The organism is Streptomyces sp. NP160, assembly GCF_006335115.1.
GTDB lineage: Bacteria > Actinomycetota > Actinomycetes > Actinomycetales > Quadrisphaeraceae > Quadrisphaera.
The window spans coordinates 1-57,671 of the sequence record NZ_VDMJ01000017.1 but is presented as its reverse complement, the minus strand read 5'-3'; the positions used below and the strand labels follow the sequence as shown (position 1 = coordinate 57,671).

Annotated in this window: 48 protein-coding genes, 1 tRNA gene, 2 pseudogenes and 5 riboswitches (1 of these 56 running past the window's edge); of the genes and pseudogenes, 32 read left to right on the top strand and 19 right to left on the bottom strand. The window is 74.3% G+C overall.

Annotated features, from left to right (window positions below; translation table 11 throughout):
• The 3 genes in view from FHN55_RS10835 to FHN55_RS10830 are tightly spaced (each overlapping or abutting the next) and all read right to left on the bottom strand, a layout consistent with a single transcriptional unit that may run on beyond the window.
• A protein-coding gene (locus tag FHN55_RS10835; RefSeq protein WP_180357771.1) for a glycosyltransferase crosses the window boundary here: on the bottom strand, positions 1-542 show its 5' portion. It extends 760 nt beyond the left edge of the window; the window shows 542 of its 1,302 coding nt (coding positions 1-542); it begins with the start codon at positions 540-542; its stop codon lies beyond the left edge, outside the window.
• Positions 539-1,633: a glycosyltransferase gene (locus tag FHN55_RS22660; RefSeq protein ID WP_180357770.1), complete on the bottom strand. Its 1,095-nt coding sequence runs from the start codon at positions 1,631-1,633 to the stop codon at positions 539-541. Before FHN55_RS22660 ends, FHN55_RS10835 begins: the two co-directional genes overlap by 4 nt.
• Positions 1,630-2,625: a WcbI family polysaccharide biosynthesis putative acetyltransferase gene (locus FHN55_RS10830; RefSeq protein WP_218974560.1), complete on the bottom strand. Its 996-nt coding sequence runs from the start codon at positions 2,623-2,625 to the stop codon at positions 1,630-1,632. The genes FHN55_RS22660 and FHN55_RS10830 overlap by 4 nt, the downstream gene beginning before the upstream one ends.
• Before the next feature lie 86 nt (positions 2,626-2,711).
• On the opposite strand from FHN55_RS10830, the gene FHN55_RS10825 reads away from it, so the two are divergent.
• A complete protein-coding gene (locus FHN55_RS10825) occupies positions 2,712-3,911 on the top strand; it encodes a glycosyltransferase (RefSeq protein ID WP_218974559.1) in 1,200 nt (399 codons plus the stop codon).
• Here FHN55_RS10825 and FHN55_RS10820 read toward each other — a convergent pair.
• The 4 genes from FHN55_RS10820 to FHN55_RS10805 all read right to left on the bottom strand — a co-directional run bounded on the left by FHN55_RS10820 (position 3,827) and on the right by FHN55_RS10805 (position 8,841).
• Positions 3,827-4,762 carry a glycosyltransferase family 2 protein gene (locus FHN55_RS10820; RefSeq protein WP_257570867.1) on the bottom strand — a complete coding sequence of 312 codons (936 nt, stop codon included), beginning with the start codon at positions 4,760-4,762 and terminating at the stop codon, positions 3,827-3,829. The two genes, FHN55_RS10825 and FHN55_RS10820, sit on opposite strands and share 85 nt — an antisense overlap.
• The gene (locus FHN55_RS10815) at positions 4,759-5,778 is read right to left on the bottom strand and encodes a hypothetical protein (RefSeq protein ID WP_139712326.1); all 1,020 of its coding nucleotides are present in this window, start codon (positions 5,776-5,778) and stop codon (positions 4,759-4,761) included. The genes FHN55_RS10820 and FHN55_RS10815 overlap by 4 nt, the downstream gene beginning before the upstream one ends.
• The gene (locus tag FHN55_RS10810) at positions 5,775-6,842 is read right to left on the bottom strand and encodes a glycosyltransferase (protein ID WP_139712325.1); all 1,068 of its coding nucleotides are present in this window, start codon (positions 6,840-6,842) and stop codon (positions 5,775-5,777) included. Before FHN55_RS10810 ends, FHN55_RS10815 begins: the two co-directional genes overlap by 4 nt.
• A gap of 70 nt (positions 6,843-6,912) precedes the next feature.
• Positions 6,913-8,841: an HD-GYP domain-containing protein gene (locus FHN55_RS10805; protein ID WP_139712324.1), complete on the bottom strand. Its 1,929-nt coding sequence runs from the start codon at positions 8,839-8,841 to the stop codon at positions 6,913-6,915.
• A 473-nt stretch (positions 8,842-9,314) separates the two neighbouring features.
• On the opposite strand from FHN55_RS10805, the gene FHN55_RS10800 reads away from it, so the two are divergent.
• Positions 9,315-11,015 (top strand): penicillin-binding protein 2, encoded by a 1,701-nt coding sequence (locus tag FHN55_RS10800; RefSeq protein ID WP_180357769.1) that lies wholly within the window; start codon positions 9,315-9,317, stop codon positions 11,013-11,015.
• 75 nt (positions 11,016-11,090) lie between these two features.
• Positions 11,091-12,008, top strand: a complete 918-nt coding sequence (locus FHN55_RS10795; RefSeq protein WP_139712322.1) for an NAD(P)-dependent oxidoreductase — start codon at positions 11,091-11,093, stop codon at positions 12,006-12,008.
• An 85-nt stretch (positions 12,009-12,093) separates the two neighbouring features.
• Here the strand turns inward: FHN55_RS10795 and FHN55_RS10790 are convergent, their stop codons facing one another.
• Positions 12,094-13,458, bottom strand: coding sequence for a sodium:proton antiporter (locus tag FHN55_RS10790; protein ID WP_306821801.1), 1,365 nt, complete (start codon positions 13,456-13,458; stop codon positions 12,094-12,096).
• A gap of 247 nt (positions 13,459-13,705) precedes the next feature.
• On the opposite strand from FHN55_RS10790, the gene FHN55_RS10785 reads away from it, so the two are divergent.
• The 7 genes from FHN55_RS10785 to FHN55_RS10760 all read left to right on the top strand — a co-directional run bounded on the left by FHN55_RS10785 (position 13,706) and on the right by FHN55_RS10760 (position 21,287).
• The gene (locus FHN55_RS10785) at positions 13,706-14,602 is read left to right on the top strand and encodes a PRC and DUF2382 domain-containing protein (RefSeq protein ID WP_139712321.1); all 897 of its coding nucleotides are present in this window, start codon (positions 13,706-13,708) and stop codon (positions 14,600-14,602) included.
• A 21-nt stretch (positions 14,603-14,623) separates the two neighbouring features.
• Complete coding sequence (locus FHN55_RS10780) at positions 14,624-15,154, top strand: YsnF/AvaK domain-containing protein (protein ID WP_139712320.1); 531 nt, start codon at positions 14,624-14,626, stop codon at positions 15,152-15,154.
• Entirely contained in the window at positions 15,138-15,794 is a 657-nt protein-coding gene (locus FHN55_RS10775; RefSeq protein WP_218974558.1) for a hypothetical protein, read from the top strand. Before FHN55_RS10780 ends, FHN55_RS10775 begins: the two co-directional genes overlap by 17 nt.
• A gap of 2 nt (positions 15,795-15,796) precedes the next feature.
• Entirely contained in the window at positions 15,797-17,050 is a 1,254-nt protein-coding gene (locus tag FHN55_RS10770) for an AI-2E family transporter (RefSeq protein WP_139712319.1), read from the top strand.
• 136 nt (positions 17,051-17,186) lie between these two features.
• The gene (locus FHN55_RS10765) at positions 17,187-20,084 is read left to right on the top strand and encodes a SpoIIE family protein phosphatase (RefSeq protein WP_139712318.1); all 2,898 of its coding nucleotides are present in this window, start codon (positions 17,187-17,189) and stop codon (positions 20,082-20,084) included.
• A 103-nt stretch (positions 20,085-20,187) separates the two neighbouring features.
• Positions 20,188-20,310 carry a hypothetical protein gene (locus FHN55_RS23730; RefSeq protein ID WP_257570866.1) on the top strand — a complete coding sequence of 41 codons (123 nt, stop codon included), beginning with the start codon at positions 20,188-20,190 and terminating at the stop codon, positions 20,308-20,310.
• Entirely contained in the window at positions 20,307-21,287 is a 981-nt protein-coding gene (locus tag FHN55_RS10760; RefSeq protein WP_180357768.1) for a YceI family protein, read from the top strand. Before FHN55_RS23730 ends, FHN55_RS10760 begins: the two co-directional genes overlap by 4 nt.
• A gap of 29 nt (positions 21,288-21,316) precedes the next feature.
• Here the strand turns inward: FHN55_RS10760 and FHN55_RS10755 are convergent, their stop codons facing one another.
• Positions 21,317-22,201: an NAD(P)H-binding protein gene (locus tag FHN55_RS10755; RefSeq protein ID WP_139712316.1), complete on the bottom strand. Its 885-nt coding sequence runs from the start codon at positions 22,199-22,201 to the stop codon at positions 21,317-21,319.
• 71 nt (positions 22,202-22,272) lie between these two features.
• Here FHN55_RS10755 and FHN55_RS10750 point away from each other — a divergent pair, with 71 nt between their 5' ends.
• A complete protein-coding gene (locus tag FHN55_RS10750; protein ID WP_139712315.1) occupies positions 22,273-23,115 on the top strand; it encodes a LysR family transcriptional regulator in 843 nt (280 codons plus the stop codon).
• Positions 23,116-23,185: 70 nt separating this feature from the next.
• Here FHN55_RS10750 and FHN55_RS10745 read toward each other — a convergent pair whose 3' ends face one another.
• The gene (locus FHN55_RS10745) at positions 23,186-24,034 is read right to left on the bottom strand and encodes an SDR family NAD(P)-dependent oxidoreductase (protein ID WP_139712314.1); all 849 of its coding nucleotides are present in this window, start codon (positions 24,032-24,034) and stop codon (positions 23,186-23,188) included.
• A 169-nt stretch (positions 24,035-24,203) separates the two neighbouring features.
• On the opposite strand from FHN55_RS10745, the gene FHN55_RS10740 reads away from it, so the two are divergent.
• The 10 genes from FHN55_RS10740 (at position 24,204) to FHN55_RS10700 (ending at position 34,631) form a co-directional block, all read left to right on the top strand.
• The gene (locus FHN55_RS10740) at positions 24,204-25,076 is read left to right on the top strand and encodes a helix-turn-helix domain-containing protein (RefSeq protein ID WP_218974557.1); all 873 of its coding nucleotides are present in this window, start codon (positions 24,204-24,206) and stop codon (positions 25,074-25,076) included.
• 85 nt (positions 25,077-25,161) lie between these two features.
• Complete coding sequence (locus FHN55_RS24270; RefSeq protein WP_373995722.1) at positions 25,162-25,746, top strand: helix-turn-helix domain-containing protein; 585 nt, start codon at positions 25,162-25,164, stop codon at positions 25,744-25,746.
• A 266-nt stretch (positions 25,747-26,012) separates the two neighbouring features.
• Positions 26,013-26,540 carry a F0F1 ATP synthase subunit B gene (locus tag FHN55_RS10730; protein WP_218974556.1) on the top strand — a complete coding sequence of 176 codons (528 nt, stop codon included), beginning with the start codon at positions 26,013-26,015 and terminating at the stop codon, positions 26,538-26,540.
• A gap of 590 nt (positions 26,541-27,130) precedes the next feature.
• Positions 27,131-27,322, top strand: coding sequence for a hypothetical protein (locus FHN55_RS10725; protein WP_218974555.1), 192 nt, complete (start codon positions 27,131-27,133; stop codon positions 27,320-27,322).
• Between the two features lie 50 nt (positions 27,323-27,372).
• Positions 27,373-27,482, top strand: a riboswitch (SAM riboswitch).
• A gap of 27 nt (positions 27,483-27,509) precedes the next feature.
• Positions 27,510-27,611, top strand: coding sequence for a putative leader peptide (locus FHN55_RS24265; protein WP_373995721.1), 102 nt, complete (start codon positions 27,510-27,512; stop codon positions 27,609-27,611).
• Positions 27,612-27,837: 226 nt separating this feature from the next.
• Entirely contained in the window at positions 27,838-29,487 is a 1,650-nt protein-coding gene (locus FHN55_RS10720) for an ABC transporter substrate-binding protein (RefSeq protein ID WP_218974554.1), read from the top strand.
• A 64-nt stretch (positions 29,488-29,551) separates the two neighbouring features.
• A complete protein-coding gene (locus tag FHN55_RS10715) occupies positions 29,552-30,493 on the top strand; it encodes an ABC transporter permease (protein WP_218974553.1) in 942 nt (313 codons plus the stop codon).
• A gap of 125 nt (positions 30,494-30,618) precedes the next feature.
• The gene (locus FHN55_RS10710; protein WP_218974552.1) at positions 30,619-31,389 is read left to right on the top strand and encodes an ABC transporter permease; all 771 of its coding nucleotides are present in this window, start codon (positions 30,619-30,621) and stop codon (positions 31,387-31,389) included.
• Complete coding sequence (locus FHN55_RS10705) at positions 31,386-33,206, top strand: ABC transporter ATP-binding protein (RefSeq protein ID WP_139712310.1); 1,821 nt, start codon at positions 31,386-31,388, stop codon at positions 33,204-33,206. Before FHN55_RS10710 ends, FHN55_RS10705 begins: the two co-directional genes overlap by 4 nt.
• A 27-nt stretch (positions 33,207-33,233) precedes the next feature.
• On the top strand, positions 33,234-34,631 hold the full coding sequence (locus tag FHN55_RS10700) for an NtaA/DmoA family FMN-dependent monooxygenase (RefSeq protein ID WP_139712309.1): 1,398 nt from the start codon (positions 33,234-33,236) through the stop codon (positions 34,629-34,631).
• Between the two features lie 215 nt (positions 34,632-34,846).
• On the opposite strand, the gene FHN55_RS10695 is transcribed toward FHN55_RS10700, so the two are convergent.
• From FHN55_RS10695 to FHN55_RS10685, 3 genes are read right to left on the bottom strand one after another with little or no spacing between them, the layout of a single operon-like run.
• Positions 34,847-35,515 carry a methionine ABC transporter permease gene (locus FHN55_RS10695; RefSeq protein ID WP_139712308.1) on the bottom strand — a complete coding sequence of 223 codons (669 nt, stop codon included), beginning with the start codon at positions 35,513-35,515 and terminating at the stop codon, positions 34,847-34,849.
• Positions 35,515-36,567 (bottom strand): methionine ABC transporter ATP-binding protein, encoded by a 1,053-nt coding sequence (locus tag FHN55_RS10690; RefSeq protein ID WP_139712307.1) that lies wholly within the window; start codon positions 36,565-36,567, stop codon positions 35,515-35,517. Before FHN55_RS10690 ends, FHN55_RS10695 begins: the two co-directional genes overlap by 1 nt.
• 1 nt (position 36,568) lies before the next feature.
• Positions 36,569-37,519 carry a MetQ/NlpA family ABC transporter substrate-binding protein gene (locus FHN55_RS10685; RefSeq protein ID WP_218974551.1) on the bottom strand — a complete coding sequence of 317 codons (951 nt, stop codon included), beginning with the start codon at positions 37,517-37,519 and terminating at the stop codon, positions 36,569-36,571.
• Positions 37,520-37,581: 62 nt separating this feature from the next.
• Positions 37,582-37,691: riboswitch (SAM riboswitch) on the bottom strand.
• Positions 37,692-38,067: 376 nt separating this feature from the next.
• On the opposite strand from FHN55_RS10685, the gene FHN55_RS10680 reads away from it, so the two are divergent.
• On the top strand, positions 38,068-38,538 hold the full coding sequence (locus tag FHN55_RS10680) for an OsmC family protein (RefSeq protein WP_139712305.1): 471 nt from the start codon (positions 38,068-38,070) through the stop codon (positions 38,536-38,538).
• 52 nt (positions 38,539-38,590) lie between these two features.
• Here the strand turns inward: FHN55_RS10680 and FHN55_RS10675 are convergent, their stop codons facing one another.
• A complete protein-coding gene (locus FHN55_RS10675) occupies positions 38,591-39,778 on the bottom strand; it encodes a glutamate--cysteine ligase (RefSeq protein ID WP_139712304.1) in 1,188 nt (395 codons plus the stop codon).
• A gap of 153 nt (positions 39,779-39,931) precedes the next feature.
• A riboswitch (SAM riboswitch) is annotated at positions 39,932-40,042 on the top strand.
• 210 nt (positions 40,043-40,252) lie between these two features.
• On the opposite strand from FHN55_RS10675, the pseudogene FHN55_RS10670 reads away from it, so the two are divergent.
• From FHN55_RS10670 to FHN55_RS10650, 5 genes and pseudogenes are all read left to right on the top strand, one after another.
• Positions 40,253-40,755: pseudogene (locus FHN55_RS10670) on the top strand (beta-class carbonic anhydrase).
• Positions 40,756-40,833: 78 nt separating this feature from the next.
• A riboswitch (SAM riboswitch) is annotated at positions 40,834-40,948 on the top strand.
• A gap of 115 nt (positions 40,949-41,063) precedes the next feature.
• Positions 41,064-42,440: a cytosine permease gene (locus tag FHN55_RS10665; RefSeq protein WP_139712303.1), complete on the top strand. Its 1,377-nt coding sequence runs from the start codon at positions 41,064-41,066 to the stop codon at positions 42,438-42,440.
• 1 nt (position 42,441) lies between these two features.
• Positions 42,442-44,028, top strand: coding sequence for a hydantoinase/oxoprolinase family protein (locus FHN55_RS10660; RefSeq protein ID WP_139712302.1), 1,587 nt, complete (start codon positions 42,442-42,444; stop codon positions 44,026-44,028).
• Positions 44,025-45,182, top strand: a complete 1,158-nt coding sequence (locus tag FHN55_RS10655) for a DUF917 domain-containing protein (protein WP_257570865.1) — start codon at positions 44,025-44,027, stop codon at positions 45,180-45,182. Before FHN55_RS10660 ends, FHN55_RS10655 begins: the two co-directional genes overlap by 4 nt.
• Entirely contained in the window at positions 45,179-45,994 is an 816-nt protein-coding gene (locus tag FHN55_RS10650) for a DUF1684 domain-containing protein (RefSeq protein WP_139712301.1), read from the top strand. The genes FHN55_RS10655 and FHN55_RS10650 overlap by 4 nt, the downstream gene beginning before the upstream one ends.
• Before the next feature lie 23 nt (positions 45,995-46,017).
• Here the strand turns inward: FHN55_RS10650 and FHN55_RS10645 are convergent, their stop codons facing one another.
• Positions 46,018-47,142, bottom strand: a complete 1,125-nt coding sequence (locus FHN55_RS10645; protein ID WP_139712300.1) for a Gfo/Idh/MocA family protein — start codon at positions 47,140-47,142, stop codon at positions 46,018-46,020.
• A 97-nt stretch (positions 47,143-47,239) separates the two neighbouring features.
• Positions 47,240-47,340, top strand: a riboswitch (SAM riboswitch).
• On the opposite strand from FHN55_RS10645, the gene FHN55_RS10640 reads away from it, so the two are divergent.
• The 3 genes from FHN55_RS10640 (at position 47,334) to FHN55_RS10630 (ending at position 50,382) form a co-directional block, all read left to right on the top strand.
• A complete protein-coding gene (locus tag FHN55_RS10640) occupies positions 47,334-48,635 on the top strand; it encodes an ABC transporter substrate-binding protein (RefSeq protein ID WP_139712299.1) in 1,302 nt (433 codons plus the stop codon). Its footprint overlaps the riboswitch before it by 7 nt.
• On the top strand, positions 48,632-49,525 hold the full coding sequence (locus FHN55_RS10635) for a carbohydrate ABC transporter permease (RefSeq protein WP_139712298.1): 894 nt from the start codon (positions 48,632-48,634) through the stop codon (positions 49,523-49,525). The genes FHN55_RS10640 and FHN55_RS10635 overlap by 4 nt, the downstream gene beginning before the upstream one ends.
• Positions 49,522-50,382 (top strand): carbohydrate ABC transporter permease, encoded by an 861-nt coding sequence (locus tag FHN55_RS10630; RefSeq protein ID WP_139712297.1) that lies wholly within the window; start codon positions 49,522-49,524, stop codon positions 50,380-50,382. Before FHN55_RS10635 ends, FHN55_RS10630 begins: the two co-directional genes overlap by 4 nt.
• Before the next feature lie 12 nt (positions 50,383-50,394).
• Here the strand turns inward: FHN55_RS10630 and FHN55_RS10625 are convergent, their stop codons facing one another.
• From FHN55_RS10625 to FHN55_RS10610, 4 genes are all read right to left on the bottom strand, one after another.
• Positions 50,395-51,762, bottom strand: coding sequence for an NtaA/DmoA family FMN-dependent monooxygenase (locus FHN55_RS10625; protein ID WP_139712296.1), 1,368 nt, complete (start codon positions 51,760-51,762; stop codon positions 50,395-50,397).
• Positions 51,759-53,033 (bottom strand): acyl-CoA dehydrogenase family protein, encoded by a 1,275-nt coding sequence (locus tag FHN55_RS10620; protein ID WP_139712295.1) that lies wholly within the window; start codon positions 53,031-53,033, stop codon positions 51,759-51,761. Before FHN55_RS10620 ends, FHN55_RS10625 begins: the two co-directional genes overlap by 4 nt.
• Positions 53,034-53,339: 306 nt before the next feature.
• Positions 53,340-53,427: transfer RNA gene (locus FHN55_RS10615), tRNA-Leu, on the bottom strand.
• Positions 53,428-53,513: 86 nt separating this feature from the next.
• Positions 53,514-56,285: an AAA family ATPase gene (locus tag FHN55_RS10610; RefSeq protein WP_139712294.1), complete on the bottom strand. Its 2,772-nt coding sequence runs from the start codon at positions 56,283-56,285 to the stop codon at positions 53,514-53,516.
• 270 nt (positions 56,286-56,555) lie between these two features.
• Between FHN55_RS10610 and FHN55_RS24260 the strand changes: the two are divergent.
• Together FHN55_RS24260 and FHN55_RS10600 are read left to right on the top strand one after the other, a co-directional pair.
• Positions 56,556-57,357 (top strand): annotated as a pseudogene (locus FHN55_RS24260) (universal stress protein); the annotation flags it as partial.
• Between the two features lie 3 nt (positions 57,358-57,360).
• On the top strand, positions 57,361-57,567 hold the full coding sequence (locus tag FHN55_RS10600) for a universal stress protein (RefSeq protein WP_139712333.1): 207 nt from the start codon (positions 57,361-57,363) through the stop codon (positions 57,565-57,567).
• The last annotated feature ends 104 nt before the right edge of the window (positions 57,568-57,671 follow it).

The window sequence follows — 57,671 nt, the reverse complement described above, 5'->3', positions numbered from 1 at the left end:
ACCGCCGAGATGACGAAGCGGTAGGCGTCGTCGCCCGCGGAGCGCAGGTCGTCGGTGCGCTCGTACGCCTCCACCAGCCACGCGGGCTCGGCGAACTCCCGCGGAGCCGCGGTGGCGTCGCCGTCGCCGAGCCAGCGCCGCAGCTGCTCCGGCGAGGTCTGCGCGAGGTCGCCGTGGCGGCGCCGCCCCACCACGAGGTCTGCACCCGCCTCGACGGCGCGGACCACCGCGGAGACGTACCCGGGCTCGGGGACGGTGTCCGCGTCGAGGAAGCAGAGCACCTCTCCGCTGCTCGCGGCCGCACCGAGGTTGCGCGCGGCGGCCGCGCGGAAGCCCTCGTCGGCCTGCGCCACGACGCGCACCCGGTAGGGGCGCTCCCCGGGGTCGGGGGCCCGGGCGGAGCCGTCGTCGGCGACGACCACGTCGAGCAGGTCCAGCGGGTGGTCCTGCAGCTCTAGCGCGGTGAGCAGCAGCGACAGGTCGTGCGGGGACTCGTAGTGCGGCACCACCACGGAGACGGTGGTGGTGCTGGGGCTGCTCACGCACCCACCTGCTCGCGGGGTCGGCTGGGCAGCGCCGCCAGGACGTCGCGCACCAGCGCCGCGGTCTGCTCCACGGTCGGCCCGGGCACCGACCCCGGCGGCGCCCACGTGCTGGCCGGGTCCGCCCACGCGCGGGCGAGGGCCTCGCGCAGGTCGTCGTAGACGGTCACGCAGCCCGGTGTGCGCTCGAGCAGCTCGGCGGCGTAGTCGCTGCGCGGCACCAGCGGACGCCGGCCCGCCGCGACCCACGCGTTGATGGACCCCGACGCCGACAGGTGCGCGTGCGGCGCGACCGGCACCACGGCCGAGCGCAGCAGGCCCGGCAGGTCCTGCACCGCCACCCAGCCGCTGACGCGCGCCGTCCGCCCGAGCGCACCCGCCTGCTCCTGCAGGGCGTCGACGAGGTCCTCGTGACCTGGCGACGGCCTGCCCCAGGCCACGAGCCCGACCCCCGGCGGCAGCACGTCCAGCGCCTCGACCACGGCGTCGTGCCCCTTGCCCGGGTAGAGGTAGCCGAGCACCGCGACCGCGTGCAGCGGGGCCGACGGCTCGGTGGGCGGCTCGGCGGGACCGCCGGCCAGCTCGGGCACCGGCAGGGGGACGACGACGACGTCGAGCGCGTCCGCGTCCTGCACCGCAGCCCCGGCCGCGTCCCAGCAGGCGCGCAGCAGCCGCTCCTCGTGGCGGCTCGCCACGACCACCACCTCGGCGGCCCGGGCCGTCCGGAGGTACGCGGCAGCCCGCCGCGGCTGGTTGACCGCGCCGTCGCTCGCCTGCGGGAGGTCGTGCAGCGCCACCACCAGCCGCCGCTCCCCCGCGAGCGCCTCCAGGACGTCGGCGGCCTCCTCGGGTCCGCGCCCGAAGAGCTTGTCGGTGACGTGCACGAGCACCGGTCCCGCGGGCGCTTCCCGCACCGCCTGCAGCAGCGCGTCGGCGGCGGGCCGCTCGTCGAGGCGGACGAGGTGGACACGGCCGCCGCCGTCCGCGAGCGCGCGGTGCTGCGCCAGCGCCACCTCCACCACGCCGTGCTCCGCGGAGCCGACGACCAGGCAGACCACGGCGTCCTGGCGAGCGAGGACGGCGGCGCTCATGCGGCCCTGCCCCCTCCGAGCAGCGCCGCAGCGGCAGCGGCGTGGCGCGCCATGCCGGTCTCGGCGACGCCGGGGCGCTCGGCGTACCAGCGCAGGTGGGCCTCGCGGACCTCGTCGTCGTCGACGTCCTGACCGTGCACCCGCCACGCGGCGCGGGCGGCGCCCGCCTGGTCCGCGAGGCCCAGGGCCTCGAGCACCTCGGGCAGCACGGGCGCGTGGACGCTGTCCAGCAGCGTGCGGCCCGGGTCGGCGACGTCGGTGGGCAGGCCCGCGGCGGCGAGCACCCGCTGCGCGAGCCCCGTGAGCACCGCGTTGCCGGGGTGGTTGACGGTGTGCGTGGCGTGCGCGCCGGCGCCGGTGAGGAGGTCGACCACGGGCAGCGACCCGTGGCGCTCCTGGCGCGAGCGCAGCTCGGCCGCGGACAGGTCGCGGACGGCGCGCACCGCCCGTGCGGGGGGCACCTCGGGCAGCGGCGCCGCGCCGGAGGCCAGGGCCAGGGTGCGCAGGTCGTGGTAGGGCACGAGGGGCGGCTCGCCCGCCCCGGGCGACCTGACGACCACCTGGAACGGGTGCAGCGCGGCCCAGCGCAGCACCGGCACGACGACCACCTGCGGCGAGCGGGGCGCGCGGGCGGCACGGGCGGCGCGCGCGGCGACCTCGGCGGTGCCGAGCGGGAGGCCGCGGTAGCCGTCGGCCACGGGCTGGGAGACCAGCACGTCGGTGGCGGCGAGCAGCGCGTCGAGGTGCGGCAGGTCGTCGGCGGTGAGCTCGTGGACGGGCGGCACGCGCACCGTCCGCACCGGGGAGGGCTGCGCCGCCCCGTCCGGGCGGCCCGCCAGCAGCACCCGCAGCGACTCCGCCTGGCAGTTGCCGTGGACGAGCACCAGCGGGCGGTCGTCCCGCTCGACCGGCTCCAGGCCGTAGAACGTCCCGTAGTGCCGGTGCCGCCCCGTCACCTCGTCGGTCGGCACCACCGGCACAGCGCTCAGCACCCGGTGAACAGTAGGGCTGCTCGGCGATCCGGCCAGTCGGCGGATCACGGGGGGCGCAGCGGGGCCCGAGGTGGTTGCATCAGGCCGTGATCCCCCGCTCGCCGAGCCGCACCACCCCCCTCGGCGCCGCGGTCACCCCTGTCAGGTCCAGCGTCAGGTCCAGCCGGCGGCTGACGGTCGCGGTGCTGGGACCGAGCCGCTACCCCATCGCCGAGCCCTACTCCGGTGGCCTGGAGTCCTTCGTCGGAGGGCTCGTCGACGGGCTGCGGGCCCGGGGCCACCGCGTGCTGCTCTTCGCGGCCGCCGGCTCCGACGCGGCGCAGCCGGAGGTGCTGGCGGGCGGCGGGTGGCGCCCCGACGAGCTGTCCCGGCAGGACGCGTCGATGCCGGCGGAGGCGTTCCTGCGCGAGCACCACGCCCACCTCAACGTGCTGACGGCGCTGCGCACCACCTACGCCGGCGAGGTGGACGTGGTGCACAACAACTCGCTGCACCACCTGCCGCTGTCGCTGGCCGACACGCTGCCGTTCCCCACCCTCACCACGCTGCACACCCCGCCGACGCCGTGGCTGACCTCAGCGCTGGACGCCGGGGGCTCCTCGCACGCCTTCAGCAGCGTCAGCCGGTTCACGGCCCGCCAGTGGGCGCCGTGGGTGGGCTCGGCGGACGTGGTGCACAACGGGGTGGACCCGCGGCGCTGGCCCCTCGGGCCCGGTGGCGGCGGGCTGCTGTGGTTCGGTCGCATCGTGCCGGAGAAGGCCCCGCACCTGGCGCTGGCTGCCGCGGCGGCCGCCGGCCACCACCTGCACCTGGTCGGCCCGGTGCTGGACCAGCGGTACTTCGCCGAGCAGGTGGCGCCCCACCTGGGAGCCGGCGCCACGTGGCACGGCCACCTCGGCGGGGACGACCTCGTGCGCGCCGTCGGCGCCGCCACCGCCGTGCTGGTCACGCCCGCGTGGGACGAGCCGTTCGGCCTGGTGGCCGCCGAGGCCGCGATGTGCGGCACCCCCGTGGTGGCCTTCGACCGCGGAGGACTGTCCGAGGTCCTGCGCCCCGGCGTCGGCCAGCAGGTCGGCGCGGTGGTCGCCCCGGACGACGTCGACGCCATGGCCGCGGCCATCGACCCCGTGCTGACCCTCGACCGGCGCGACGTGCGCGCCGCGGCGCTCTCGCACCTGTCGTCCGGCGCGATGGTCGCCCGCTACGAGCAGCTGCTGCTGGGCCTGGCCTCGTCGGGCTCCTCGGCCCTGGCCGCCAGCGACCAGGTGTCCGTCGCGGCGTCGTAGTCGACCAGGCCGTCGGCGCGGAAGCGCTCGAGCCAGCCCGTCATCGGCCACCAGCCCCAGCGCCGGCGGAAGGTCGCGCCGTTGCGCACGATCGCCGCCAGGTGCTGCACCGGCGGGCTCGACACCGGGTGGTGCTGGTGGTGGGCGTCCGCGCCGCCCACCCAGAACAGCGACCCGCCGAGGTGCCGCACGGTGGCGGCGACGTCGGTGTCCTCCCCGCCGTAGCCGCGGTACTCCTCGCAGAAGCCGCCGAACCGCTCCCAGTCGCGCGCGGTGACCGCGAACGAGAGGGACCAGAACAGCCACCACTGGTCCTCCCCGGCGAGCACCACCCGGCCGGCGTCCGGTGCGGGACGCGCGGCGTGCGGCGGCGCGGCGCCCGGCAGCGCCGCGAGGTCGGCCGGCCCGGTGACCCGCACGTGCGGCGGCAGGTACGCGACGGGCCCGCACAGCAGGGACGGTCCGGGTGCCGAGCGCACCTGCGCCGACCCGGCGGCGCGCGCGTAGGTGGCCACGAGGTCGGGCGAGGGGACGCAGTCGACGTCGAGGAGCACCAGCAGCTCGCAACCGTGCTCGGCGGCCGCCGCGGCCGCGGCGTTGCGGGCGCGCGCCAGCGGCAGCTCCCCGGCCCCCTCGCCGTCGGCGGCCAGCGCGACGTCGACGACGACGCGCCGCGTGCCCCGCGCCGCGGGCACCTCGTCGAGCACGGAGCGCACCAGCGGGTCCCCCATCGCGGCGACCACGTGCAGCGCGGGCGGCGAGGTCTGCGCGGCCAGCCCGTGCAGCTGCCCGCGCAGGTGGTCGTGGCGCCCGGCGACGATCGTCAGCACCGCCACCGGCAGCCCGCTCACGCGAGCCTCCCACCGGCCGCGGCGAGCGCGTCGAGGTGCCGCGCTGCGCGCTGCGCCCCGTCACCCGGTGCCCACCGCTCCCACGGCCCGGCGCCGACCGCGCGCGCCCGCTCCAGCAGCTCCGGCCACTCGTGCGCCCGCGGCCAGGCGTCCAGCGCCACCAGCCCCTCGGCGCGCAGCAGCTCCGCGCGGCGCACCTGCTCCCCGAAGGGCCGCTCCTGGGCGACGACGACGGCCGCGCGGCGCGCCGCGGCGACCTCCGCCACGGCGTTGTGCCCGCCGTGCACGACGACGACCTCCGCGCGCAGCAGCGCCTCCCACACGCCGTCGCCGTCGCGGGAGCCCTCGCCGACCGGCGCCGACAGGGCCGAGCCGGGCACGCGGTGCTCCCAGCGCCACCCGGGTGCGGCCTCGGCCGCGGCGAGCAGGTCGGCGTCGGTCACGTCGCGCCCGCCGCTGCCCCACAGCACGAGGACGCGGCCCGGCTCGGACGCCGCGGCCGGGGCGTCGCGCCCGTCGAAGCGGGAGAACGCCCCGACGTGGAGCACGGGCGCGCCGTCGTCGTCCTGAGCGCTGCGCCGGGGCGCCGGCCAGGGGGCGAGCAGGGCCTGGGCGACCGCGCGGCCCAGCCGGTGGGCGGGGTCGTGGCGGTCCCCGAGCATCGCCGCCACCACCACGGGCACCCCGCACAGGCGGACCAGGGCGGTCATCTCCACCGAGACGTCGGTGACGAAGAGCCGCGGCCGCTCCCGCGCCACCCACTCCACCACGGCCGCGCTGCGCGAGCGCAGGCCCGCGTGGTGCAGCGGCACCCAGTGCAGGGCGCCGCCGGCCGTGGCCGAGGAGCGGTCGACGGGCTCGTCGTCGTCGCGGTCCAGCTGGACCCACTCCCCGGCGAAGCCCGCGGGCCGCGCAGCCGAGCTGAACGCCGTGACGGGCGTGCGCAGGTGCTGCGTGACGGCGACCAGCCGCTGCAGGTGCCCCACCCCGTGGTGGTGGACGTACCAGCCGATCACGCGCCGGCCCCGACGAGGCGGCGGTACAGCTCGCGGTGGGCCCGGGCCACCTCGAGGCGCTGCTGGTGACGCTCTGCCGCGGTCGCGGCGGCGCCCGGAACGCCGTCGAGCGCGCTGCGCAGGCCGCGCGCGACGTCGACGGGGTCGAGCAGGTCCACCTCCACCAGCGGCTGCTGCTCGCTCAGGTGACCCACCCGGCCGGCGAGCACGGGCGTGCCGAGGTCGTGGCAGAGCTCCAGCCACCCGGAGTGGGTGCCGTGGCCGTAGGCCAGCACGGAGACGTCGAGGGCGCGCAGGTAGTCGCGCAGCTCGGCGTCGTCGAAGCGGCCGTGGACGCGCAGGTCGACGTCGCCGTCGTCGTGGGCCCGGCGCAGCCAGGCGACGAGCGCGGCGTCGTGGCGCCCGAAGGCGCTGGTGAGTGCTTCGTCGTGCACGTCCACCCGCAGCCGCGCACCGGGCAGCGTGCCGACCGCGGCGGCGAGGCTCCGCAGCGCCGGCAGGGCCACGAGGTTGGCGCGCAGGCTCTTCAGGTGCAGCCCGACCACGCGGTCGGTGCCGTCGGGGCGGGGCACGCGCGCCGCGCCGACCTCCTCCAGCGGCGCGATGTGCGGGTGGGGCACCACGAGGGCGTCGACGCCCCACCCGCGCCGCAGCTCCTGCGCAGCGCCAGGCGTCAGCGTGACGACGGCGTCCGCGGCGGGCACGAGCACGTCGAGCAGCGCGGCGTACGGGCCCTGGTCGGTCAGGTGCGGGTTCTGCAGGTCGTGGGCGGTGAGGACGAGCGGGCGGCCCGCGTCGCGCAGCGCGGCGACGAGCCCGCGCAGCTGCTCCGGCGTGCGCCCCTCGAAGCCGAAGTGCAGGTGCAGCACGTCGAAGCGGTGCGCGTTCGCGGCCACCCAGGCGGCGTCCAGCGCCGGCAACGGCGCCCACCCGGCGCCGGGGGCCCGCGGGTCGTCGAGGACGACGACACCGGGGTCGCGGTCGTCCACGAGGTGCGCCACGTAGTCGTGGTCACCGGGGACGTGGAGCACGGTGACCACCGTCGGGGCGGGCTCGCCGATCACGTCGGGCAGTCTGCATCACGTGTTCGAACGAGGCGCGCGGCCGGGCGCCCGAGTGGGCGCCCGGCACCGGTCAGCGCCGGGAGGAGCTGCTCGGCAGGCCGAAGGAGGTCGGCAGCGAGGAGGGCGGGGACGTCGCCGGCTGCGGGGCCGGCGAGGTCACGGTCAGCCTCGGCAGCGCCGTCGCGAGCGACGAGGGCAGCGAGGTCGGCAGCGACGTCGGCAGCGACGTCGGCAGCGACGTCGGCAGCGACGTGGGGACCGACGTGGGCGCGGTGGTCCGGGGCACCGACACCGACGGCACTGACACCGGCGGCACCGAGACCGACGGCACCGAGACCGACGGCACCGAGACCGGCGGGAGGGTCACCGCGGGCCGGCCCGGCACGACCGTCACCGGCGGGACGCTGACGGCGGACGACGACGGGGTGAGCGGCAGCCGCGACCCCGGTGGGGACGAGGACGCCGTCGAGGAACCGCCCCCGGCGGCAGCAGCGGCGGCGGAGGTCTCGGCGGCCGAGGTCGGGAGCGGAGCTGCACCGGGTTCCGCACCGGGCTCCGCAGCGGGCTCTGCACCGGGCTCCGCACCGGGACCGGCGCCGGGACCGGCGCCGGTGTTGAGCTGCGGGGCGCCCGCCTCGCCGGCAGCGCCGGGACCGGCGCCCGTCGCAGACGCCGCGGCTGACGCGGCTGCCGGCTGCCCCCCGGCCCCGGTGTGCTCACCCCCGCCTCCGTGCTCGGTCCCCGTGCCGGGGCCGCGGTCGCCGGTCAGCGCGCCCACCGCGCCCACCGCCTGGATGCGGGCGGAGGCCGCGGCCGCGGGCAGGTCGAGCGCAGCGGACGCCGTGACGGCCCCACCGACGCCCGCCACGGCCACCGCGACCGCGGTGAGCGCGGGGGTGGCGACGGCCGAGGCCACGGAGGCGGCCACGGAGGCCACGAGGGACCCGGCCGAGGAGGCCGCGGCGCCCGCAGAGCCGCCCGCCGCGGTGGCGGCCGAGGCGGCCTGGGCGGGAGCGGCGGCTGCGAACGGGAGGGCGGCGAGCAGCGTCGCCGGCCCGGCGACGCGCCGCAGCTTGCCGATGCCCACGCTGAGCAGGGCCCTCACGACGGCGGGGTCGAACTGCTCCCCGGCGCAGCGGGTGATCTCCGCGCGGGCCTGCTCCGCCGTCATGGGCTTCTTGTAGGCGCGGGCCGAGGTGATGACGTCGTAGGTGTCGGCCACGGCGATGACCCGGGCGGCCAGGGAGATCTCCGGACCGGCCAGGGAGCGGGGGTATCCGCGCCCGTCCCAGCGCTCGTGGTGCTGCTCCACCCCGTCCAGCCAGTCGCCCAGCCAGTCGCGCAGGGGCTCGACCAGCTCCCCGCCGTGGTGGGGGTGGCTCTGCAGCTGCGCCCACTCCTCGTCGCTGGGGCGGCCGTCCTTGTTGATGACCTCCACCGGCACGTGCACCTTGCCGACGTCGTGCAGCAGGGCCACCCAGCTGAGCCTGTCGACGTCGGCCGCCGACAGGCCCATCTCCCGGCCGATGAGCGCGGCGTAGGCCTGCACCCGCTCGCCGTGGGCACGGGTCCTGTCGTCGTGGGCGGCGAGCGCGCCCACCAGCGCCAGCAGCCGCTGGCCGGGACCGGTCCCCGCACCGGCCTCCTCGAGCGCCGCCGGGGACCAGCGGCGGCGGGCGAGGCTGAAGCGGTGCGGCACGTCGTCGGGCAGCACGAGGCTCAGCCTGAGCAGCGCGGGCAGCGGCGCGACCCGGCGCAGCCCGCGCGAGCAGGCGAGCAGCGCCGCGGACGTCACGAGCACCAGGCCGGTCAGCCACAGCCACCCGGGCAGCCCCAGCCGCGCGGGCGGGAACCACAGCGCGGCGGCCAGGCCGACGACCAGGGCCAGCACGAAGGGACCGACGACGAGGACGGCGCGCACCGCGAGCGCGAGCACGGGCCGGGCGCGGCGCGCGACCACGCCCGGGTCGTCGTAGTTCTGCGTCGGTCCGGTGATCACGACCCCGCTGTCGGCGCGTGGTGCCGGGATCCTTGAGGGGTTCCGCGAGCGTCCGCCCGTCCGGCCCAGCCGGGCTGCTCCTCCCGGGACCGCGCCCACCCCGCGTAAGCCGGCCGGGACACCACGCCGACCTGCGCAAATGCCGCGTCCCGGCGGTCGGCTCCTGCATGCTCGAGATCGTGAGCCCGTCCGGCGCACCCCAGACCCGGCGACCCGGCGGCCCCGCACGCCCTCGCCCGGACGCGGCGCGCCCTGCGCCGTCGACGGTCCCGCGGCCTCGCCCGGCCGCGCAGCCGCCCGCGCGACGGCCGGTGCGAGCCGCACCTCCGGGCCGCTCGGCGCGGGAGGTCCGCCCGGCGCAGCAGCGTCCGCCCCGTCCTGCGCGGCGCCCGAGCTCGCGGTGGGGGCCTCGAGCGGGCTCGACGCAGCGGCGGACGGCGGCGCTCGTCGTCGTCCTGCTCCTCCTGGCGGCCGTGTTCACCGGCCGGCTGGTGCAGCTGCAGGTGACGGACGCGGGTCCGCTCGCCGAGGAGGCGCTCGGCCGGCGCCTCGCGGAGGACCCCGTGCCCGCCGCCCGCGGCACCATCACCGACCGGGACGGTGCGGTGCTGGCGCAGGACGTCGAGCGGCGCGACATCACCGCGGACCCGAAGCTGTTCGGCGGCCCCACGCCCCGCGAGCCGCATCTGCTCACCGCCGCGGAGGCCGCCGCCCGGCTGGCCCCGGTGCTCGGGAGGCCCGAGGCGGAGCTGGCGGAGCTGCTCGCGCCCCGCACCGGCGCCGACGGCGAGCAGGTGCGCTGGACCGTGCTGGCCCGGGGGGTGACCCCCGCGGTGCGGCGGCAGGTGCAGCAGCTGGCCATCCCCGGGCTGAGCAGCACCCGGCAGGAGCTGCGCACCTACCCGGCCGGCACCACGGCCGGCAACCTCGTCGGCTACGTCAGCACCGACGGCGAGGCGCTCGCCGGCGTCGAGCGGGCCCTGGACGACGTGCTGCGCGGCACCGACGGGCGCCGGGTGTACGAGAAGGGCAGGAACGGGCAGCGGATCCCGCTGGCGGACTCCCTCGACGTCGCTGCCGTGGACGGGCGCGACGTGCGCCTCACCATCGACGCCGACCTGCAGTTCTACGCCCAGCGCGCCGCGACCGCGCAGGCCGCGGCCACGCGCGCCGCGTGGGTGTCGGTGGTGGCCATGACGCCCGACGGGCAGGTGCTCGCGCTGGCGGAGTCCGGCTCCATCGACCCGGCCCGCCCCGGCGCGACCCCGGAGGCCCAGCGGCACAACCGCTCCCTGGAGGACGTCTTCGAGCCCGGGTCCACCGGCAAGGTCATCACCGCGGCGGCCGCCGTCGAGCAGGGTCTGGCCACGCCGGAGACGCAGCTGGTGGTGCCGGACTCGATGGTCCTCCCGCGCCGCGGTGGCGTCGTGAGGGACTCCCACGAGCACGCACCGCAGAAGCTCACCTTCGCCGGAGTGCTGGCGGAGTCCTCCAACGTCGGCACGATCATGGTCGGGCAGCAGCTGACCCTCCAGCAGCGCTACGACTACCTGCGCGCCTTCGGCCTCGGCGAGGAGCAGCTCGGGCTGCCCGGGGAGACCCGCGGCATCCTCACCACCCCCGAGCAGTGGTCGACCAACTCCCGCGACCCCTACGTGGTGCTCTTCGGCCAGGGCTACGCCGTCAACGCCCTGCAGGCCGCGCAGGTCTACGCGACCATCGCCAACGGCGGGGTGCGCGTGCAGCCGCGCATCGTCGCCGGCACCACCGACGCGTCAGGGGCGTTCACCCCGGCGCCCGTGCCCACGGGGACGCGGGTGGTCAGCGAGAGGACCGCCGCGCAGGTCACCTCGATGCTCGAGGGCGTGGTGTCGTCGGAGGGCACCGGCATGAACGCCGCCGTCCCCGGGTTCCGCGTGGCGGGCAAGACCGGGACGGCGGAGGACCGCGCCGCCGGTGAGGGGAAGTACACGGCCTCGTTCATCGGGATGGCGCCGGCGGAGGACCCGCAGGTCGTCGTCGCCGTGATCGTGCAGCACCCCGACCGGGCGCACCACTACGGCGGGGTGGCCGCGGCCCCGGTGTTCTCCGACGTCATGGGGTTCGCCCTCGCGCAGCAGGGCGTCGCGCCCAGCGGCGCACCCGCGCAGCTGCCCCCGCTGACCTGGCGCTGACCCCGCCGACCGCCGCCGCCCCGTGGCGGAGGGGCTCGCGGAGCGCGGACCGCGGGCCGGTGGTTGGGTCGGGGCATGCGCATCTTCTTCACCGGCGGCAGCGGCAAGGCCGGGCACCACGTGGCGCCCTTCCTGGCCTCGCAGGGCCACCAGGTCACCAACGCCGACCTGACCCCGCTGCGCCACCCCGACGTCACCGACCTCCGCGTGGACCTCACCGACGCCGGCCAGGTCTACTCCGCGATGGCGGGGACCCCCAGCGGCGCCGAGCTCGACTCCCCCGCCCGCCCCGCGGGCACCGCGTCGTCCTACGACGCCGTCGTGCACTACGCCGCCATCCCCAGCGAGTTCATCGCCCCGGACGCCACCACGTTCGCGACCAACACCACGGCCCACTACAACGTGCTCGAGGCGGCCACCCGCCTGGGCATCCGCAAGGTGGTGTTCGCCTCCTCCGAGACCACCTACGGCATCTGCTTCGCGCACGGCGAGCGCAAGCCGCTGTACGTGCCGGTCGACGAGGAGCACCCCGTGGTCCCGGAGGACTCCTACGCCATGTCCAAGGTGGCCGGCGAGGTGGTCTCCCGCTCCTTCCAGGCGCGCACCGGGGCGGACGTGTACGGCCTGCGCATCAACAACGTCATCGAGCCGCACGAGTACGCGGAGAAGTTCCCCGCATTCCTGGAGGACCCGTCGCTGCGGCGGCGCAACGTCTTCGCCTACATCGACACCCGCGACCTGGGGCAGATGACGCTGCGGGCGCTGGAGGTCGACGGGCTCGGCTACCAGGTGTTCAACGTCGCCAACGCCGACATGTCGGTCGCCGCGACCACGCAGGAGGTCCTCGACCGCTTCTACGCCGGCGTCGAGGTGCGCCGCGAGATGGGCCGCGACGAGACCTTCTACAGCATCGACAAGGCCCGCGAGCTGCTCGGCTACTCCCCGCAGCACTCCTGGCGCGACGTGCTGGAGGACCCGCGCAGCGGTTCCTGACGCCTGCGGCGCAGCACGCACCGGGTGCCGGCCGGGCCGCCGGCACCCGGTGCGGCGCGCTGGTGGCGGCCGGGGAGGCGGCCCCTCACAGGTGCACGTCGACCGCGGGGTCCTCCTCGGCGCGGCCGTGGGCGCGCTGGGCGTGCTCGCTGCGGCGGCGGTCCAGCCACCCGACCACCGGTGTGGCCAGCACCCCGTGCACGACCACCGACGTCGCCACGGTGAGGGCCACCACCGCCCACAGCGACTCACCGGGGAAGTCCCCGTGCGAGAGCGCGTACGCCAGGTAGTACAGCGAGCCGATGCCCCGCACGCCGAAGAAGGCGATGACCGCGCGCTCGCGCCAGCCCCCTGCGGTGTGCACGGTGGAGACCATGCCGACCACCGGGCGCACCACGGCGACCAGGAGGACGGCGACCAGCGCCAGCTGCCAGGTCAGGGCTCCGAGCAGGCCGTCGCTGATCGCCGCCCCCAGGAGCAGCAGCAGCCACGCGGTGAGCATCCGCTCGGTCTGCTCCACGAAGCTGTGCGCCACCTGGTGGGCGCCGTGGGAGCGCTCCGCGGCGCGCAGGGCGAGGGCGGCGACGAAGACGGCCACGAAGCCGTAGCCGTGCAGCACCTGTGCGGCCCCGTAGGCCAGGAAGGTCACCGCCAGCGCGGTGAAGCCCTCCACCTGCTGGGACAGGCGCAGCGCGTCGAAGCGGGAGCGGAAGAAGATCCTGCCCAGCACCCACCCGACCCCCAGGCCCACGGCCACTCCGACGGCCAGGCGCAGGAGGAGGTCGCCCAGCGCCCAGCCCCACACCCAGGCGCCCAGCGCACCGCCGTGCGCGGCGAGGGCGATGGCGAGGTAGACCCCGGGGAAGGCAGCCCCGTCGTTGAGGCCGGCCTCGCTGGTCAGGGCGAACCTGACCTCGTCCTCGTCGGAGTCCTCGCTCGGCTCGGCGACCTGCACGTCCCCGGCGAGCACCGGGTCCGTGGGTGCCAGCGCGGACCCGAGCAGCACGGCGGCGGCCAGGGGCAGCCCCGCCAGGAGGCTGCCGCTGACGGCGACCAGGAGGATCGTCAGCGGCATCGCCACCGCCAGCAGGCGCCACGTGGTGCGCCAGCGGCGCCAGCCGACGGGACGGTCGATGGCCAGGCCGGCGCCCATGAGGGAGATGATCACGACGACCTCGGTGAGGTGCTCGGTCACCGCCTCGTGCTCCAGGGGGTCCACCGGGGGCAGCCCCGGGAGAAAGCCGATGAGCACGCCGAGGCCGAGGAAGGCCATGGGGAGGCTGAAGGCCCTGCCCTCGAGCACGCGCGGGAGGACCGCGGCCAGCAGCGCGCTGGCCCCGGCGAGCAGGAAGATGACGAAGGCGGTCACCGCTGGCCCGCCGGGCCTGCGGAAGACGGGCGTGGGGAAGTCGTCGTCGACGGGGAAGTCACTGGTGCGCCCTCGTGGCAAGCGGCCCGGGACCGGCCGTGCCTCTGCAGCCTGCGGGAGCCTGCTGACAGTAGGCGCGCCGCGCGGGTGACGCGCGCTGGCGGAGGGGACGCGCCGCAGGGGCCCGGTCGGCGCCGCTCTCCTCGACCCAGGGTGTTTACGAGGTAAGTGAACGGGTACGTCGACTCCCGCAGGGCTGCAGCGCGCCGGCCCGCCACCGCCGCAGGGACCCGCACCACCGGGACCGCGGCCTTCGACGGGGAGAACCATGCCCATCGACTCCAGCACCTCCATCGACGCCCTCCGCGCCGCGACCGTCACCTCCGCGGACGGTTCGAAGATCGGCAAGGTGGCCGAGGTCTACCTCGACGACCACAGCGACCAGCCCGAGTGGGTCACCGTCAAGACGGGCCTGTTCGGCAGCTCCGAGACCTTCGTGCCGCTGTCCACGGCCTCCTACCTCGGGGACGAGATCCGCGTCCCCTACACCAAGGAGCAGGTCAAGGACGCTCCTCGCACCGACGCCGACGGCACCCTGAGCCCGCAGGAGGAGGAGCGCCTGTACGAGCACTACTCGCTGGGCGGTTCCGGGGCGCAGGACCTGCAGGCCGGGACCACCACGACCACCGCGACCGGTCGCCTGGGTGAGTGGTCGGACAGCCGCGACGACGACGCGTCGGGGCGGGCCGGCGGCCGGGACACCCAGGGCACTCGGGGCACGGTGGGGCACGACACCTCCGGGCCCACCACCGACGACGCGATGACCCGCTCGGAGGAGCGCCTGCACGTGGGGACGCAGGTCCGCGAGAGCGGCCGCGCCCGGCTGCGCAAGCACGTGGTCACCGAGGAGCAGACCCGCCAGGTGGCCACCTCCCACGAGGAGCTGGTCGTCACCCGCGAGCCGATCACCGAGGCGAACCGGGGCGCCGCCACCGCCGGGCCGGAGCTGTCCGAGGAGGAGCACGAGGTGGTCCTGCACGAGGAGGTCCCCGTGGTCTCCAAGCACGTCGAGGCCGTCGAGCGCGTGCGCCTCGGCACCCGCACGGAGCAGGACACCCAGACGGTGAGCGCCGACGTGCGCAAGGAGGAGATCGACCTCGACGCGGACAGCGCGGTGACCACCGGGAGCGGTGAGGGCGACCGTCACCACAGTCGTCACGCCTGAAGCACCCGCGGAAGCGCACCCGTGAGCACCACGACGGGCGACGGCTCCACGGCGCCGCCCCCGGCCGGGCGCCCCAGCACCTCCGCGGAGGCCGCTGGGGCGCCCCAGGGGACGGTGGTCACCCTGTCGGCCGAGCAGGTCGACGTCGCGGTGCACCGGCTGCCCCGCGAGCGCGTCCGGCTCCGCCGCGAGATCCACACCCGCCAGGTGGAGGTGACCGTGACGGTCCGGCGCGAGGTGCTGCGCATCGAGCGCCTGCCCGTCGAGGACGGTGGCCCGGACGGTCCCGCCGGTCCCGCCCACGACGCACCGCTGGAGATCACGCTCCACGAGGAGCGGCCGGTGGTCGCCGTGGAGGCGGTGCCGTACGAGCGGGTCCGGATCGCCGTCGACGCCGTCCCGCTCACGTCGCGCGTGGACACCACGACCCGGCGCGAGGTGGTGGACGTGACCACCGAGCCCGCCCACCTCGAGCACTCCGCCCGGCGTCCCGCAGGGACGCCCTCCGAACCGCCCCCCGAAGGTCGAGGACCCCATGAGCACCTCCGCTGACGACCGCTCGCACCACGCCCACGCTGCCGCGGCCCCGGCGCCGCACAGCGGTGCCTCCCAGGTCGACCCGCGCTCCCAGCGCGAGCGCGTGGTGGAGGCCCAGAAGCAGCAGTTCGGCGGCATGAAGCTCGGCAGCGCCTTCTTCGGGTGGCTGACGGCGACCGGCACCGCGGTGCTCCTGACCGCGCTCCTCGCGGCGGCGGGCACGGCGGTGGGCCTGGCGACCGACGCCGACCCGGGCCAGCTCACCAGCGGCGCGGCCGCCGACCCCGGCACCATCGGGGTCGTGGGGGGCGTCGCCGTGCTCGTCGTCCTGCTGGTGGCCTACTTCTGCGGCGGGTACGTCGCCGGCCGCATGGCCCGGTTCAACGGGATGAAGCAGGGCCTGGCCGTGTGGCTGTGGGCCGTGGTCATCGCCGTCCTCGTGGCGGTGCTGGGCCTGGTCGCCGGGTCGCAGTTCAACATCCTCGGCCAGCTGAACAGCTTCCCCCGCATCCCGGTCGACGAGGGGACGCTGTCCACGGGAGCCGTCATCACGGTCGTGGCCGCCGCGCTGGTCGCGCTGGTGGGCGCGCTGCTCGGCGGTCTGGCCGGCATGCGCTTCCACCGCCGCGTCGACCGAGCCACCCTGGCCAGCTGACCGTGGCGGCGTCCGTCGACGGCGAGGGGCCGGAGCGTCGGCCTGGCAGGGGGCGGGGCTCCCGGCGCGCGCAGGAGCCACCTCCCCGTCCCGAGGAGGAGGCACCGGCACGCGAGGGCGCGAGCGAGCGCGAGGTCGTCGAGCCTCCCGTCCTCGCGCCCCCTCCGACCTCGCCGTGGGCGGACGGGCTCGGCCGGACCGCCACGCGGTGCCTGCAGCTGCTGCTCGTCGTGGTGGCGGGCGTCGTCGTGGTCTACGCGTGCCTGCAGCTGCGGCTGGTGGTCGTGCCCCTGCTGCTGTCCGCCCTGGTCGCCGCGGCGGCGGCCCCGCTGGTGCGGTGGCTGGTCTCCCGCGGCCTGGGGCGCGGCCTCGCCACGGGGGTGGTGCTGCTCGCCGGAGCGGCCGTGCTCGCCGCGGTGGGCTGGGCCGTGGTCGGCGGCGTCCGCGGGCAGTGGCCGCAGCTGCAGGCCAGTGCGCAGGAGGGCTTCGCCGAGGTCCAGCGCTTCGTCGTCCAGGGCGGGCTGCCGGTCAGCGACGCGCAGGTCGCCCAGGCCCGCGACGCGGCCGTCGGGGTCCTGACCGGTGCCGGCTTCCGCTCGGGAGCGCTGGCGGGGCTGGGCGTCGTCACCCAGATCGCCACCGGCACGGTGCTGGCGCTGTTCCTGCTCTTCTACTTCCTCAAGGACGGCCCGCGCATCTGGTCCTTCCTCATCAGCGGGGTCCACGGGCCGCGCCACCGCCGCCTGGAGCGGGTCGGTGAGCGGTCGGCGGTGGTGCTGGGCGGGTACGTGCGCGGCACCGCGACCGTCGCGCTGGTCGACGCCGTCCTCATCGGCGTCGGGGTGGCGGTCGTCGGGGTGCCGCTGGCCCTGCCGATCGCGCTGCTGACCTTCGTCGCCGCGTTCGTCCCGATCGTGGGGGCCGTCGCGGCGGGGGTGGTGGCCGCCCTCGTCGCCCTGGTCACCGTGGGACCGGTCGCCGCGCTGGTCGTCGTGGGCATCGTGGTGGTGGTCAACCAGGTGGAGGGCAACCTCCTGCAGCCGGTGCTCCTGGGCCGCGCCCTCTCGCTGCACCCGCTGGCCATCCTGCTGGCGCTGACGGCGGGGACGGTGCTGGGCGGGGTGGTCGGGGCGGTGCTGTCGGTGCCGCTCGCCGCCGTCGCGTGGGCCGCGGTCGTCACCTGGAACGCGGAGAAGCGCACCTCCGCGGCGGCCACGACCCAGCAGCCGCGGGCGGAGGGGCAGACCGCGGCGTGAGACCGCGCCCGCAGCGGTGGGCTCCACGCAGCGCCCTGGCTGGTCCTCCCGGACCGGCGCACCGGGCGCACCGCAGCCGTCTAGGCTCTCCCGGCCGTTCGACGCAGGCCGGCGCTCCAGGGGGGAAGGCGGATCGGTGGACCAGGTGCCTCAGCCGGACTTCCGGCGGGTCTTCGACGAGACGCCGGCCCCGCTGCTGCTGCTGACCCCGGACTTCACCATCGTGCACGCCAACCGCGCACGGCTGGAGGCCACCGCCACCACGCTGGAGGCCACCGTCGGGAGGAACCTCTTCGAGGTCTTCTCGATGAACCCCGACGACCCCGCCGCCGACGGCCTGGTCAACCTGCGCGACTCCCTGACCGAGGCCCGCGAGACCCGGCGCCCGGTGACGATGGCGATCCAGAAGTACGACATCCCCCTGCCCGACGGCACCTGGGCCGAGCGCTACTGGAGCCCGCGCAACGTGCCGGTCCTCGACGACGGCGGACGCGTGGTGTGGCTGCTGCACCGATCGGACGACATCACCGACTACGTGCACACCCGCGAGCAGGTGCGCGCCTCGGCAGAGCAGAACGAGGTCCTGCGCGAGCGCGCCGACCGGGTCGAGGCCGACCTGTTCACCCGCACCCGCGAGCTGGAGCGGGCCGTGACCGACCTCGCCCGGGCCACCGCCCGCGCGGAGCAGGCGGCCGCGCGCGAGCAGGAGGCCACCCGCGCTGAGCGCGCCGCCGCCGCCCGCAACGCCCAGATCACCGAGTCGATGGCCGTGGGCTACCTGTCCATGGACGCCGACTGGGTCATCACCTACGTCAACGCCGAAGCAGTGCACGCCCTGGGACGGCCGCGCGAGGAGCTGGTGGGCGGGGTCGTCCGGGAGCTCTTCCCGGACACGGTCGGCACGGACTTCGAAGCGGGCTACCGCCGCGCCGCCAGCACCGGCGAGACGGTCACCTTCGACGCCCACTACCCCGACCCCCTGAACGCCTGGTACGAGGTGCGCGCGGTCCCCGAGGCCGGCGGCGTGGCGCTGTACTTCCTGGACATCACCGCCCGCCACGACGCCGTGCAGGCCGCCCAGGCAGCGGCGGAGCAGGTCCGCGGCCTGGCCGAGGTCGCCCTGGCCATGGTCGACCTCGACGACGTCACCGACCTGGTCACCGTCATCGCCGAGCGCGGCCTGGCCGCTCTCGGCGCCGACGGCGGCTCCGTCGCGGTGCACGACCTGGCCGACCCCGGCGCGCTGCTGTCCTACGTGACGGCCAGCTACGGCCCCGGCGTCCAGGCCGACTACGCCCGCCTCCCGCTGGAGGCCGCGCTGCCGGTGTGCGAGGCCGCCCGCACCGGCACCCGGGTGCTGGTGGGCGACCGCGACGCCTGCCTGGCCTACTCCCCGGCGATGGCGGACGTGGTGACCTCCACCGGCTCGCAGGCCTTCGCCAGCCTGCCGCTGCGCGCCGAGGGGCGGGTCATCGCCGTCCTCACCGCGGGGTGGAACCGCCCGCAGGACTTCCCGCCCGTGCAGGTGGAGCTGCTGGAGGCCTTCGCCGCCCAGTGCGCCCAGGCGCTGCAGCACCTGCAGTCCCGTGACGCCGAGCGCCGCGCCGCCGAGGCCGAACGCCGCGCCGGCGAGCTCGCGCGCACCTCCGCCCAGCGCCAGGCCACCCTGGTCGCCATCGCCCAGGCCCTGGCCGACGCCGACACCCAGGCCGACGTGCTGACGGTGCTGTCGGGGTGGGGGGCCTCGCTGCTGGGCGCCAGCGGGTGCGGGCTGTGCCTCCTCGAGACCGGCGCCACGCACGTGGTCACCTCCGTCACCGACTCCTACGCCGAGGTCGGCGCCCGGTTCCAGCGGGTGCCGGCCGACTTCCCCCTGCCCGCCATCCGCTCCGCCGCCACCGGTCAGGCCTTCTTCCTGGCCGACCGGCAGGAGACCGACGCGGTCCTCCCGGGGGCGGCGGCGCTGTACGCCGACGCCGGCGTGGAGGCCTCCGCCGCGGTGCCGCTGCGCGGACGGGGTCAGCTGCTGGGGTGCCTCACGGTCGGCTTCGCCGAGGCCCGCGCCTGGACCGTCGAGGAGCGGGACCTGCTGCGCGCCTTCGCCGCGCTCACCGCCCAGGCGCTGGACCGCATCGCCGCCCACTCCGCCGAGCGGGCAGCCCTGGCCGCGGCGTCGGGGATCGCCGAGACGCTGCAGCGCTCCATGCTCACCGCCCCGCCCGAACCGGACCACCTGGAGATCGCGGTCCGCTACGCGGCCTCGGCCACCCACGCCGAGGTCGGCGGGGACTGGTACGACGCCTTCATCACCTCCGAGGGACTGACCAGCCTGGTCATCGGGGACGTCACCGGGCACGACATGGCCGCCGCCGCGGTGATGGGCCAGCTGCGCAACCTGGTCCGCGGCATCGCCTTCACCCTCGGCGAGCCCCCGGCGCGACTGCTGGCGGCGGTGGACCGCGCCGCCGCCGGCCTCGGGATCACCACCGTGGCCACCGCCGTCGTCGCCCAGGTCGAGCAGACCCCCGAGCACCGCGCCGCCGGGACCCGGCTGCTGCGCTGGTCCAACGCCGGGCACCTCCCCCCGCTGCTCATCACCGCCGACGGCCGGGCGTCCTACCTCGGCAGCGACGCGAGCGGCGAGACCGGCTACGAGACCGACCTGGTGCTGGGCTGGGACCCGGCGGTGCAGCGCCACGACCACGAGGTGGTGCTGCAGCCGGGCTCGACGGTGCTGCTGTACACCGACGGGCTCGTCGAGCGCCGCGGCGCGAGCCTGGACCGCGGGATGGCGTGGCTCGCCGAGGCCGCCGCCGAGATGGTGAGGTCCGCCGGCGAGCAGGCGCTGGGCCTGGAGGAGCTGTGCGACGGGCTTATCGAGCTGGTCGGGGACCACCTGGACGACGACGTGGCGCTGCTGGCGCTGCGGGCCCACCCCGAGGACCGGCCCCGACCGCCCGAGGCCGGGCCGAACCACGTGCCGGAGGGGCTCGACGCGGCTCGACGGGCCACCCCGCGGGGACAGGCCCTCTAGCAGCTCCGCTCCAGACGAGACCCAGGTCACAGCGGCGCGAGCGCCGAGGCGCCGGCGGCGGCAGCCCGAGACGTGCAGCCGGGCTGCGGCTACCGTGAAGCCGGTGAGCACCAGGGTCGCGGTCGTGACCGGCACCCGCACCGAGACGGGGGCCGGTGGCGTCGTGGGCGCTGTCGGGGACGAGCGGACGACGTCCGCGCGGGTGCCGCTGGGCGGGCGGCGGTGAGGTTAGGCCGCCACAGGGCACGGCGCGGCGAGGCCGCGGAGCTGTCGACGGCTGACCCGCTCGGCGCGCCCACCTCGGGCTCGGACCTCCAGCTGTCACCCGCCCCCCAGGACGGCGGGGCCCGGGCACCCTTCCGGGAGGGTGGTTCCGGAGGGGCGCGCGCCCACGGGTCGGTGCTGACCCGTGACGGCTGGCCGCTGCCCGGGGCCTCGGTCACGCTCCTGGCGACCGACGGCACGGGGAGCGCACGGAGCACCAGCGGCTCGGACGGGCGGTTCGTCCTCACCCCGCTGGAGCTCGGCCCGGCGACCCTGCTGGTCGCCTGCGCCGGGCACGAGCCCCAGGCCCGCTCGGTCGTGGTCCACGACCCGCGCGCCAGCAGGCCCGAGGAGGTGGTCGTCGACCTCGGCGAGGTGCGCCTGACGCGGGTCGGCGCCGCCGAGCTGCCCGCCCCCGGGCGCTGGGTCATCGACCCCGACCACACCTCGCTGGTGGCCACCGCCCACCACCTGGGCCTGTCCGCGGTCACCGGGCGCCTGTCCGTGGTGGAGGGGGCCATCGAGGTGGCGGAGGTGTTCACCGGGTCCTCGGTGCAGGTGCGCATCGACGCCGCCAGCGTCGACTCCGGCGTCGCGCGCCGTGACGAGCACCTGCGCAGCGCCGACTTCCTCGACGTGGAGCACCACCCGTGGATCACCTACGAGGGCCGCGGCCTGCTGCCCGACGGCGCTGGGGGGTGGCAGCTGGACGGGCAGCTGACGCTGAACGGCACCGTCCGCGCGGTGCCCCTGCGGCTGCGGTGCACCGGGACCGGCACCGACCCCTGGGGCGGCGCCCGGGTCGCCTTCCAGGCCAGCGCGCAGCTGAGCCGCGACGACTTCGCGATGAAGTGGAACCAGGCCTTCGGGCTGGGGGTCGCCGTCTTCGGGACCACCCTGCGCATCACCATCGACCTGGAGGCCGTCCGCGAGGCCTGAGCCGGCGGGGGCACCGTCCTCGGCTGTGCTCAACGCCCCTGGACGGCCGGTGCGAGGACGCGCTCGGCGAACTGCCGCAGCGTCGTCGGCGTGTCAGCCGCCCGGGTGGGCCGGTCCGCGTCATCGAGACCCCGCGCCTTGGCAGCGAGCATGGCGGTCAGGCCGCGCGCCATCCGGGGCGAGGAGCCGGCGGTGACCAGGGCGGTCAGCTGCTGCTGCGGGTCCGGCGCTCCGTGGCGGACCGGGCGGCCGAGCACCTCGGCGAGCACCCGGTCGACGTCGTCCGCCGACAGGTCCTCGGGGCCCAGCACGGGCAGCTCCTCCTGACCGGTCCACGACCCGTCCAGGAGCAGCCGCGCGGCCACGGCGGCGACGTCGCTGCGCGCCACCATCGGCGCCCGCCGGTCCTGCTGCGCGGCGGCGCGGACCACGCCGTCGGAGCGCAGGCCGTCGACGTCGCGCAGGAGGTTGTCCATCAGCGTGGGCGCGACGAGCGCTCGCAGGTGCACGCCCGTGGCGCGCAGGAGGTCGTCCATGGCCTGTGAGGCGGACGCGTGACCGGCGTAGCCCTGCACCCGGCGGCCGAGCGCCGAGACGGTGACGACGCGCTCGACCCCCGACCCGGGCAGGGCCGCGGCGAAGGCCAGGCTGAAGCCCACGTAGGCGTGGAACGGGCTCGCCGCGGTCGGGTCGCCGGCGACGAGCCAGAAGACCGAGCGCACGCCGTCGAGGGCTGCGTCGACGACGTCCGGGTCGGCGTGAGAGCCCACGACGACCTCCACGCGGTCGCGGACCGCCCGGGGCACCTTGTCGGGGTCGCGGGCGACGACGCGCACGGGCTCCCGGTCTGCCGTCAGGAGGTGGTCGAGCAGGACGCGGCCGATGCCGCCGGTCGCGCCGGTCACGAGGATCACGACGTCGAGGGTGCGTCTGCCGGCCCCTCGCCGTCCAAGGCTCTGGCGGTCGCGATCGATACCCTCCGGGCATGGACGTGGACCTGCGCAAGCTGCGCTACTTCGTCGCCGCAGCGCGCCTGGAGCACGTCGGACGCGCAGCGGAGGAGCTCTTCATCACCCAACCGGTGCTGAGCCGGCAGCTGCGCGCCCTGGAGCGCGACCTCGGGGTGGAGCTGTTCACCCGCGCTGCTCGCGGCGTCCGCCTCACCGCGGCCGGCCGCCAGCTGCTCGAGGACGCCGTCGAGCTGCTCTCCGCAGCGGAGTCCGCGGTGCGCCGGACGCGGGAGAGCGCCCGCGGCGTCACCCGCCTCGTCGTGGGCTTCGGCTCCGGGCTGTCCGTCTCGCAGGCGGTGCGCGCCTACAGCGCGGCCCGGCCGGCCGTCGAGGTGGCCCTCGTGCACCTGACCTGGTGGGAGCAGGCGCAGGCCGTCCGCGACGGCCTCGTCGACGTCGCCCTCGTGCGCCTGCCCGCGGGCTCCGAGCACCTGAGGCTGCGGGCCGTCGGGACCGAGGAGAAGGTGGTGTGCCTCCCCGCAGGCCACCCGCTGGCGGCCAAGCCGGTGCTGGCCTCGGACGACCTCCTCGGCCACGAGGTGCTGGACGCTCGCGCTCGGCGGACCTCGACGGTGGAGGAGAAGCTCGAGCTGGTCGCCTCCGGCGTGGGACTCGCCGTGCTGCCGGTCAGCGTGGCCGCCTACTACGCCCGCGCCGACGTGGTCACCCGCCCCGCTCCGCACCTCGGACCTGTGACCACCAGCCTCGCCACCTCGGACCGACGGCTGGCCGCCCACGTCCAGGACTTCGTCGACACCGCCCTCACGACGCTCACGCCCGCGCCGGGCCCGTCCCCGGAGGGACTGCTGGGGGCTTGAGGACCCTGCGCGAGCCGCTCCGGCGGACAGCCCCGGGACGGGCCCGCGGACGGGGTCGGGCCCGAACCGCTCAGACGCTGACGATGTCGGTGGTGGGGGTCAGCGGGGCGCCGGCGTCGACGTCGGCCTTGAGAGCTGCCAGGCGTGCCGTCACCAGCTCCCGGGAGTCGGAGCCCAGGACCTGGTGCAGCGGGGCGGCCGACGACTCCACGACCGCGATGACGGCCTCGGCCGCACGGGTGGGGTCGCCGAGCTGCGTGCCGGGCATGGCCTGGTGTGCAGCGGTCATCTCCCGGACCGGCTCGTAGCCGGGAACGGTCTGCTCCGGCAGCGCCAACGACGCGGGGGTGAGGAAGTCGGTGCGCATGTAGCCGGGCTCGATGAGGTGCACGCGGATGCCCATGTCGCTCACCTCGGCCGCGAGGGACTCGGTGAGACCCTCCAGCGCGTGCTTGGCAGCGCAGTACAGCCCCCACCCGGGGAAGGCGGTGAGCCCGAGGACCGAGGAGACGTTGACGACGTGGCCGCCTCCCGCCTCGCGCATGAGCGGCAGCGCGGCGCGCAGGACGTTCCAGACGCCGAAGACCTGCACGTCGAACATGTCCCGCGCCTCGCGGTCGGAGACCTCCTCCACCGCGGCGAGGTGGCCGTAGCCGGCGTTGTTGACGACGACGTCAAGGCCACCGAAGCGGTCGACCGTCCTGCCGACGGCGGCCCTGACCGCCTGCTCGTCGGCCAGGTCGACCTCCAGGGGCAGGAGCCGGGTGGTGTCCGCGCCCTCCAGACCGTCCAGGAGGCGCTGGGCGGAGCGGGTCGTCGCGGCGACGTGCTCTCCGCGGTCGAGCAGCTGGCGGACCAGCTGCAGGCCCAGCCCGCGGGAGGTCCCGGTGACGAACCAGGTCGAGGGGGTGGTGGTCATGCTGGACTCCTCCGGAGCGTCGTCGGCGCGCGCTGCTCGGCGCCCTTCCAGCCTGGAGCCGTCCCCGCGGCTCCAGCGGTCCTCTCCTCGCCCGGCGAGGGCTGGTCACGGCCGACCTAGGACTCAGCGACCCACGCCGCCTCGCCTGTCGGCGTGCGAGCATCCGAGGGTGGACGGGGTCAACCGCGAGCTGGCGGACTTCCTGCGCCGGGCGCGTGCTGGTGTCGACCCCACGCGCGCCGGTCTGCCCGGTGATGACCGCGTCCGACGCGTGCCGGGCCTTCGGCGCGAAGAGGTCGCTCGGCTGGCAGGGGTCTCCACCGACTACTACACCCGCCTGGAGCAGGGCCGACGGATCACTCCGTCACCGGGAGTCGTCGACGCCCTGGCCGGAGCCCTCGAGCTCAGCGCTGCTGGACGCGCCCACCTCGGGGACCTCATCGGCGCCGGGACCACGACGCGCCCCACCCGGGCCCCAGCGGTCCAACGAGCACGTCCAGGTCTGCACCGCCTCCTGGAGTCCCTCGCAGACCACCCGGCGATGGTCCTGGGCCGCCGGACCGACGTGCTCGCGGCCAACCGCTTGGCCCGCGCCCTGCTGGTGGACTGGGAGGCGCTGCCGGCCCGTGAGCGGAACTACGCCCGCTGGGTCCTGCTGGGCGATGACGCCCGAGACCTCCTGCTCGACTGGGACGTCCAGGCGCGCGCCGTGGTGGAGAACCTCCGGCTCGACGTGGGCCGCGACCCCCACGACCGTGCAGCGCAGGAGCTCGTCACCGACCTGGGCCACCGCAGTCCCGAGTTCCGCACCTGGTGGGCCGAGCACCGCGTCCACCAGCGCACCTCCGGCACCAAGCGCTTCCGGCACCGGATCGTGGGCGACCTCGCCCTGGACTACGAGACCCTCACGCTCCCCGGAGACCCGGACCAGACCCTCTTCATCTACTCCAGCGCCCCGGGCAGCCAGGCCGAGCAGGCGCTCCGCACCCTCGCGAGCTGGGCCGCACCTGCTCACCCGTCACCCGTCGCTCCCCAGGCCTAGCTGTACTGCCCAGACACGTTGGTCGAGCCCCTGCCGCGGTGAGAGCTGACCCCAGCTGACACAACGAGGACCTCCCGGGTGTGGAGTGGGACTGCTGAAGGTTCCGCACCACACTCACCAGGAGGTCCTCGTGACCCACGCTAACGCCGCCCTGACCCCAAAGGCCCGCCTGCAGCTGGCCCGCCTGGTCATCGACGACGGCTGGCCGATCGCCCGCGCCGCGGAGCACTTCCACGTCGCCTGGCCCACCGCCAAGCGCTGGGCTCAGCGGTATGCCGCCATGGGCGAAGACGGCATGGCCGACCGCTCCAGCCGGCCCCACCGCTGCCCACATCGCACCCCTCAGCACGCGGTGAAGAAGGTGGTGCACCTGCGCTGGAAGCAGCGCCTGTCACCGCTGGCGATCGCCTCCCGCACCGGCTTACCCGCCTCCACCATCCACGCGGTGCCCGGGTACCAGCCCGGGATCGCAGTCGTGCGGGTCCCCCAGCCGCCGGCACGGTGCCCAAGCGTGACGAACACCACCGCTCCTGCCCGACACGGCGCAGTCGCTGAAGGCGTCCCGCAGGGGGTCGCGAGGCGATACCTCGCGCTCAGGCCTGCGCGTCTAACGTGGAGATGGGGGTGCAGTGACAGGCCGCGCCGGTTGCACTCTGGCGTTCGGCCCTAGCAGGCCATCACCGAGTCAGCGGGCCAGAGTCACTGCGCTCGGATGCTGAGCCACGACGTCAGGGCCCCCGAGAGCACCGCCCGACCGAGCAGTGGCTCCTGATCGCCCGGCGCGCGACGATCACCTCATATCATGCGCGCCATGAGCGCGCTGGAACACCCTGGCCGTGCTGGCACGACGCCGGTCTCCTCCGCAGACGCCGGCCTGAGCGCCGCCTGCGCGACGAGCGTCGGTGCTGAGCCCGTGGCGGTGACGCGATGAGTCCCGTGATCACCGCCTTCGACTGGGCCGCCGAGACGAGCGTGATCATCCCTCACCCGGCCGAGTTCATCACCGGCTTGATCTGCTTCGCCGTCCTCCTGATCGTCTCTCACAAGATCGTGGCGCCTCGCCTCGAGGCGATGCTCGCGCAGCGACAGGCAGCCACCGAGGGAGGCATGGAGAAGGCCGAGCGGGTCCAGGCAGAGGCACGAGCAGCTCTCGAGGAGTACCGAGACCAGCTTGCATCTGCGCGCGAGGAGGCAGCGCGCATCCGTGAGGAGGCCCGCACTGAGGGCGCCAAGATGATCGCGGAGGCACGAGAGGACGCAGCTGCCGACGCAGACCGCATCATCCAGGACTCCTCGGACCGGATCGCCGCCCAGCGAGCTGCTGCCAGGGAGACCCTCCACCTTGAGCTGGGCGCCCTCTCGGTCGACCTGGCCAGCAAGATCGTCGGCGAGGACGTCTCCGAGGCGGCCCGCAGGTCCAGGATCGTGGACGACTTCATCGCTGACTGGGAGAAGGCCCGCTGAGCCCGCTGCGACGCCGTGGGCGCTCCTTGTGGGAGCGTGGTCATCACCGGCACCGCTGAGAAGCTGAACAGCGGTCTGCGAGGCAGGTCACCCGCGAGCGGTCGTCATCCGAAGAGGCCGTTCGTGGCGCAGGCCGCGGGGACAAGCGTCGCCTTGACGGTCCCGACGCCTCGCCAGGAGCAGTGAGCCGTCACCACCGGCCAGCCGCTGCTCCTCGCCGTGGTTCCTGAACACCGAGGCCGCAGTCGTCGTGCGGCGACCCGCGCACGGACGCGACCGGCTGAGTGCATGGCGCACGACCCCCACGTGGGATCGGCGCCATCTGGGCAGGCTCGTCACGTCGCCGCGGTACCCGCTGACGGATACTTGTCGGGCAGAAGCCCTTCCGCATTCAGCTGCTGGTGCAGCAGCTCGTGCCGCAGTGGGGTGTCGGCGATGCAGATCTTCCAACCGGCACCGACGCGGCGCCGGCCGACGATCCTCGGGCAGTCCGCTTCCGAGCCGGCCACCCGCACGAACGGGGCTGCCCGTCGGACACCACTGACGCACCGCCCCTGCGGCTGCCAGTCGCCACCACCCCAGGCACCTTCGTGGACTTCATCGAGCTCGTGGTCCCCGAGCTGCAGCGCCGGGGTCGGTACTGGAACGACTACGACGAAAGCACCACCGCGCGCGAGAAGCTGTACGGCCCGGGCCAGACCCGCGTGCGGGAGGACCACCCCGCCGCGGTCTACCGCCGTCAGCTGAGCGCGAAGAGTCCCATCGACGCCTCGGGCAACTGACGCGCCACGGGGGTTGACGCGCTTCGCCGGTGCCTCCTAGGTTCTTCTCAGGTCAAGAGTTGCAGCGGAAAGCCCTGGCTCGCTGCACGGCAACCCTCCTCCGCGGTGGGGTGCCCCAGGTGACGACCCGGCTGGACGAACGGTTCAGCAAGCGCGGCTCTCCGGAGCCCAGACGTGAAGGGCCGACGTGCACCTGTCGCCGGTGAGCCACTGCCAGACCCTGACCGCATCGCGGCGGCGCCACGTCGACCTGCGCCGCACCGCTAGCGCCGTCTGTCGCGCGGCCTGACACCCCCCGCCACCAGCAGGAGCTACACCCCGGCGATGACGCCGCCCCCTCCGCCCCGACGCCATCACGGCGGGGCGGGCGGGGCGGCGTCCTGCTGTCGACGGCCGCTCCGCCGCTGAACACTCCGCACGTCCTCCCACCCCACGGGTCTCAGTGGGGCGCGGGAGCGATGCGCCCTGCCCCCACGACGCCGCACTGCTCTGTGCGATGACACCAGGAGTCCCCCGTGTTCCTCACCTGGCGAAGAGCCTCTGCCCTTCCCGTCCTGTCAGCCGCCCTGGTCGCCCTCACCGCCTGCGGCGGCAGCAACGCCGGCGGCGCCACTCCCTCTACAGCTGGCGGAGCCTCGGGGTCGGACGACCACATCGTCTACGCGCACCAGCAGGAGCCGCCCTGCGTCTTCGGCGGTTGGATCGAGCAGGCGTACCTGTCCACCCAGGTGCTCGACGCCCTGGTCTCCCTCGACGCGGACCACCGCGTCGTGCCCTGGCTCGCCGACTCCTGGGAGTCCTCCGCTGACGGCCTGACCTGGACCTTCCACCTCAAGGACGGGGTGTCCTTCACCGACGGTTCGCCGTTGACCGCGCAGGCGGTGGCGTACAACTTCGACTACTGGGTCCAGGGCGGCAACAGCACCGCAGCCGTGTGGCTGGCGGGCTACTACGACTCCGCCGAGGCCGTGGACTCCCAGACCCTGCGGATCCACCTCTCCCGGCCCTATCCGCGGCTCGCCGAGACCCTGACGCAGGGCTACTTCGGCATCCAGTCGCAGAAGGCGCTGACCGAGCGCACCGCAGAGGAGAACTGCGCCGCTCCCATCGGCACCGGCGCCTTCGTCGTCGACCACTGGACCCGCGGCCAGGAGATCGTGCTCACCCGCAACGAGGAGTACACGTCTCCTCCCGCCAACGCCCAGCACACCGGCCCCGCGTACGTGAAGACGCTCGAGTGGCGCTTCGTCCCTGATGGGACCACCCGGGTCTCCTCGCTCCAGGCCGGCGAGGTCGACGCCATCTACGACGTCCCTGCGATCGACTGGAAGGGGCTCGGCGAGGGCGGCTACCAGCAGCTGAAGTACGTCACTCCCGGCCGACCGCAGCAGATCTCCTTCACGACCACGACGGGCCCCTTCACCGACGAGCGCGTCCGCAAGGCGTTCGCCTACAGCCTCGACCGCAAGTCGCTCGTGGACACGATTGGTCGCGGCTTGATCCCCTACGAGGGCAACGGCGGGGTCAGCCAGACCACACCCGGCTACAGCCAGGAGGTAGCTGACGCTTACTCCTTCGACCTGCCGAAGGCCGAGGAGCTGCTCCAGCAGGCCGGTTGGACGGGGACCGACCCCGACGGCGTGCGCACGAAGGACGGTCAGCGCCTCACCGTCCGCTTCCCCTACGCCACCGGCACGATCATCGCCGCGGACGGGGCGACGATCCTGCAGGGCGTCGCCGAGCAGGCCCGCGCCGCCGGGTTCGACGTCCAGCTGATCCCGGTCCCTCCCAGCGGCTTCTGGTCGGGCCTGTACAGCACGGCCGAGGAGCGCGACCTGTCCGCGGGCTACTGGACGTCGGTCACGGCGGGGATCCTGTGGATCAACTGGCGTCCCACCACCGCGGACGCACCGAACCACAACAACTCCGCCTTCTACGACGACCCCGTCCTGGCGGACCTGATCACGCGCGCGAACTCCACCTCAGATGTCGCAGCGCAGAACGCGCTGTACGCGCAGGCGCAGGAGTACATCGCCGACCACGCGCTCTCGATCGGGGTCTACGACCGCATCAGCACGCTCGCCGTCTCCCCGCGCCTGAAGGGCGTCTGGCAGGAGAACGCCCAGGGAGGACCGGTCTTCTATGACGCTCACTTCACCCGCTGACCCCTCCGTGACCGCGCCGGGACCCGCTTTCACCACCACTGGCAGACCGCACTGGTCTCGTCGGGTGGGTGGACACGGGCGCCGCCTCGGAGTGCGGCTGGTGTGGGCCCTCGTCGCGCTGTGGGGAGCCGCCACCGCAGCCTTCTTCGCCCAGGTGCTCCTTCCTGGCGACCGAGCGACGATCATCCTCAACATCCGGGCAGGACAGCCGATCGCCAGGACCCCCGAGGAGCTCGCCGACATCAACGCGGCGTACGGCCTGCAGGACCCCGTCCTGGTGCAGTACTGGCACTACCTGTCGGGTCTGCTGCGCGGCGACCTCGGCGACTCCTACCAGCAGCACCGCTCTGTGGCGGCGATCATCGTCGAGCAGCTCGCGCCCACCCTGACGCTGACGCTGACCGCGATCGCCCTCGCCTGGGCGATCATGCTGGTCACGGTCGTGCTGACCGCCGGTCGACCTCGCGCCGGGCGGCTGGCCAGCGCCGTGGAGGTGGCGGCCGCGAGCACGCCCCACTACTGGCTGGGCATCGTCCTGCTCGTCGTCTTCGCCTTGCAGCTGGGGTGGTTCCCCGTGGTAGGCGCCGGGACGCCGGCGGCGCTGGTGCTCCCCGCACTCACCCTCGCCGTCCCCCTGGCCGGTTTCCTGGGCCAGTCGACGCGCTCAGCCTTCGAGACCGCGCTGCAGCAGCCGTTCGTGCTCACCGCCCGGACGCGTGGGGCCAGTGACCTGCAGGTTCGGGTGCGTCACGTCCTGCGCCACTCCCTGCTGCCAGCCATCACCCTGTCGGGCTGGGCGCTGGGCGCGATCATCTCCGGCGCAGTGGTGGTCGAGGCGGTCTTCACCCGCTCCGGCATCGGCAGCGTGCTGGTCACGGCCGTCAACAACCAGGACCTGCCCATCGTCACCGGCGTCGTGGTCCTCGTCGCTGCGCTCTACGTGGTCGCCAACCTCCTGGTCGACCTCCTGCACTCCCTCGTCGACCCCCGCCTGGAGCAGTCATGACCACCACGCCTCTGAGGGGCGCCGGGGGCGCTGGCGCAGCGACCGTCGCGCCCTCCGCTGAACACCTCCCGCGCCGACCCCGTACGTGGGCACGGCAGCCGTGGGGGCTGTGGGCAGCTGGCGCGGTGCTCACCGTCGTCGGCATCGCGCTCGTGGCCCCGGCCGCTCTGGCCACCCACGACCCCTACGCCCTGGACCTGGGTGCGAGCCTGCAGCCACCCGGAGGGGAGCACCTGCTCGGCACCGACGTCGCCGGGCGTGACCTGTGGAGCCGCGTCGTCTGGGGTGCACGGCCCGCACTCGCGATCGGAGTGGGCGCTGCTGCGACGTCGCTCGTCCTGGCCGTGGTCCTAGGCGTGTTGGCGGCGCTCGGCCCGCGTCTGGTCGCCGGGGCGGTGGACCGCGTCATCGAGGTGCTCTTCTCCTTCCCCAGCCTCCTGCTGGCACTGCTCCTGGTGGCGCTGCTGGGTCCTTCCGCCTGGACGCAGGCGCTGGCGGTCGGGATCGGCACCGCGCCGGGCTACGCCCGGATCATCCGCGGTCAGGTCCGCGCCGTCCGGAGCGCCCCGTACGTCGAGGCCGCCGTCGCACTGGGCCACACCCGGGCCCGGATCCTGCGCCAGCACGTGCTCCCCAACGCCCTGCGTCCGCTGGTGGCCATCGCTGCGCTCTCGGTGGGGCAGTCGATCGTGTGGGCCTCCAGCTTGAGCTTCCTGGGGCTGGGTGTGGCCCCGCCGTCACCGGAGTGGGGCGCGCTGCTGGACGCCGGCCGCGCGTACGTCACCCACGCGTGGTGGCTCACCGTCGTCCCCGGCGTAGTGGTGGTCGCGCTGGCGCTGGCGGCCACCACCGTCGGCAACCACCTGCAGGCAGCCCTGGAAAGGAGCGAGGCATGAGCACGGAGATCGTCCCGGTGCCCGGGCAGAAGAACGGTCGTGACGCGGGGGTCGAGACCCAGGAGGAGAGCAGGCGGTCAGCGCTCGGTCAGGCCGCCGGCGGGACTGCCACGCGCGTCGGCTCCGAGCGCGGAGAGGCCGGTGGTTCCGAGGCGAGCGGACGGGTGCGCGTAGCGGGCCTGTCGGTCAGCTTCGAGCGCGACGGCGTGGTGCGCCCCGTGGTGCACGACGTCTCCTTCGACCTGGGCCGCGGCGAGTGCGTCGCCATCGTCGGGGAGTCCGGATCTGGCAAGAGCGTCACCGCCCGCACGCTCGTCGGGCTGACCGGACACGGAGCCGTCGTCGAGGCCGACGCCGTCGAGCTGGACGGCGTGGACGTGCGCGGCTTCTCCGAGGCGGACTGGCGGCGCACCCGTGGGCTCCGGGTGGGCTTCGTCCTGCAGGACGCCCTGGTCTCACTGGACCCGCTGCGCCCGGTGGGCAAGGAGGTCGAGGAGTCCCTGCGGCTCCACGGGTGGCGTGACCGGCGCGCCCGCCGCGCCAAGGCCGTCGAGCTGCTCGAGCAGGTCGGGGTGCCGGCCGCCGACGTGCGCGCCCGCCAGCGCCCCGACCAGCTCTCCGGCGGCCTGCGCCAGCGCGCCCTCATCGCCTCGGCGATCGCCCTGGACCCCGACCTGGTGATCGCCGACGAGCCCACCACCGCGCTCGACGTCACCGTGCAGGAGCAGGTGCTGGCGCTGCTGGACCAGACCAAGCAGCGCGGCGTCTCACTCGTCCTCATCAGCCACGACCTGTCCGTCGTCGCTCGCCTCGCCGACCGGATCCTCGTCATGCGCGCAGGGCGTGTGGTGGAGAGCGGGACCACGCACCAGGTGCTGACCGACCCCCAGCACGCCTACACCAAGGCGCTGCTGGCCGCAGTCCCCGGCGAGCACACCCGGGGCCAGCGCCTCTCGCCGCCCGACGAGGACGGCGCACCGACCGCCCCAGCACCGCGCGGCAGCGTGCGCCCGGTACCGGATGGCTCGGGTGAGGTCGAGGTGGTGCTGGAGGCCACCGGCCTGGCCAAGCGCTTCTCCCTGGGTGGTTCTACGACGCTGACCGCCGTCGACGACGTCTCCTTCACGCTCGCTCGAGGACGGACGCTCGGCATCGTCGGGGAGTCTGGATCGGGCAAGAGCACCACCGCTCGGCTCGTGCTGGGCCTGAGCGCACCTGATGCGGGAGAGGTCGAGCTCCTAGGCCGGCCCTGGTCGGTGCTGAGCGAAGCACAGCGCCGGCCGCGCCGAGGTGACATCTCGGTCGTCTACCAGGACCCGCTGAGCTCCTTCGACCCCCGCTGGACGGTGGAACGGATCGTCGAGGACGCCCTGCCCCGCGACGGTGGCACAGGACGGCGCAACCGCACCGAGCGGCGACAGCGGGTGGCCGACCTGCTGCAGGCGGTCGGGCTGCCGGAGGGCACGGCCCGCCGCGCTCCACTGCGCCTGTCCGGGGGGCAGCGCCAGCGCGTGGCGATCGCCAGGGCCCTGGCCAGCGAACCGAGCGTCCTGGTGCTGGACGAGGCGGTCTCGGCCCTGGACGTCTCGGTGCAGGCCCAGGTCCTGGACCTGCTCGACGACCTGCAACAGCGCTTCGGGCTGAGCTACCTGTTCATCTCCCACGACCTGGGCGTGGTCTACCACGTCAGCGACGAGGTGCTGGTGATGAAGGACGGCCGCGTCGTGGAGCGAGGGACGGCCGAGGAGGTCTTCGAGCGCCCCCAGCAGCCCTACACCCGACAGCTCGTCAGCGCTCTGCCCCGCCTCAGCGCCTGAGCCGGCACACGATCCCGAGGAGCCGACATGACCGACCAGCGACCACTGCGCTTCAACGCCTTCGTCATGAACACCACCTCCCACATCCACCACGGCCAGTGGCGACGCCCGGACGCCCACCAGACCGACTTCAACGACGTGCAGACCTGGGTCGACCTCGCCCAGCTGCTCGAAGCCGCGAAGTTCGACGCGATGTTCTTCGCCGACGTCACCGGGCTTTACGGCGACGCCGACGCCGACTACGACGTCTACGTGGAAGAGGGGCTGCAGATCCCCAGCAACGACCCCTCTGTCCTGCTGTCGGCGCTGGCCGTCAGCACCCGGGACATCGGGCTGGCGCTGACGAGCAACGTCATGCAGAACCACCCGTTCAACTTCGCCCGGCAGGTCTCCACCCTCGACCACATCTCCCGCGGCAGGGTCGCGTGGAACGTTGTCACGGGCATGCAGGACAACGGCGCCCGCAACTTCGGGCTGGACCGCCTCACCGACCACGACGAGCGCTACCGGTGGGCCGAGGAGTACGTGGAGGTGGCCTACAAGCTGTGGGAGGGCTCGTGGGAGGAGGACGCCCTCGAGCAGGACCGCGAGGGGCGCCACGCGGACCCGCGGAAGATCCACAAGATCCACCACCGGGGTCAGCGGTACAGCGTCGAAGGGCCGCACCTGCCCTCGCCGTCGCCGCAACGGACGCCGGTGCTCTTCCAGGCCGGATCCTCCGGAGCCGGGCGCTCGTTCGCCGCTCGGCACGCCGAGGCGGTGTTCATCATCGCGCCCTCGCGGGAGCTGGCCGCCACCCAGGTCCGCGAGACTCGTGACCAGGCAGAAGCCGCTGGTCGCCGCCGCGAGGACATCACCTTCTACCAGGGACTCAGCTTCGTCATCGGCTCCTCCGAGGCCGAGGCGAAGGCAAAGGCCGCGCAGTACGACGAGTACATCAGCATCGAGGGCTACGCGGCTCACGCAGCGCTGGTGGACCCCGACGGCCGGGTCTACCCGCCCGAGACGCCGTTGCGGGAGCTGCGGACGAACTCGGCCCGAGGCTTCGCGGAGTGGCTGCAGCGCCACATCACCGACCGCGAACCGGTCGTGGCCGACCTCGTCCGCCAGCGGGCGCAGTCCGGCCGGATCGTCGGGACTCCCGAGCAGATCGCCGACGAGCTGGGGCTGTGGCGAGACGCGGGCGTCGACGGCATCAACGTCGTCAACTGGGTCATCCCCGGCTCCTTCGCCGAGTTCGCCGACCACGTCATGCCAGAGCTGCGACGTCGCGGCCTCGCCCAGAGCGAGTACGCCCCCGGTCCGCTGCGCCAGAAGCTGTTCGGATCACCCCGGCTGTCCGACCGCCACCCCGCCGCGGCGTGGCGCGGCGCCTTCTCCGGGGAGCGGAGCCCCTTGCTCGCGGCTGCTGGAGGCCGCGGCTGACCGCGCACCCCGCGAGTGGTCGCGCGTGGCCCGACCGGCGCGTGGAGACCACACGCGGGGGCGGGGTCGCGTCGAACCCGCACGGTGCGCGGACCCGTTCTGGCGCGCCAGGCGACACAGGTGCTGTCTGGAGTGACGGGGACCCGACGGCGAGCTCGCTGGCCTGCACGTCGTGGCCGTCATCGCCAACCTGCCCTCGGGCCGCCAGGCGGCCTTCAGCGGCGCATGACCGCCCGCGCGAGCCGGTTGCCCAGGGCCTGGCCGATGATGACGATGGCGACGATCACGACGAGCGCTGCGTACACGACGCCCCAGTCGTACTGCTGCGACCCGTAGGTGATGGCGTAGTTGCCGAGGCCGCCGCCGCCCACCAGACCGGCCTGGGCCGACATGTCGACGATGCCGACGAAGATGAAGGTGTAGCCCAGCACCAGGGGGCCCAGTCCTTCGCGGACGACGACGCCGAAGAGGATCGCGCTGCGGGAGGCCCCCATGGCGCGCGCCGCCTCCACGACGCCAGGGTCGACGCCCACCAGCGACTGCTCCACGATGCGCGCCACCGCGAAGCCCGCCGCGATGGCGATGGCGAAGGTCACGGCCTCGGTGCCGAGGAAGGTCCCGAGCACGAGGATCTGCAGCGGCCCGACGGCGAGCAGGAAGATGACGAATGGGATGGGCCGGATGACGTTGATGACCAGGCCGAGGACCTCGAAGACGAGCCGGTTGGCGAAGAGGTTGCCCGGCCGGGTGGCGTAGAGGGCGACGCCCAGGCCCAGCCCGATGACACCGGAGACCGCCATCGAGACGAGCACGATGAACAGCGTCTGCCCGATGGCCTCGACGAAGACGTCGGGCCGGGAGGTGACCCCGTCGAAGAACTCCATCAGACCTCCTCCTCCACGACGACGTCCTGCGCCCGCAGCGCCGTCAGGGCGCGCTCGACGCCGGCGGCGTCCCCGCTCAGCTCGTACGTGAGTGAACCGGCGCGCCGCTCCTTGATCTCCCCCACCCCGCCGAAGACCAGCTCGGCGGTCACCCCGGCGTCGCGGAAGGCGCCGTCGATGACCTGCTGCAGCCGAGGCCGGTCGTCCACGCGCACCGTGACCAGGCGCCCGGGGTGGTGCTCGCGCAGCCGGGCCAGGGCCTCGGCCGACGGGCGGTCGTGGGTGGCGGAGCGCACGAAGCGCTGGGCCGCCGGGGTCTGCGGGTCGGTGAAGACGTCGTAGACGTCGCCGACCTCGACGACGCGGCCCCGTTCCATGACGGCGACCCGGTCGGCGACCCGGCGGACGGCCTCCATCTCGTGGGTGATGAGCATGACGGTGACGCCGAGCTCGGTGTTGACCCGCCGCAGGAGGGTCAGCACCTCCTCGGTGGTCTCCGGGTCCAGGGCGCTGGTGGCCTCGTCAGCCAGCAGGAGAGGCGGGCTGGTGGCCAGGGCGCGAGCGATGCCCACGCGCTGCTTCTGCCCGCCGGAGAGCTGCTCGGGGTGGGCGTGCGCCCGTTCCAGGAGGCCGACGAAGTCGAGGAGCTCAGCAGTGCGCCGCTCGCGCTCGACCTTGCCGACCCCCGCGACCCGCAGCGGGTACGCCACGTTCTCGGCCACGGTGCGCGAGCTCAGAAGGTTGAACTGCTGGAAGATCATCCCGATGCCCGTGCGGGCGGCGCGCAGCTCCTTCTCGCCGAGCCGGGTGACGTCCTGACCGCCCACCCGGACGCTGCCCGAGGTGGGCAGCTCGAGGGCGTTGACCAGGCGCACAAGGGTGGACTTGCCGGCACCGGAGTACCCGATGACGGCGAGCACCTCACCGCGGCGGACGGAGAGGGTGACGTCGTCGACGGCGGTGACGGAGCTGCCACCGCGCTGGAAGCGCTTGGTGACGCCCTCGATCTCGACGAGGGCGCCACCCGGCGCAGTGGTGGAAGAGGTCGTCACGTCAGGCGGCTGCGGTGGCGTCCTGCTCGACCTTCGCCAGGTCGGCCTGCAGCTCCTCGGCGCTCTTGTCGACCACGACGGCGCTCTTGTAGTCCGCCGCGAAGACCTCCTGCACGCGCGGGTCGTGCCAGAGCTTCGCCAGGGCTAGGTAGGTCGGGTCCTGCACGTCGGCGGCGCGGGCGGCGAAGACGTTCACGTAGGGCGCAGCGGCAGGGGCGGCCGGGTCGTCGGCGACGATCACCTGGTCGGCGGTCAGGCGTGCGGCGGTCGCGTAGTTGTTGTTGACGACGGCGCCGACGGCTGAGCCGCTCTGCAGGGCACGGGCGGTCTGGTCGGCGGAGATCGGCGTGACCTCGACCTTCGCGCTGGTGATGTCGTCGACGGAGGAGAAGGCGGTGCCACCGCCGTCCAGCTGCACCAGGCCCGCCGACTGCAGGAGGAGCAGGGCGCGGGCCTCGTTGATGGCGTCGTCGGGGATGGCGATGACCGCGCCCTGCGGCAGCGCCGCGACGTCGGTGACGGTGGTGGAGTACAGCGGCAGCGGGTAGACCGCGGTCGCGCCGATGGGCTGGATGTCGTCGCCGGCCGTGACGTTGTAGTTGGCCAGGTACTGGATGTGCTGGAACTGGTTCAGGTCGACCTGGCTCTGGCTCAGCGCCGGGTTCGGCAGGCTGTAGTCGGCGAAGTTCACCAGCTCGACGTCGACCCCCAGCTCACTCTTCGCCAGCTCGGTGTAGGTCTCCCAGTACGGCAGGGCGCTGTCGGACACACCGATCTTCACGCTGCTGCGGTACTCCCCCGACGGGCTGGCGCCGCCACCGGCAGCAGCGGCAGGCGCGTCGTCACCGCCGCGGTTGGCGAGCCAGACTCCCCCGCCCACGAGGACGAGCAGGACGACGACGGCCACAGCGATCGCTGCGACCGGCGCCTTCCGCTTCGGCTTCTCGGGCAAGACAGGACCGGACGTGGACATGGCACTCCTCGAACGTCGTGGATCGCAGGACGAGTCCTGCAGATCCGCACTTGCCGCGCGGTGCGCGCGGCCCGGTCGTCACCTGGAGCACCCCGCCGCGGAGGAGGGTTGCCGGACAGCAAGCCAGGGCTCAGAGCTGTCACTCATGACCTGGCCGTCACGGTACGAAGCGCGGTGGACGAGCGTCAAACCAGCGCGGGCCCCGTGATCGACCTGTGACCTCCACCGGACGCGCGAACACCCCTGGACTGCGGTGCTCGTCCCGACAGCAGCGGAGCTCCAGCTGCGCTCTGCACCCCGCGGACGTGGGTGGTCTTCGTGGAGGGACGTCCGGCTCGGCCCTGCGACGGCCAGGGACCCGGTCGTGACGCCTCGCGGCAGCCGGACACGGAGACCAGAGGTGCCCGCGCCGTCGTCAGCCTGGTGCTCGATCGAGCGACACGTGCGACGCCCGTCGTCAGATCCATCGGCGCTGCCACGACGAGAGGCTTGACGGAGGGTCGCACGCGATCAGTAGGGTCCGCGGCATGGCCCCGATCAAGCAGACCGTCCCCTTCGTCGTCGACGCCGAGGGCACCGGTGTCGCCCAGCGCCTCGTGGTCGCCGGCGACCACGAGCACGTGTTCTCCGCCGACACCTACCCCTCCTTCGGGGGCGACGACGCCGCGCCGAGCCCGCTCAGCTACCTGCTCGGCGCGCTCACCAGCTGCAACCAGGTCACCGGCAGCCTGGTCGCCTCCAGCCTGGGCATCGCCCTGGGCCGCTGGTCCTTCCACATCCAGGGCGACCTCGACCCCTCCGTCATCGCCGGCGGCGCCGAGGGCAACGCCAACTTCGACAGGGTCGCCGTCAAGGTCACCGTCGAGACCGACGCCGCCGAGGACGTCTTCGAGACCTTCCACACCGAGACCGAGCGGCGCTGTCCCGTCACCCAGATGTTCAAGCGCAGCGGCCTGACCTACACCAGCGAGTGGGCCAAGACGCCGCTGTCGCAGTGAGCGTCCACAGGCTGACGGCCACCGGGCCTGCGGACGCTTCGTCGAGGCCGCCTCAGGGGATCGGCTCCGGCCGACCCTCCCGCAGCTCCCTGACCAGGGAGTCCATCACGGCCTTCAAGTCACCCCCGGCAGCTGCCGCCACCGCGCGCTGGCGCTGGTAGCTCGCTCCCCACGCGGGGATCTGCGCGACCGCCGCCAGCTCCTCGCTGCACCCCAGGCGGCGGGCCACCGGCTCCAGCCGCGTGAGCACGTCGGCCAGGTCGTCGGTGACCAGGCGCTCGTCACCGACCGCGCTGGTGATGATGATCGCGTCCAGCCCGTACCGGGCGGCGCGCCACTTGTTCTCCTGCACGTGCCAGGGCGGCAGCACCGCGGGCAGCTCACCGGCCTCCAGGCGCGCGTCCAGGTCCACGACCAGGCAGTGCGTCAGCGCCGTCAGCGCGGCCAGCTCGGCCTCGGTGGGCACGCCGTCGCAGACGCGGACCTCCAGCGTCCCGATGCTCGGTGAGGGCCGCACGTCCCAGCGGACGTCCTTGAAGGAGTCGATGACGCCGGTGTGCAGCAGGTCCCCGACGTAGGCCTCCAGCTCCTCCCAGCGGGCGAACTGGAACGGCAGCCCAGCGGTGGGCAGCTGCTGGAACATCAGCGCCCGGTTGCTGGCGTAGCCGGTGTCGACGCCGCCCCAGAACGGGGAGGAGGCCGACAGGGCCTGCAGGTGCGGGGCGTAGGTGAGCATCGCGTCCAGCACGGGCAGCACCTTGTGCACGCTGGACATGCCCACGTGCACGTGGACGCCCCAGATGAGCATCTGGCGGCCCCACCACTGGGTGCGCTCGATGAGCTCGGCGTACCGGGGCCCCTCGGTCATGGTCTGCGCCGACCACTGGGCGAAGGGGTGGGTGCCGCTGCAGGCCAGCTCCAGGCCCAGCGGCTGCGCCGCGGCGCGCACCTGGGCCATGACCTCGTGCAGGTCGGCCACGGCCTCGGTGACGGTGTCGTGGACGCCGGTGACCAGCTCCACGGTGTTGGTGAGCAGCTCGTGGGTGACGCGCTGGCGCCCGTCGGGGTGCGCGGGACGCCGGCCGACCGCCTCGAGCACCTCCGAGGCGCGCGGGGCCAGGTCCCCGGTGGCGGCGTCCACGAGGGCCACCTCCCACTCCACGCCCAGCGTGGGCCGCTGCGAGGCGTTGAAGGCCAGCGCGCCGCGGCGGCCGTGCGGCCCGAGGGACGGTGTCGTCACCCCGCCACCTCAGCACACGACGATCTGTGAAGACGCCGTCACGGAGAAGATCGCGCACCCCCAGAGACTCACGCTCCACCGCGGTGCGCGGTCACCTGCCGGTGCACATGCCCCGTTGACACCCGGCGCACGGCTCCTCAGGTTCGCCGGGTCCGTCATGAATGGCAGCGACGAGCCCTGGCTCGCTGCCCAGCAACCCCCTCGCGGCGGGGTGCTCCGGGTGAGGACCGGACGAGGCGCAACCGCGTCTCGTCAGCGCGCACGTCCGGGAGCAGCCCCATGCACTCCTCAGACCTGGGGACGCCCACGACAGCATCGGCGGTGCGCCTGCGCAGGCGCCTGCACGTGGACCTCCTGAGCACCGCAGCGCAGCACTGTCGCTGACGAGGCGCCCCGATCGACGACGACGGCGCTGGGTCCACCCGAGCGCTCGAGCTCTCCTCACCCTTGTCTCGCGTCCCACCGGAGGCCCCCGTGTCCACTACCGACCAGCTGTTGCAGAACGCTCGCGCCTACGCCGACCGCTTCACCGAAGGCTCTCTGCCGCTACCGCCCGCCCAGCACGTCGCCGTGCTGGCGTGCCTGGACGCCAGGCTGGACCCCCAGCCCTGCTCGGCCTGGACCTCGGGGACGCCCACGTCATCCGCGACGCCGGCGGCGTCGTGACCGACGACGAGCTCCGCTCCCTGGCGATCAGCCAGCGCCTCCTGGGCACCACCGAGATCATCCTCATCCACCACACGGACTGCGGAATGCTCACCTTCACCGACGAGGACTTCGCGAAGGCCATCGCGGACGACACGGGCTCGCGCCCGGGCTGGGGCACGGCCCGCGCCTTCGGCGATCTGGACGAGGACGTGCGCGCCAGCATCTCCCGCATCCGCGCAGAGGTGTCGATCCCGCACAAGGAGTCGGTGCGCGGCTTCATCTACGACGTCAACGACGGCAGCCTCCGAGAGGTAGACGCCCGAGGGTGACTCCACGGCGGCGGGACGACCTGCGAGTCGCCGGAGGGTGTTGACAGGCAGATCAGGCGTCTCTACTTTCTGCCCGACGGTCATGAGTGGCAGCACTGAGCCCTGGCTCGCTGCCCAGCAACCCCCTCTCGCGGCGGGGTGCTCCAGGTGAAGACCGGGCGACGACTCGATCGGGCCGTCGTCAGCGCGAGTCCTCAGGAGGTCCGGGCGCGGCGACGCCTGCCTCGATCGTCCATCAAATGGACATACTTCCCATCCCCTGCGACACGACCCCGATCTTCCATCGAGCACAGCCACAGGAGACGACCATGAGTGCTGCCACGGCGCACGACGACTACGCGCAGGTGCGCGTCCCCACCGAGGCGCGCTACCCCTGGTTGTCGGTGGCCACCCAGCGCTTCGGCATGCTGTCCGCCTTCGGCCAGTTCCTCCTCGGCGCCACCTTGGGGTTCGGGCAGAGCTTCTGGACGGCCTTCTGGTCCATCACCCTCGGCGCCGTGATCCTGGAAGTCGTCTCCATCTTCCTGGGGATCATGGGCATGCGAGAGGGCATGCAGACCTCGATGCTGTCGCGCTGGTGCGGCTTCGGTCGCGCGGGCTCAGCGATCATCGGCCTGGCCATCGGCGTCAGCCTCATCGGCTGGTTCGGCGTGCAGTCCGGCGTGGCGGCGGCGGGCCTGGGCGCCCTGGTGCCAGCTCTGCCGGTGTGGGTGTGGTCCATCGTGGCCGGTCTCGGCGTCACCGCCATCTGCGTCTACGGCTTCAAGTCGATGGCGTGGACGGCCTACATCACCGTCCCGGTCTTCCTCGCCCTCGTCGGCTGGGCGATCGTGGCCGAGCTGCAGCGGCACAGCATCAGCGAGCTCGTCGCGTCCGCGCCCGCCGGTCCCGAGCTGACGCTGCTGCAGGGCACCACGCTGGTGGCCGGCGGCTTCATCGTCGGCGCGATCATCAGCCCGGACCTGACCCGCTACAACCGCTCCACCGCCGACGTGATCAAGCAGACCGTCATCTCGGTCACCCTCGGTGAGTACCTCATCGGCCTCATCGGTGTGCTGCTGGCGCACGCGGTGCGCTCTGCAGACATCATCACCATCGTCACCTCCAGCGTCGGCTGGGTCGGCATCCTCGTGACGATCGTCGGCGTTCTGAAGATCAACGACTGGAACCTGTACTCCTCGGGCCTGGGCGTCGTGAACTTCGCCGGCACGGTCTTCGGTCGTCGGGTCAACCGCGCCGTCGTCACCGCCGCCATCGGCGTGGTGGGCAGCGTCCTCGCCGCCGTCGGCATCCTCGACGTGTTCGTTCCCTTCCTCATCATCCTCGGGTCGGTCTTCCCGCCGATCGCGGGCATCTTCGTGGCCGAGTACTTCGTGGTGAAGCGCTGGCGGGCGGACCTGGAGGCCACCCGGCACGGGACGGACGTGCCTCCGGTGGCCCCGCAGTGGGTGCCCGCGACGCTGGTCATCTGGCTGGTCTCCGCCGTCGTCGGCTACTTCGTGACCTGGGGGCTGCCCAGCATCAACAGCCTCGTCGTCGCCTTCGTGCTGTACGTGGTCGCCGGCAAGGCGGGCCTCGTTCGCGGCTACGGCGTGGGCCGTACGGAGACCTACGACGACGCCGTCGCCCACAGCACCGGCTCCGGTGACGTCTCCGGTGGCGAGCGCCAGACCGTCGGCGCCTGAGGTGCACATCGGCATCGACGTCGGCGGGACGAACACCGACGCCGTCCTGGTGGAGGGCTCGCGCGTGCTCGCGGGCGTGAAGACGTCCACCACCGAGGACGTCTCTTCGGGGATCGACGCAGCACTGGCCGCACTGGCCGACGCCCATCCCTTCGAGGCCGGTCATGTGCGTGCCGTCATGATCGGCACCACGCACTTCATCAACGCCCTCGTGGAGGGTCGGCGCCTCGCGCCCACGGCGGCGCTGCGGCTGGGTCTGCCGGCGACAGCGTCGCTGCCTCCCCTCGTGGACTGGCCCGATCGCCTGGTCCAGGCCTGCTCGGGCAGGCCGTACCTGGTGCACGGCGGTCACGAGTTCGACGGGCGCCGCATCGCTGACCTGCGCGAGGCGGAGGTGGTCGCCGCCGCCCGGGACATGGCCGAGCGCGGCGTCGCCAGCATCGCCGTCAGCAGCGTCTTCTCCCCCGTCAGCGCGGAGTTCGAGGAGCAGGCGGCGGACATCCTCGCCCGTGAGCTGCCAGGGGTTCCGATCTCCCTGTCCAGCCAGATCGGGAGGGTGGGGCTTCTCGAGCGCGAGAACGCGACGGTCATCAACGCCGCTCTGCGGCTCCTCGCCGACGGCGTGGTGGCCGGTCTGGACGAGTCCGTGCGGCGGGCGGGAATCACCGCGCCCCTGTACCTGTCGCAGAACGACGGCACCCTCATGGACGTCGAGAGGGCCCGGGCCTACCCGGTGGCCACCTTCGCCTCCGGTCCGACGAACTCCATGCGCGGCGCTGCCTTCCTGTCCGGTCACACCGACTGCGCCGTGGTCGACGTCGGGGGTACCACCGCCGACATCGGGATGCTCACCCGCGGGTTCCCACGAGAAGCGTCCACGGAGGTGGAGGTGGCGGGCATCCGCACCAACTTCCGCATGCCGGACGTGCTGAGCATCGGCATCGGCGGCGGCTCACTGGTGCGCGGTGGTGGCCACGACAGCGGGGGCCATGGGGGCCCTGTCACCGTGGGGCCTGACTCCGTGGGCTTCCGCTTGACCCAGCGCGCCCTCGTCTTCGGTGGTGACGTGCTCACCGCCACCGACGTGGCCGTCGCCGCGGGACTCGCGGACGTGGGGGACGCCTCCCTGGTGGCTCACCTTGACGCTTCGTTCGTCGCTGCGGCGCTGGCGCGCATCGGCGCCGACGTCGCCGAGGTGGTGGACAGGATGCGGCTGAGCGCGGAGCCGGTGCGCGTCGTCGCCGTCGGAGGCGGATCGATCCTCCTACCGGACGAGCTGGCCGGCGTCGGCCCCGTCGAGCGGCCCGAGAACCACGCCGTCGCCAACGCCATCGGCGCCGCGATCGCCCAGGTGGGAGGAGAGGTGGACCGCGTGTTCACCGTGGCACCGGGCCAGCGCGACGTCGTGCTGGACGCAGCGAAGTCAGAAGCCGTCGACCGGGCCGTGGCGGCGGGAGCGGACCGCAGCAGCGTCCAGGTGGTCGACGTCGACGAGGTGCCCATGGCCTACCTGCCCGGAGGGGCCACGCGCATCCGTGTGCGCGCCGTGGGAGACCTGGTGCTCGACGCCCTGGCGGGTGCCCGGTGAGCGCCACCACCTCGCAGACCATCACCGAGCTCGGTGCGCAGGACGTCCCTGACGTGGCCGCCGGCGCTGCGGTGCTCGGCACCGGCGGCGGGGGCGACCCGTACATCGCGGCGCTGCTGGCCCGAGCCGCGCTGCAGGAGCACGGCCCGGTACCGGTCGTCTCCCTCGAACAGGGCCCGCTGGCCGACGACGCAGCCGTCTACCCGGTCGGCATGATGGGCGCCCCGACCGTCATGGTCGAGAAGCTGCCCCCAGCCGAGCAGCCCGCGCAGGCGGTGCGTCTGCTGGCGCAGTACCGCGGTGAGCGTCCGACGCACGTCGCGTGCCTCGAGATCGGAGGGCTGAACGCGCTCTTGCCGTTCGTCGCCGCTGCGCAGCTGGGACTGCCCGTGCTCGACGGCGACGGCATGGGCCGGGCCTTCCCCGAGCTGCAGATGGTGCTGCCGACCACGTACGGCGTCCTGACCACACCGATGTCCATCACCGACGAGAAGGGCAACGGCGGCATCTTCGACACGTCCACCCCCCTGTGGGCGGAGCGGCTCGCCCGCACGGCGACGGTGGAGATGGGCTGTTCGGCCACGATCTCCCTGTACCCGATGAGCGGGACGCAGGCCCGCGCGTCGCTCGTGCCCGGGACCGTGTCCCTGTGCGCCCGCGTCGGTCGCCGGCTGCGGACCGCCCGCGCCGAGCACCTGGACCCCGTCGCCGAGGTGGTCGACGAGCTCGGAGGCCGAGAGCTCTTCTCCGGCACCGTCGTCGACGTCGCACGGCGCACCGAGACGGGCTTCGCCCGTGGCACGGCCACGGTCGCGGGGGCGCCGACCGGCGGGGATGCCGCGGCGCGCACCCACACCGCTCGGCTGGAGTTCCAGAACGAGCACCTGCTGGTCGCGGTGCGCGAGACCACTGACACCGCTGGTGAGGACGAGCGCCTGCTCGTCACGGTGCCGGACCTCATCTGCGTCCTGGAGGCCGACACCGGTCAGGCCGTCACCACCGAGAAGCTGCGCTACGGCCAGCGGGTGCGCGTCATCGCCGTGCCCGCTGACCCCCGCTGGCACTCCCCCGCAGGGGTGGAGCTCGTAGGTCCCCGCTACTTCGGGTACGACACCGACCCGGTGCGCGTGGCTGCCCTGGAGCCTGTTCGATGAGCCACGTCGACGCGCGCGCAGCCGACTGGGAGCGGTGGCGCGCCGGTCGCGAGGCGTCCGTCAGGTCCGTCCCCGGAAACCTCGCTCTGGTCGCCTACCAGCCGCTGGCAGCGGACGACGCGCACGTCGACGTCCTGGCCGGCGGGCCGGCGGCGGACGTCGTGGTGAGGCGGTCCGAGGGCGGAGCGCGGTTCTTTCTGCCCGAGGGCGTCGCGGAGCTGGACGGCCGGCCCGTCTCAGGTGAGGTCGACGTCGCGCTGCTCGGCGCAGACGGGGCCCCGGTGCTGCGGCTCGGGCGCTACGCCGTCGACGTCTTCAGCCTGGACGGCTCCGACGCCGAGCTGCGCATCTACGACACGCAGGCGCCAGCGCTCGACCGCTTCTCGGGCATCGAGACGTACCCCTACGACCCGGAGTGGGTGCTCCCCGCGCGCTGGTCGCCGCTGCCTGCGGTCAGTGCCGTGCCGTGGGGCTTCAGCCGCGCCAGCGACAGCGGCCACGCCAAGAAGGTCCCTGGCACGCTGTCGGCGGACGTCGAGGGCCAGCACCTCGACCTGCTCGCCTTCCTCAACGGTGAGGCGCTCGTGCTCGTCTTCGCGGACGGCACGACCGGCGCGGAATCCTACGCGCCGGGCAGGTTCTTGAGCCTCGAGCGTCCTACGGGGAGCGAGGCGGTTCTCGACTTCAACCGCGCCTTCGTGCCGCCCTGCGGCTTCTCGGACTGGTACTCCTGTCCGCTGCCACCGGCCGAGAACCGCATCCAGGCACCCGTGCGAGCAGGGGAGCGCCGCGTGCTCTGGCGCAAGCGCTGACAGCTCCTCGGAGTGGTCCGGGATCAACCAATGGACGGAATGGTCACCTCGATGCCACCGGCCATCGCCGAGGCGTGGGCGCAGAGCCCCGCGAGAGTCCAGTCGGCGGCGACCTCAGGGCCAGCCGCGGGAGGGCGTCTCTCGACCACGGCGCGGACGACGTCGTGGACGAGGTGCGGGTGGGAGCCGCCGTGCCCACCGCCCTGGAGGAACGACAGGTGCTCGCCCCCGGAGTGCACGTGCTCCCGGGTGAAGGGTGCGATGGACGGCGGCAGCAGGTCCGCGCGGTCCAGGGCCTCCATGCGCTCAGAGGTGACCGGGCGACCGCGACTGGGCTCGGGCTGTCCCATCCGGAACACCAGCGGGGGCTCCCCCTCCAGCTGGGGCCACTCGAAGCCGCCGCGGTCGCCCAGGACTGAGAAGGACTCGGTGTAGGGGCGGGCGGTGCGCTGCAGGCTGCGCGTCACCTCCAGCACCGCGTCGGTGCCCTCGAGGGTGAAGACGGCGACCTCGGCGGGGAAGGGGTTGCCGTAGGCGTCCTCGTCGGCGGGGTTGCGCCCCGATCCCAGGCAGCGCACCGACGTCGCGCGGGTCCTCAGCAGGGCCAGCGCCGGGGCCACCGCGTGCGTGGCGTAGTGCATGGGCGGGAGGCCGCGCCAGTACGGGGGCCACCCGGTCATGTCCTGGTAGTGGGCTCCCCGCACGAGGGACACCTCGCCGAGCTCGCCGGCCTCCAACAGGGCGCGGGCCAGCAGGAACTCACGGGTGAAGACGGCCGTCTCCATCATCGCGAAGACGCGACCGCTGGCCCTGGCCGCGTCCACCACGCGGCGGACCTCCTCCGTCGACATGCCCATCGGCACGGTGCAGGCGACGTGCTTGCCGGCCTCCAGAGCGGCGACGGACTGCTCCGCGTGCAGCGTGAACGGCGTCACGAGGTGGACCAGGTCGACGTCGTCGTCGGCCAGCACCGCCTCGAACGACGGCGTCCGCGCTGGCAGCGGCACCGAGAACCGGTCCCCCACCTGCTGCAGAGCCACCGGGTCGCTGTCGCAGACGACGACGGACGCCACGTCCGGGTGGCGCTGGTGGATCGGGACGAACTCGGCCCCGAAGGACAGACCGACCACGGCGACGCGGAGCCCCATCGCCCCACCCTGCACCGTGCACCGACCCGTGTCACGGTCGCATCACGTCGCACATCCGCCTGTTGACGCTGACGCCGCTGGCCACCTACTTTCACAGGGCCCATCCAGAGCGGCTGAGAGACCTGGCTCGACGACGCCGCAGCAACCACCACCCCGCCCCGCGGACGTGGAAGGTGCTACCGCCAGGACCGATGGAGGCCCTCGTGCGTCGTCCCCGCGTCCCCTCGTTCCGCCTGCCCCTCGTGGCCGCCTCGCTCGCCGCCGTGGTCGCGGCCAGCGGCTGCGCCATCTCCAGCGACGGAGGTGGCGGCGGAGGAGGTGACGGCGACAAGACCGTCCTGACGTTCTGGAGCTACTACGTCGGCGCGCAGAAGACCTGGCTCGACGGCCGGGTGGCCGCGTTCGAGAAGGCCAACCCCGACATCGACGTGCAGGTGGTCGAGACCGTGGGAGACCAGCAGGACCAGCGCCTGCTCGCCTCCGTGGCTACGAAGACCACCCCGGACCTGTTCATCAACAACATCGTGGTGGACTTCCCCACCCTCGTGGCCGGCGGCGTCACCGCCGACCTCACGCCCTACTGGGAGAAGTACGCCGACGCCGGGCAGTGGCCCGAGCAGGCCGCCTGGAAGAACGACGGCAAGGTCTACAACCTGCTGCCGTTCACCAACCTGCTCGGCATGTACTACAACAAGGACGTCCTTGCTGAGTCTGGGATCACCGAGCCCCCGAAGACCCTCGACGAGCTCCAGGAGGACCTGGCCACCGTCAAGGCTGGCGGCAAGTACGAGGGGCTCGCGCTGTCAGGCGCACCCACGGTCGAGGGCGCGTGGCTCTTCGCGCCGCAGCTGCTCGGGGAGCAGGTCGACTACTGCACCTGGGCCGACAGCGGACCCAAGGTCTCGGCCGCCTTCGACAGGCTCGGCAGCTGGACCTCCGCCGGCTACATCCCCCAGGCCGCGGCGACCTGGGACCAGAACGACTCCTGGCAGCAGTTCGTGACCGGCCGGTACGCCTTCGCCTTCAACGGCAACTGGCAGCTCGGCAACGGCGGCGACGCCGCCTTCCAGTGGGGCACCGCGCAGTACCCCGCCCCCACCGGCGGCTCCAGCGTGGTCTACCCCGGAGGCGAGGGCTTCGGGATCGGAGAGACCTCCAAGAACAAGGACCTCGCCTGGAAGTTCCTCCAAGAGGCCATCCTCAGTCCCGAGGCCGGCGAGCAGATCTTCACCACCGCCGGCTCCATCCCGGTCCGCTCGGACGCGGCCCAGTCCTCCGCCATCCAGGACGACGCGAACGCGCTGCCCTTCGCGACCGCTGCCCAGTCGACGGGCCAGTGGCCCAACAACCCGGAGACCGCGACCGCGCAGACCGCGCTCGGCACAGCGGTGAGCAGCGTCATCTCCGGCCAGGCCACCCCCGCCGACGCCGCAGCGTCCGCCACCGACGGGATCGCCAAGGCCCTCGCCGAGGGCGGCGGCACCTGCCGGTGACCTCGCCCGAGGTCCACCGCCGGGGGCCGGTGCGTCGGCCCCCGGCGGTCTTCCTGGTGCCCGCCGTGCTGCTCCTCGCGGCGCTGGCGGTGTGGCCGCTCGTGGTGCTGGTCCGGATGTCCCTGTCGGACGTCGGCCCCACCAACATCGTCGGCGACTGGCCGTTCGTGGGGCTGGCCAACTACGCCGAGGCGCTCGGTGGGGCCGCGCTGTGGGAGGCGGTCGGGCGCACCGCCATCGTCACGGGGGTGCTGCTGGCCTCCAACCTGGTGCTCGGCTTCTGGGCCGCCTCGCTGCTGCAGGTCAGAGGGCGCCTGAGCAGCGTCGTCCTGTCCGTCATGGTCTTCGTGTGGGCCCTGCCCCCGATCGTCTCGGGCAGCACCTGGAAGTTCCTGCTCACCGACACCGGTGCCCTCAACGGCCTGCTCGGCCTGGTCGGCCTCGGACCGGTCGGGTGGCTGAGCTCCCCGGCGATGGCGCTCTGGTCGGTGTCCGGCGTGGTGGCCTGGGCCGCGCTCCCCTTCTCCGCCCTCGTCCTGCGCGGGGGGCTGCTCGCCATCCCGACCGAGCTCCTCGAGGCCGCCGCGCTCGACGGCGCAGGCCCGTGGCGCACCCGCTTCCAGGTGGTCCTGCCGCTGCTGCGCCCCACGCTGTGGATCCTCGCCATCCTCACCGCGGTCTACGCGTTCAAGAGCTTCGACTTCTTCTACGTCATGACGCGCGGTGGTCCCGGCACCAGCACGAGGACGCTCCCGGTGGCCTCCTACGAGGAGGCCTTCACCACCTTCGACATGAGCACGGGCGCCACCCTCGCCGTGGTCTCGATGCTCTTCGTGGCGCTGCTCGCCGTGCCCTACGTCCGCAGCGTGCGCGCCGAGGAGGAGTCGTGAGCCGACGCCGGCCGGCTCGGAGCACCGGCGCCGTGGGGACGCGGCCCACGCCTGTGAACGCGGCGCTGCGTGTGCTGCTCGGGCTGGCCTACCTGCTGCCGCTCCTGTGGGTGGTGCTCACCTCGTTGAAGACGAACGGGCAGGTGCTGCGCGAGCCGAACTCGCTGGTGTTCACGCCTACGCTCACCACGTACGCGGACCTTCTGAGCGACGCGTGGGGCGCGGTGCTCACCTCGCTGCAGATCGCCGCGGTGGTCACCGCCGTGATCCTCGCGCTGGGGGTACCGGCCGCGTTCGCCCTGGCCCGGCGCACCACGCCGCGCTGGGTCAAGGTCGCCGCGGTGGTGCTCGCCGCGCTGCTCGTGCTGCAGATGGTGCCGCAGCCCATGACCGTCATCCCGTTGTACAGCGTGCTGGCGCGGTGGGGGCTGCTCGGCTCTCTGGGCGGCCTCATCCTCGCCGACGTCGCCCTGCTGCTGCCGTTCGCGGTGATGATCCTGCGGCCGTTCGCCCTGTCCGTGCCCGTGGTCCTCTACGAGGCAGCCGCCATCGACGGCGCCAGCGCCTGGCAGAGCTTCCGGCGGATCACCCTCCCGATGATGGGCAACGGCGTCGCCACCGTGGCCCTCGTCGTCTTCATCACCACGTGGGGCGAGTTCGTGTACGCCATCAACTTCCTGCCGCAGGGCGTGGTGCAGCCGGTGAGCGGCCTGCTTGCGCAGCAGAACTCCACGTACTCCACCAGCTGGAACACGCTGATGGCGCTGGCGGTGCTGACGTCCTTGCCGCTGCTCGTGGTCTTCGCCCTGGCGCAGCGGAGGCTGGTCAACGGGCTGACGCTGGGTGCCGTGCGCTGACCCCGCGGGGGCTCAGCGCCCGCTCCGGTACCGCGCCGCCGGGTGCGTGTCCGGCAGGCGGGGGCCCCCGCCGGTGGTCCGCTCCCGCAGCGTCTGCCCGGGCTCGTACTCCTCCCGCAGCCGCCCGCGCCGCCGCAGCTCGGGGGCGACGAGCTCCACGAAGTCCCGGGCGGTCTCCGTGGAGTGGTACTGGCGCAGGTTGATGCCGTCGATCCCCTCCTCGTCCAGCCACCGCTCCACCTCGTCGGCCACCACGTCCGGCGTGCCGGCCACGAAGAAGTGCTGCTGCCAGGCCTCGTCGATGCCGGTGGCCAGCTGGCCGACGGTGATGTCCATCGGCAGACCACCGGCAGCCACGAGGTCGTCGCGGCCCTCGGCGAGCAGGGCCTCCCTCACCGTGCGGTCCACCGGGTGCGAGGGCGCGTCGAACGGCACGCTCATGTGCACGAACTTGCCCTGCGGGTCGGTGGTGGCGCGGTAGCGCGCCAGCTTCTCCGCCACCTGGTCGTCGTTCCGGCCAGTGATGATCGCGGCCTGCACCACGAAGCGGACGTCCTCGCGGCGGCGCCCCTCGCGCTCGGCCGCCGCGCGCGCGCCCTCAGCGGTGCGGCGCACGACACCGGGGTTCGGGCCGCCGGTGAAGACCACTTCGGCGTGCCGACCGGCGAGCGCGATGCCCGCCGACGACGCCGTGGCCTGGTACAGCAGCGGCGTGCGCTGAGGAGTGGGCTCGACGAGGTGGGGGCCGGCCACGCGGAAGTGCTGTCCGACGTGGTCGATCGGCCTCACTCCGTCCGGACGGGTGTAGACACCGGCCTCGGCATCGGCGAGCACGGCGTCGTCGTCCCACGAGCCCTCCCACAGCGCGTAGGTGACCTGGAGGAACTCCTCGGCGATGGCGTACCGGGTGTCGTGGTCGATCTGGTCGGCCAGCCCGAAGTTCCGCGCGGCCCCGGGCAGGTAGCTCGTGACGACGTTCCAGGCGACCCTGCCGCGGGTGAGCAGGTCGAGGCTGCTGATGCGGCGGGCGAAGGAGAAGGGCGGCTCGTACGTCGTGGATGCCGTCAGCCCGAAGCCGAGGTGGTCGGTGACCACCGCCATCGCCGGGACCAGCACCGAGGGGTCGACCTGGGGGATCTGCAGCCCCATGCGCAGCGCGGGCGCGAGAGACCCGGTGTGCACGTCGTAGCCGCCGAGGACGTCTGCGAGGAAGACGGCGTCGAAGCCGCCGTGCTCGAGCAGCTGCGCCAGTTCCGTCCAGTAGGACAGATCCGCGTAGCGCTGTCGCTGGTTGCCCTCCTGGCGCCACATGCCGTGGGTGATGTGCCCGGGGGCGCCCATCTCGAAGAGGTTGAGGAGCAGCTGCTTGGGCTCGCTCACGTGGCGCGTCCTCCGTGCTGGCTGCCCGGGGCGTCCGGGCTCGGGCTGAAGACCGGGGCGGTGCCGTTCAGCTCAAAGTCGCCGATGGCGCGGCGGCGCTGGACAGCGGGGTTGTGGGTGGCGACGGTGCGGGCGTTGCGCCAGTGGCGGTCGAGCGCCCGGCCGAGGTCGACCGAAGAGGCGCCGCCCACCTCGAACAGCTCGCTCGTGGCACCCACCACCATCGGCAGCACCACCTGCTGGGCCTTGTAGACCTCCAGCTGCGCCGCGACGAGCGCCTCCAGCGCCTTCGGGCTGCTGGTGCCGTCGGAGGCGCGCGTGCGCAGGTGCAGGGCGAGTCCGGCGTCCAGCTCCCGCGCACACTGCAGCACGACGGCGCGGGCGGCCGAAGCGGTGGCCGACAGACCGCCGACCACCGACTGCACGAGAGGGTCCTCGCGGGGCAGCGACACCCCGGCGTGCCCGAAGATCCGCGAGCGCGGCCGGACGAAGGCGACGGCATCGTCGACGGCGGCGCGCCCGATGCCGGCCACGACGGCTAGGAGCACCAGCTGGAAGAAGCCCATGAGGTAGGCGTGTCGGCCGGCCTCCTCGGGGTCGGACCTCACGTCGGCCGGGTCGACGGCCACGTGCGTGAAGGTGGTGGTGCCGCTGCCGGTGAGCTGCTGGCCGAAGCCGGCCCAGTCGTCGACCACCTCGACGCCCTCGGCGTCGGTGCGCACGAAGAGCTGCACCGGTCGGTCGCCGTGGGCGGAGGAGACCGCTGACAGGTCGATCCAATCCGCGTAGAGGGTGCCCGTCGTGTAGTACTTGCGGCCGTCGAGCCGCAGGTCGCCTGAACCGTCCGGGGCCAGGCAGCCGGTGAGGGTGGTGGACAGGTCGGAGGTACCCGAGACCTCGGACTGCGCGTTGCCGACCAGGTCGCCCTGCAGCACCCGGGCGTACCACCGCGACCGGCGATCGACGTCGACGTCGAGGTGCTGCTGCTCCACGAACGCGAGGTGGCCTCGGAACAGGTGCGCCACGCTGGAGTCGGCCGCGGCCAAGCGCACCAGCCTGTCGAAGAGCTCCTCGAGGGTGACGCCCTCTCCCCCTGCCTCGGCGGGGACGCGCGCACTGCTGAACCCGGCCGCGGTGAGTCGGCGGACCAGGTCGTGCGGGAGGTCACGTCGGCGCTCGCGCTCGGCGGCACCCTCACGGGCCTCATCGAGGAGGAGGTCGAACGTGTCGTCCGACCAACGTGGCTCGCCGGACGACACGTTGTCAGCCATGTCGAGACCCTCCGCGCCCCGTGGGCGGAAGTCAACGGGAAGGTGCGGTCCTGGCGGTCGACCGCCTGCCAGGTGCAGTGCGCGGGGTGGTGATCGGGGTGGTCGACCGGCGGGCCATGGGGGCTCCTTCCGCCGCCGGCCTCGGCCGGCGGCGATCAGGCCACGGGCTCCAGAGACGACGACGGCGCGAGCACACCCCGAGGCAGCTGCCCGGAGGCTTCCGGAGCACAACTGCACACGAGATGCACACAGTGCCGGTTTCGAGGAGCGCCCAGCGCAGAACTCGCTGGTCAGAGCATGATCAGATGGTGTCCGAGGGGGGACTTGAACCCCCACGCCCTATACGGGCACTAGCACCTCAAGCTAGCGCGTCTGCCTATTCCGCCACCCGGACGAGTGCGTGGACGAGATTAGCACCCGGGCGGCCGGGCCTCGGGCCCCCTCCCCCGGTGCGGCGGGGCGTCACCGACGCGAGCAGCCTCAGACCCGGTCCAGACGGCCAGCCAGCTGCTGGCGGCCGGGGATCTCGAGCTTGGCGTAGACCTTCTGCAGGTGGTGCGCGACCGTGCGGGAGCTGATGCCCAGGCTGAGGGCCACCTCGGCGTTGCTCGCGCCCTGCGCGGCGAGGTGGGCGACCTCGCGCTCCTGGCTGGTCAGCTCGCGCGACCCGACGCGCCGCAGCGGCCGCTGCGGCGCCGTGGCCGCGAGCTCGCGCTGCGCCTGCCGCGCGAAGCCGGGCATCCCGGCCTCCTCGAACGCGTCGACGGCGCGCTGCAGCGGACCACGGGCGTCCACGGCGCGTCGCGCCCGGCGCAGCAGCATCCCGAGCGTGAGCTCGGCGGTGCCCGTGACGAGCGGCGGGCCGCCCTCGCCCGCGGCAGCCGCCAGGAGCGCCTCCTGCTCGGCCACGTCGTCGCTGGTCAGCGCCGAGCAGAGCAGGCGGCTCACACGCGCCAGCGGTGTGGCACTCCCCTGCGCCCAGGCCGCCACCTCGGAGAGGACGGCCCGCAGCTCGGCCGGGTCGGCGCCGGCCTCCTTGAGCGAGGTGGCGTACGGGATGGAGCTGACCAGCGCCCCGGTGCTGGGCACCTGGCCCGCCGGCCACATCGGGCGCAGGACCTCCACCGCCAGCTGCACCTCGCCGCGCAGGCGGTGGCTCTGCGCGTGGGCCCAGCGGGCGCCGTCGGTCTCCGTGGTGCGGACGTCCAGGGCTGGTAGGGGCGTGACGAGGTCGGCGGCGCTGTAGCAGCGGACCACGTCGATGACGGCCTGCGCCTGGGCCACAGCCGCCGCCAGCTCCGGGGCGTGCTGCAGGTGGCCACGCGCCAGGGCGATGTGCTCCTCCGCTCGGGAGATCGAGGTGTCGAGGTGGGCCGCGTAGCGCGCCAGGTGCAGGTCCACCGCTGCCGGACCGGTCAGGTGGGGCGCCCGGCTCCGTCCCACGGCCCCGACGAGGTCACCCCGGCCCAGGGCCCGCGCTGCGTCCGCCGCCCACCGCAGCACCGGCAGGGAGCTGCGGTCCAGCGCCTCGAGGACCTCCACGAGCGCCTCCTGCTGCTCGCCCGGGACGGCGTCCTGCCAGGGCACCAGCAGCGCCGACACGGCACGGACCTGCCCGGCGACGGGCTCGGGCAGCCTCTCCGCCGCGGCCAGGATCGCCTCGGCGGCCGGGCTGCCGGTGCCGCGCAGCGCCACCACCGACAGCACGGCCGCCGTCAGCAGCGCCTCGTCCGCCGCCCGGCCCGCACCACCGGCAGCGACAGCACCGGGGCCGTCCTCCGCCGCGGCGTCCGCGCACCGCCCCAGCGCCTCGACGAGCTCCACCACGGCCCGCTCGCGCTCCCCCACCACCAGCGCTCGCGCGGCACGGGTGCGCGCCACCAGCGCGGCGTCCAGGGCGGTGCGAGGCCCGCCGGCCCGCTCGGAGAGCGCGGCGGCGAGCAGGGTGCGTCCCAGCGCGGAGGCGGTCTCCGCGGCGCGCAGCAGGTCGTCCCGGCGAGCGTCGTCGTCGTCCTCCAGCTGCGCCGCGAGGGCGAGCAGGTCACCAGCGCGGCGCGGGTCGTGGCGCAGCAGCTCCTCCGCGCCGGAGCGCAGCCGTGCCGCGGCGCCGGCGCGCTCGCCGGCGTCGTCCGGCGTCGACAGCGCCTGCTGGCGCAGCGCCTCGCCGGACAGGCGCGCCGCCAGCTCCGCGCGGCCCTCCGCGCGCGCCGAGGCCGCGACCGGCTCCAGCACGGCCGCCCAGGCCCGGTGCGCCGTGGCCCGCTCGCCGGGCTCCACCCCCTCGGCGGCGAGCTCGGCCAGGAGGGGGTCGGGCGCCGGCTCGGGCAGGTCCTCGAAGAGGTGCACGCCGGCGGCACGCCCACCGTCGGTGAGCAGGCGCTCCACGCGGCGCGCCAGCGGTGCGCCGGAGGGGTCGTCGAGGAGCCCCGCGACCAGCAGCCTGCGGCGCTCGGCGGCCGGCCGGGCCTCCAGGTCGAGCACGGCCCGCTGCACCCACGGCAGCGCCGCGCTGCGCAGGGCCGTCGTCGTGCCGGCCGGCGCGGACGCCTGCGCGAGGCGGCCCAGGTCCACCAGGCGCCGCGGGCGGCCCGCCGCCAGCCGCAGCACGCGCTCACGCGCGATCGGCCCGGAGTCCGGAGCCACCTGGGCCAGGAGCACCTCCGCCGCGACGGGGTCCAGGGGGGCCAGCTCCACCACGCGGTCGGCGTCGGGCCAGTCCAGGGCGGGCTCGGATCCCGGTGCCGCCAGGAGCAGGCACACGGAGGTCCCCGACAGGCGCCGGCACAGGAAGCGCAGCACCTCCAGCGAGGCCTCGTCGGCCCAGGGGACGTCGTCCACGGCCACGAGCACGGGACGGCGCCGCGACACCGTCTCCAGCGCCCAGAGCACAGCCATCGACAGCGGTACCTGCCCCGGTGACGGCACCGCCCAGCCGGTCACGGTGTTCAGCGCGGCGCGCGGCGCCGGCGCCAGGTCCTCCCCGGCGGCCGCGAGGCGGTCCAGCTCCTCGACGAGCGGGCTCACCAGCTGCTGCAGGAGGGCGTTGCCGATGCCGGCCTCCTCCAGGACGGCGCGCCCGCGCACCACGCACCAGCGCGGCTGCGCTCGCGCGACGCCTGCGGAGGCCTCGAGCACGGCGGTGAAGCCGGCACCGGGGGGACCCGCCACCACCACGGTCGTCCCGCGCCGGGCTGCGGCGCTCGCCAGGGCAGAGGTGATGGCGCCCAGCTGCGCCGCCCGGTCTTGGACCACCCGTCAACAGGTACCAGAGGTGACGATTGATCACCGTCCGCAACTGGACCTGACCTGCGAGGCTGCTGACAACGTGGGCCGTCAGCCGGCGCTGTCGCTCGAGCAGTGGGCCGCAGGGCGCGGCGCCGCCCCCGCGGTCACCCGCACGGAGTGGCCGCGTCATAGGCAGACCCCTTGCCCCACCCCTTCCGCAGGCCCCTGGCGCAGCCGTATCCTGCGGGTCCCCTGACCGGGCGACGGAGCCCGGTCGGCGCAGGAGGGAGGCCAGACGTGCCCACCTCGGAGCACGGCAGCGACGTCCGCCGGCGGCCGGACCCACCACCGCCCGGCAGGCACCACGTGGTGGTGGGCTACGACGGCTCCGAGGGCGCGGTGCGCGCGCTGGCCTGGGCCGGCGAGGAGGCGCAGCGGCTGCGAGCGCCCCTGCGCGTGGTGGTCTGCGTCGACTGGCACCCGGTGGCCAGCCCGGAGGCCGCCGGGGCGCTGCTCGCGCCGCCGGACCTGCGCCGGCTCGGTGAGCAGCTGGCGGACCAGGCCGTGGCGCGCGCTCTCAGCGACCACCCCGGGCTCGAGGTGGCGCGCGCCGTCCACGACTGGGCCTCCGCCGTCCCGGTGCTCCTGGAGGAGAGCGGCGCGGCCCGGCTGGTGGTGCTCGGCTCCCGCGGTCACGGCGCCTTCGCGGACCTGCTGCTGGGCTCCACGAGCGCGCAGGTGGCGGTGCACGCCCGCTGCCCCGTGGTGGTGGTCCGGCCCGCGCAGCGGGGGACGACGACGCCGGGACGCGGGGTCGTCGTGGGAGCCGACAGCTCACCGGCGGCCCGGGGCGCCCTGCGCTTCGCCCTCGAGGCGGCGGCGGCGCGCGGCGCGGAGGTCACCGCGGTGCGCGCCTGGCAGCCGCCGTCGCTGTGGGGCTCCACCCAGCACGGGCCGGCCCACGCCCAGCTGGTGACCCTCGAGCGGACCCAGGCGGAGCTGTTGGACCAGGTGGTGCGCGAGGCGCAGGGCGCCGCCCGGGGCGACTGCTCGAGCGTCGTGGTGCACCGGCGCCTGGTGCGCGAGCACCCCGCGGCGGNNGCTGCTGCACGCGGCGCGAGGCGCGGAGCTGCTGGTGGTGGGGTCGCGCGGCTCGGGCGGGTTCCGGGGGCTGATGCTCGGGTCGGTGAGCCGGGCCGTCATCCACCACGCGCACGGCGCCGTCGCGGTCGTGCACGGCGAGGACCGCCACGATGACGTCCAGCACGTCGAGGACCCGCAGGGCGAGGACCGGCAGGGAGTGGGCTGAGCCCGCCCGCCACCCCGCCGGGCGCGGTAGCGTCCTCGGCTCGTGGCGCGCTCGGACACCGACCCCCTGCCCCCGCCCCCCGACCCCGTCCTGCAGGCCGAACG

What these genes read in the sequence shown, in the direction of transcription:
- FHN55_RS10680 (WP_139712305.1), top strand. Translation starts at nt 38,068, where the DNA reads ATGGCCCCGATCAAGCAGACCGTCCCCTTCGTCGTCGACGCCGAGGGC.
- FHN55_RS10775 (WP_218974558.1), top strand. Translation starts at nt 15,138, where the DNA reads ATGAGCACCTCCGCTGACGACCGCTCGCACCACGCCCACGCTGCCGCG.
- FHN55_RS10665 (WP_139712303.1), top strand. Translation starts at nt 41,064, where the DNA reads ATGAGTGCTGCCACGGCGCACGACGACTACGCGCAGGTGCGCGTCCCC.
- FHN55_RS10745 (WP_139712314.1), bottom strand. Translation starts at nt 24,034, where the DNA reads ATGACCACCACCCCCTCGACCTGGTTCGTCACCGGGACCTCCCGCGGG.
- FHN55_RS22660 (WP_180357770.1), bottom strand. Translation starts at nt 1,633, where the DNA reads ATGAGCGCCGCCGTCCTCGCTCGCCAGGACGCCGTGGTCTGCCTGGTC.
- FHN55_RS10705 (WP_139712310.1), top strand. Translation starts at nt 31,386, where the DNA reads ATGAGCACGGAGATCGTCCCGGTGCCCGGGCAGAAGAACGGTCGTGAC.
- FHN55_RS10620 (WP_139712295.1), bottom strand. Translation starts at nt 53,033, where the DNA reads ATGGCTGACAACGTGTCGTCCGGCGAGCCACGTTGGTCGGACGACACG.
- FHN55_RS10700 (WP_139712309.1), top strand. Translation starts at nt 33,234, where the DNA reads ATGACCGACCAGCGACCACTGCGCTTCAACGCCTTCGTCATGAACACC.
- FHN55_RS10695 (WP_139712308.1), bottom strand. Translation starts at nt 35,515, where the DNA reads ATGGAGTTCTTCGACGGGGTCACCTCCCGGCCCGACGTCTTCGTCGAG.
- FHN55_RS10650 (WP_139712301.1), top strand. Translation starts at nt 45,179, where the DNA reads ATGAGCCACGTCGACGCGCGCGCAGCCGACTGGGAGCGGTGGCGCGCC.
- FHN55_RS10750 (WP_139712315.1), top strand. Translation starts at nt 22,273, where the DNA reads ATGGACGTGGACCTGCGCAAGCTGCGCTACTTCGTCGCCGCAGCGCGC.
- FHN55_RS10645 (WP_139712300.1), bottom strand. Translation starts at nt 47,142, where the DNA reads ATGGGGCTCCGCGTCGCCGTGGTCGGTCTGTCCTTCGGGGCCGAGTTC.
- FHN55_RS10640 (WP_139712299.1), top strand. Translation starts at nt 47,334, where the DNA reads ATGGAGGCCCTCGTGCGTCGTCCCCGCGTCCCCTCGTTCCGCCTGCCC.
- FHN55_RS10795 (WP_139712322.1), top strand. Translation starts at nt 11,091, where the DNA reads ATGCGCATCTTCTTCACCGGCGGCAGCGGCAAGGCCGGGCACCACGTG.
- FHN55_RS10785 (WP_139712321.1), top strand. Translation starts at nt 13,706, where the DNA reads ATGCCCATCGACTCCAGCACCTCCATCGACGCCCTCCGCGCCGCGACC.